Annotated in this window: 53 protein-coding genes and 1 pseudogene (2 of these 54 running past the window's edge); 27 read left to right on the forward strand and 27 right to left on the reverse strand. The window is 60.5% G+C overall.

Translation table 11 applies throughout. The features are described 5' to 3' along the window. On the forward strand, window positions 1-554 hold the end of the coding sequence (locus AABF56_RS37150; protein WP_242224954.1) for a CapA family protein. It extends 682 nt beyond the left edge of the window; the window shows 554 of its 1,236 coding nt (coding positions 683-1,236); its start codon lies beyond the left edge, outside the window; it ends in the stop codon at window positions 552-554. A gap of 35 nt (window positions 555-589) precedes the next feature. On the opposite strand, the gene AABF56_RS37155 is transcribed toward AABF56_RS37150, so the two are convergent. From AABF56_RS37155 to AABF56_RS37165, 3 genes are read right to left on the reverse strand one after another with little or no spacing between them, the layout of a single operon-like run. After that, window positions 590-3,850, reverse strand: a complete 3,261-nt coding sequence (locus AABF56_RS37155) for an error-prone DNA polymerase (RefSeq protein ID WP_242224952.1) — start codon at window positions 3,848-3,850, stop codon at window positions 590-592. Beyond that, window positions 3,847-5,361, reverse strand: coding sequence for a Y-family DNA polymerase (locus tag AABF56_RS37160; protein ID WP_242224950.1), 1,515 nt, complete (start codon window positions 5,359-5,361; stop codon window positions 3,847-3,849). Before AABF56_RS37160 ends, AABF56_RS37155 begins: the two co-directional genes overlap by 4 nt. Next, the gene (locus tag AABF56_RS37165) at window positions 5,279-6,037 is read right to left on the reverse strand and encodes an ImuA family protein (RefSeq protein ID WP_242224947.1); all 759 of its coding nucleotides are present in this window, start codon (window positions 6,035-6,037) and stop codon (window positions 5,279-5,281) included. The genes AABF56_RS37160 and AABF56_RS37165 overlap by 83 nt, the downstream gene beginning before the upstream one ends. 205 nt (window positions 6,038-6,242) lie before the next feature. Here AABF56_RS37165 and AABF56_RS37170 point away from each other — a divergent pair, with 205 nt between their 5' ends. Further along, window positions 6,243-8,312: an ATP-dependent helicase gene (locus AABF56_RS37170; RefSeq protein WP_242225016.1), complete on the forward strand. Its 2,070-nt coding sequence runs from the start codon at window positions 6,243-6,245 to the stop codon at window positions 8,310-8,312. Window positions 8,313-8,352: 40 nt separating this feature from the next. Continuing rightward, complete coding sequence (gene dinB / locus AABF56_RS37175; protein WP_242225015.1) at window positions 8,353-9,474, forward strand: DNA polymerase IV; 1,122 nt, start codon at window positions 8,353-8,355, stop codon at window positions 9,472-9,474. A gap of 128 nt (window positions 9,475-9,602) precedes the next feature. On the opposite strand, the gene AABF56_RS37180 is transcribed toward dinB, so the two are convergent. The 9 genes and pseudogenes from AABF56_RS37180 to AABF56_RS37220 all read right to left on the reverse strand — a co-directional run bounded on the left by AABF56_RS37180 (window position 9,603) and on the right by AABF56_RS37220 (window position 19,112). Continuing rightward, on the reverse strand, window positions 9,603-11,273 hold the full coding sequence (locus AABF56_RS37180; RefSeq protein WP_242225013.1) for a phosphoethanolamine transferase: 1,671 nt from the start codon (window positions 11,271-11,273) through the stop codon (window positions 9,603-9,605). A gap of 161 nt (window positions 11,274-11,434) precedes the next feature. Continuing rightward, window positions 11,435-12,007, reverse strand: coding sequence for a cation diffusion facilitator family transporter (locus AABF56_RS37185; RefSeq protein ID WP_338341969.1), 573 nt, complete (start codon window positions 12,005-12,007; stop codon window positions 11,435-11,437). 71 nt (window positions 12,008-12,078) lie between these two features. Next, on the reverse strand, window positions 12,079-12,486 hold the full coding sequence (cyoD, locus tag AABF56_RS37190; RefSeq protein ID WP_242225011.1) for a cytochrome o ubiquinol oxidase subunit IV: 408 nt from the start codon (window positions 12,484-12,486) through the stop codon (window positions 12,079-12,081). After that, entirely contained in the window at window positions 12,483-13,103 is a 621-nt protein-coding gene (gene cyoC / locus AABF56_RS37195; RefSeq protein WP_023515137.1) for a cytochrome o ubiquinol oxidase subunit III, read from the reverse strand. The genes cyoD and cyoC overlap by 4 nt, the downstream gene beginning before the upstream one ends. 4 nt (window positions 13,104-13,107) lie before the next feature. Next, window positions 13,108-15,114: a cytochrome o ubiquinol oxidase subunit I gene (gene cyoB, locus AABF56_RS37200; RefSeq protein ID WP_242225009.1), complete on the reverse strand. Its 2,007-nt coding sequence runs from the start codon at window positions 15,112-15,114 to the stop codon at window positions 13,108-13,110. 29 nt (window positions 15,115-15,143) lie between these two features. After that, a complete protein-coding gene (cyoA, locus tag AABF56_RS37205) occupies window positions 15,144-16,301 on the reverse strand; it encodes a ubiquinol oxidase subunit II (protein WP_242225025.1) in 1,158 nt (385 codons plus the stop codon). A gap of 262 nt (window positions 16,302-16,563) precedes the next feature. Further along, window positions 16,564-16,887 (reverse strand): hypothetical protein, encoded by a 324-nt coding sequence (locus AABF56_RS37210; protein ID WP_242225007.1) that lies wholly within the window; start codon window positions 16,885-16,887, stop codon window positions 16,564-16,566. Between the two features lie 267 nt (window positions 16,888-17,154). Continuing rightward, window positions 17,155-17,751, reverse strand: a complete 597-nt coding sequence (locus AABF56_RS37215) for a transglutaminase-like cysteine peptidase (RefSeq protein ID WP_242225005.1) — start codon at window positions 17,749-17,751, stop codon at window positions 17,155-17,157. Between the two features lie 390 nt (window positions 17,752-18,141). Further along, a pseudogene (locus AABF56_RS37220) lies at window positions 18,142-19,112 on the reverse strand (DUF1403 family protein). 115 nt (window positions 19,113-19,227) lie between these two features. Here AABF56_RS37220 and AABF56_RS37225 point away from each other — a divergent pair. Continuing rightward, entirely contained in the window at window positions 19,228-20,358 is a 1,131-nt protein-coding gene (locus AABF56_RS37225; protein ID WP_272809701.1) for a tyrosine-type recombinase/integrase, read from the forward strand. Window positions 20,359-20,467: 109 nt separating this feature from the next. On the opposite strand, the gene serA is transcribed toward AABF56_RS37225, so the two are convergent. From serA to repA, 4 genes are all read right to left on the reverse strand, one after another. Continuing rightward, window positions 20,468-21,706, reverse strand: a complete 1,239-nt coding sequence (gene serA / locus AABF56_RS37230) for a phosphoglycerate dehydrogenase (RefSeq protein ID WP_064334790.1) — start codon at window positions 21,704-21,706, stop codon at window positions 20,468-20,470. A gap of 647 nt (window positions 21,707-22,353) precedes the next feature. Beyond that, window positions 22,354-23,571: a plasmid replication protein RepC gene (repC, locus tag AABF56_RS37235; protein ID WP_064334789.1), complete on the reverse strand. Its 1,218-nt coding sequence runs from the start codon at window positions 23,569-23,571 to the stop codon at window positions 22,354-22,356. A gap of 171 nt (window positions 23,572-23,742) precedes the next feature. Continuing rightward, the gene (gene repB, locus AABF56_RS37240) at window positions 23,743-24,729 is read right to left on the reverse strand and encodes a plasmid partitioning protein RepB (RefSeq protein ID WP_064334788.1); all 987 of its coding nucleotides are present in this window, start codon (window positions 24,727-24,729) and stop codon (window positions 23,743-23,745) included. Between the two features lie 78 nt (window positions 24,730-24,807). Then, window positions 24,808-25,926: a plasmid partitioning protein RepA gene (repA, locus tag AABF56_RS37245; protein ID WP_242225022.1), complete on the reverse strand. Its 1,119-nt coding sequence runs from the start codon at window positions 25,924-25,926 to the stop codon at window positions 24,808-24,810. A 457-nt stretch (window positions 25,927-26,383) separates the two neighbouring features. Here repA and traI point away from each other — a divergent pair, with 457 nt between their 5' ends. The 13 genes from traI to AABF56_RS37310 all read left to right on the forward strand — a co-directional run bounded on the left by traI (window position 26,384) and on the right by AABF56_RS37310 (window position 37,439). Further along, window positions 26,384-27,010, forward strand: coding sequence for an acyl-homoserine-lactone synthase (gene traI / locus AABF56_RS37250; protein ID WP_064334786.1), 627 nt, complete (start codon window positions 26,384-26,386; stop codon window positions 27,008-27,010). 3 nt (window positions 27,011-27,013) lie between these two features. Next, on the forward strand, window positions 27,014-27,985 hold the full coding sequence (trbB, locus tag AABF56_RS37255) for a P-type conjugative transfer ATPase TrbB (protein WP_064334785.1): 972 nt from the start codon (window positions 27,014-27,016) through the stop codon (window positions 27,983-27,985). Next, a complete protein-coding gene (locus AABF56_RS37260) occupies window positions 27,975-28,361 on the forward strand; it encodes a TrbC/VirB2 family protein (RefSeq protein ID WP_064334784.1) in 387 nt (128 codons plus the stop codon). The genes trbB and AABF56_RS37260 overlap by 11 nt, the downstream gene beginning before the upstream one ends. Beyond that, complete coding sequence (locus AABF56_RS37265; protein WP_064334783.1) at window positions 28,354-28,653, forward strand: conjugal transfer protein TrbD; 300 nt, start codon at window positions 28,354-28,356, stop codon at window positions 28,651-28,653. The genes AABF56_RS37260 and AABF56_RS37265 overlap by 8 nt, the downstream gene beginning before the upstream one ends. Window positions 28,654-28,663: 10 nt before the next feature. Then, window positions 28,664-31,117, forward strand: coding sequence for a conjugal transfer protein TrbE (locus tag AABF56_RS37270; RefSeq protein ID WP_064334782.1), 2,454 nt, complete (start codon window positions 28,664-28,666; stop codon window positions 31,115-31,117). Continuing rightward, entirely contained in the window at window positions 31,089-31,892 is an 804-nt protein-coding gene (trbJ, locus tag AABF56_RS37275; protein WP_064334781.1) for a P-type conjugative transfer protein TrbJ, read from the forward strand. The genes AABF56_RS37270 and trbJ overlap by 29 nt, the downstream gene beginning before the upstream one ends. Next, window positions 31,889-32,095, forward strand: coding sequence for an entry exclusion protein TrbK (trbK, locus tag AABF56_RS37280; protein ID WP_064334780.1), 207 nt, complete (start codon window positions 31,889-31,891; stop codon window positions 32,093-32,095). Before trbJ ends, trbK begins: the two co-directional genes overlap by 4 nt. Beyond that, on the forward strand, window positions 32,089-33,270 hold the full coding sequence (gene trbL, locus AABF56_RS37285) for a P-type conjugative transfer protein TrbL (protein ID WP_064334779.1): 1,182 nt from the start codon (window positions 32,089-32,091) through the stop codon (window positions 33,268-33,270). Before trbK ends, trbL begins: the two co-directional genes overlap by 7 nt. A 17-nt stretch (window positions 33,271-33,287) precedes the next feature. Then, window positions 33,288-33,950 (forward strand): conjugal transfer protein TrbF, encoded by a 663-nt coding sequence (locus AABF56_RS37290; protein ID WP_064334778.1) that lies wholly within the window; start codon window positions 33,288-33,290, stop codon window positions 33,948-33,950. Window positions 33,951-33,966: 16 nt separating this feature from the next. Then, window positions 33,967-34,779 carry a P-type conjugative transfer protein TrbG gene (gene trbG, locus AABF56_RS37295; protein ID WP_064334777.1) on the forward strand — a complete coding sequence of 271 codons (813 nt, stop codon included), beginning with the start codon at window positions 33,967-33,969 and terminating at the stop codon, window positions 34,777-34,779. 2 nt (window positions 34,780-34,781) lie between these two features. After that, window positions 34,782-35,219, forward strand: coding sequence for a conjugal transfer protein TrbH (gene trbH / locus AABF56_RS37300; protein WP_064334776.1), 438 nt, complete (start codon window positions 34,782-34,784; stop codon window positions 35,217-35,219). Between the two features lie 10 nt (window positions 35,220-35,229). After that, window positions 35,230-36,534 (forward strand): IncP-type conjugal transfer protein TrbI, encoded by a 1,305-nt coding sequence (gene trbI / locus AABF56_RS37305; protein ID WP_064334775.1) that lies wholly within the window; start codon window positions 35,230-35,232, stop codon window positions 36,532-36,534. A gap of 203 nt (window positions 36,535-36,737) precedes the next feature. After that, the gene (locus AABF56_RS37310; protein WP_084438747.1) at window positions 36,738-37,439 is read left to right on the forward strand and encodes an autoinducer binding domain-containing protein; all 702 of its coding nucleotides are present in this window, start codon (window positions 36,738-36,740) and stop codon (window positions 37,437-37,439) included. A 3-nt stretch (window positions 37,440-37,442) separates the two neighbouring features. Here the strand turns inward: AABF56_RS37310 and AABF56_RS37315 are convergent, their stop codons facing one another. After that, window positions 37,443-37,757, reverse strand: a complete 315-nt coding sequence (locus AABF56_RS37315) for a transcriptional repressor TraM (protein ID WP_145926151.1) — start codon at window positions 37,755-37,757, stop codon at window positions 37,443-37,445. A 292-nt stretch (window positions 37,758-38,049) separates the two neighbouring features. Between AABF56_RS37315 and AABF56_RS37320 the strand changes: the two genes are divergently transcribed. After that, on the forward strand, window positions 38,050-38,406 hold the full coding sequence (locus tag AABF56_RS37320; protein WP_242224990.1) for a type II toxin-antitoxin system VapB family antitoxin: 357 nt from the start codon (window positions 38,050-38,052) through the stop codon (window positions 38,404-38,406). After that, window positions 38,403-38,801, forward strand: a complete 399-nt coding sequence (locus AABF56_RS37325) for a type II toxin-antitoxin system VapC family toxin (RefSeq protein ID WP_064334773.1) — start codon at window positions 38,403-38,405, stop codon at window positions 38,799-38,801. The genes AABF56_RS37320 and AABF56_RS37325 overlap by 4 nt, the downstream gene beginning before the upstream one ends. 191 nt (window positions 38,802-38,992) lie before the next feature. Here the strand turns inward: AABF56_RS37325 and AABF56_RS37330 are convergent, their stop codons facing one another. Further along, entirely contained in the window at window positions 38,993-39,427 is a 435-nt protein-coding gene (locus tag AABF56_RS37330; RefSeq protein WP_064334772.1) for a hypothetical protein, read from the reverse strand. A 396-nt stretch (window positions 39,428-39,823) separates the two neighbouring features. After that, window positions 39,824-40,600, reverse strand: a complete 777-nt coding sequence (locus AABF56_RS37335) for a hypothetical protein (protein WP_242224988.1) — start codon at window positions 40,598-40,600, stop codon at window positions 39,824-39,826. A 250-nt stretch (window positions 40,601-40,850) separates the two neighbouring features. Here AABF56_RS37335 and AABF56_RS37340 point away from each other — a divergent pair, with 250 nt between their 5' ends. Then, window positions 40,851-41,954 carry an SEC-C domain-containing protein gene (locus AABF56_RS37340; protein ID WP_245337566.1) on the forward strand — a complete coding sequence of 368 codons (1,104 nt, stop codon included), beginning with the start codon at window positions 40,851-40,853 and terminating at the stop codon, window positions 41,952-41,954. 88 nt (window positions 41,955-42,042) lie between these two features. Here the strand turns inward: AABF56_RS37340 and AABF56_RS37345 are convergent, their stop codons facing one another. Genes AABF56_RS37345 through traA form a run of 4 tightly spaced genes read right to left on the reverse strand, consistent with a single transcriptional unit; the run spans window position 42,043 to window position 47,993 of the window. Continuing rightward, complete coding sequence (locus AABF56_RS37345; RefSeq protein ID WP_064334771.1) at window positions 42,043-42,681, reverse strand: TraH family protein; 639 nt, start codon at window positions 42,679-42,681, stop codon at window positions 42,043-42,045. Between the two features lie 14 nt (window positions 42,682-42,695). Beyond that, window positions 42,696-43,859 carry a conjugal transfer protein TraB gene (locus AABF56_RS37350; protein WP_064334770.1) on the reverse strand — a complete coding sequence of 388 codons (1,164 nt, stop codon included), beginning with the start codon at window positions 43,857-43,859 and terminating at the stop codon, window positions 42,696-42,698. Beyond that, entirely contained in the window at window positions 43,849-44,367 is a 519-nt protein-coding gene (gene traF, locus AABF56_RS37355) for a conjugative transfer signal peptidase TraF (RefSeq protein ID WP_245337565.1), read from the reverse strand. Before traF ends, AABF56_RS37350 begins: the two co-directional genes overlap by 11 nt. Before the next feature lie 44 nt (window positions 44,368-44,411). After that, complete coding sequence (traA, locus tag AABF56_RS37360; protein WP_064334768.1) at window positions 44,412-47,993, reverse strand: Ti-type conjugative transfer relaxase TraA; 3,582 nt, start codon at window positions 47,991-47,993, stop codon at window positions 44,412-44,414. A gap of 255 nt (window positions 47,994-48,248) precedes the next feature. Here traA and traC point away from each other — a divergent pair, with 255 nt between their 5' ends. Genes traC through AABF56_RS37380 form a run of 4 tightly spaced genes read left to right on the forward strand, consistent with a single transcriptional unit; the run spans window position 48,249 to window position 51,174 of the window. Continuing rightward, window positions 48,249-48,545, forward strand: a complete 297-nt coding sequence (gene traC, locus AABF56_RS37365; protein WP_064334767.1) for a conjugal transfer protein TraC — start codon at window positions 48,249-48,251, stop codon at window positions 48,543-48,545. A gap of 4 nt (window positions 48,546-48,549) precedes the next feature. Next, window positions 48,550-48,765 carry a type IV conjugative transfer system coupling protein TraD gene (traD, locus tag AABF56_RS37370; RefSeq protein WP_064334766.1) on the forward strand — a complete coding sequence of 72 codons (216 nt, stop codon included), beginning with the start codon at window positions 48,550-48,552 and terminating at the stop codon, window positions 48,763-48,765. Beyond that, on the forward strand, window positions 48,752-50,674 hold the full coding sequence (traG, locus tag AABF56_RS37375) for a Ti-type conjugative transfer system protein TraG (RefSeq protein ID WP_272809702.1): 1,923 nt from the start codon (window positions 48,752-48,754) through the stop codon (window positions 50,672-50,674). Before traD ends, traG begins: the two co-directional genes overlap by 14 nt. Continuing rightward, window positions 50,671-51,174: a thermonuclease family protein gene (locus tag AABF56_RS37380; protein ID WP_242224983.1), complete on the forward strand. Its 504-nt coding sequence runs from the start codon at window positions 50,671-50,673 to the stop codon at window positions 51,172-51,174. Before traG ends, AABF56_RS37380 begins: the two co-directional genes overlap by 4 nt. Before the next feature lie 92 nt (window positions 51,175-51,266). Here AABF56_RS37380 and AABF56_RS37385 read toward each other — a convergent pair whose 3' ends face one another. After that, window positions 51,267-51,452: a hypothetical protein gene (locus AABF56_RS37385; protein ID WP_064334764.1), complete on the reverse strand. Its 186-nt coding sequence runs from the start codon at window positions 51,450-51,452 to the stop codon at window positions 51,267-51,269. A gap of 658 nt (window positions 51,453-52,110) precedes the next feature. Next, on the reverse strand, window positions 52,111-52,485 hold the full coding sequence (locus AABF56_RS37390) for a winged helix-turn-helix transcriptional regulator (protein WP_064334763.1): 375 nt from the start codon (window positions 52,483-52,485) through the stop codon (window positions 52,111-52,113). 140 nt (window positions 52,486-52,625) lie between these two features. On the opposite strand from AABF56_RS37390, the gene AABF56_RS37395 reads away from it, so the two are divergent. The 3 genes from AABF56_RS37395 to AABF56_RS37405 all read left to right on the forward strand — a co-directional run bounded on the left by AABF56_RS37395 (window position 52,626) and on the right by AABF56_RS37405 (window position 55,229). After that, on the forward strand, window positions 52,626-53,666 hold the full coding sequence (locus AABF56_RS37395; protein WP_245337564.1) for a zinc-dependent alcohol dehydrogenase family protein: 1,041 nt from the start codon (window positions 52,626-52,628) through the stop codon (window positions 53,664-53,666). A 66-nt stretch (window positions 53,667-53,732) separates the two neighbouring features. Then, window positions 53,733-54,713, forward strand: a complete 981-nt coding sequence (locus AABF56_RS37400) for an LLM class flavin-dependent oxidoreductase (protein ID WP_064334762.1) — start codon at window positions 53,733-53,735, stop codon at window positions 54,711-54,713. Window positions 54,714-54,725: 12 nt separating this feature from the next. After that, entirely contained in the window at window positions 54,726-55,229 is a 504-nt protein-coding gene (locus AABF56_RS37405) for a DUF1993 domain-containing protein (RefSeq protein ID WP_064334761.1), read from the forward strand. Window positions 55,230-55,597: 368 nt separating this feature from the next. On the opposite strand, the gene AABF56_RS37410 is transcribed toward AABF56_RS37405, so the two are convergent. Further along, the gene (locus AABF56_RS37410; RefSeq protein ID WP_084438746.1) at window positions 55,598-56,035 is read right to left on the reverse strand and encodes a type II toxin-antitoxin system VapC family toxin; all 438 of its coding nucleotides are present in this window, start codon (window positions 56,033-56,035) and stop codon (window positions 55,598-55,600) included. Further along, on the reverse strand, window positions 56,035-56,250 hold the 3' portion of the coding sequence (locus AABF56_RS37415) for a type II toxin-antitoxin system VapB family antitoxin (RefSeq protein WP_064334760.1). It continues 33 nt past the right edge of the window; 216 of the gene's 249 nt are visible here — the last part of the coding sequence; the start codon falls outside the window, past its right edge; its stop codon occupies window positions 56,035-56,037. Before AABF56_RS37415 ends, AABF56_RS37410 begins: the two co-directional genes overlap by 1 nt.

A 56,250-nucleotide genomic window follows, 5' to 3' on the forward strand; every position in this document is an offset into this window, starting at 1 on the left:
GAAACGTCAAAATCGACGAAGACTCCCTCTCCCGAAATCTCGCCACGATCGCGTCAGCGGCCGAAGAAGGGTGCCTTGTCATCGCCTACCTGCACCACCATCACTGGGCCGCGGACTGGTATCAGGTGGCTGAATGGGTGGGTGCCGTTGCGAAGAAATGCATCGACGCGGGGGCGGTGATGTTCGTGAGCCATGGCGCTCCCGTCCTTCAGCCGGTCGAAATCTACCGCGGGCGGCCGATCTTCTACAGTCTCGGCAACTTCATTTTCCATGTGAAATCCGTGAAATCGAAATGGCGGGCGCGTGAAGTATGGGAGAGTGTGATTGGCCTGTGCTCGTTCGACGACAATGGCCAGTTGGCCGGTTTGTCATTTCACCCGGTCGTCATCGGTGGCGCAGAAGCCTTGAAAAGCGAAGCTTTGGAAGAGCGCCTCGCACCAGAGCTTGCCCACGGTCACGACGCGGAAAGGATTCTCCAGCGATTTCGGGAGCACTGCGGAAAATTCGGCGTGGACATTGAGATTTTGGACGACACAGCGCGCATTCGCATCTAACCCTCTGCCAATCAACCATATCTGGGTGTGGGCGATCAATGGAAATTTCGGCTCTTGACCTTCAACCGATCGATCAGCAAGTCCGGCACGTATATCTCACGTGCCGACACTGCCGCCTTTGGCCGATCACGCGGATCCGGCGCGCCATTGCCATGGGCGAACTCATCCCCTCGTCTGTGGGGCAAGGGAAACTGCTCGTCTCGCTCGCCCAGGCGGCCGAGGTCTTCAGAGAGATCGAACAGACGTTGCGCAACCAGATGCACCACGTCGCCTTCGCGCTGGATCTTTCCATTGATCGCCAACATCGAGCTGGAGAGCACGAGCCGGCGCTGGCGCTCGAACACCTTCGGCCAGATAACCGCGTTGATGATGCCCGTCTCATCCTCGAGCGTCATGAACATGACACCTTTGGCCGAGCCCGGACGCTGGCGCACCAGCACGAGCCCACCGCTCATCAGCCATTGACCGTCTCGCGCAGCCATTGCTTCGGCGCAGGTCACCATCCGCTTCCGGCGAAGATCCTCGCGGAGGAAGGAAACCGGATGCTGACGGAGGGTCAATCCGATATGGGAATAGTCCTCGACAACTTCATGCCCCGCCTTCATCGACGGCAGATGCACGTCGGGCTCTTGTGCTTCAGCAACCTGGCGGGCTTCGCGCTCAGCGGCTGCGGTCCAAAGGGCAAGCGGCTCGTCACGCAGGGCCTTGATCGCCCAAAGCGCGTCCCGGCGCTGAAGCTGTAGCGATGGCAGAAACGCATCCGCCTCCACCATCTTCACCAACGCGGCCGTCGGAACGCCGGAGCGGCGCCAGACGTCATCGGCAGAAGAGAACGGCTCGTCGGTGCGCGCCGTCACGATCCGGGCAGCGTCGGCCGTCGAAAGACCCTTCACCATGCGCATACCCAAGCGGACAGCCTTCTTGTCACCGTCGCCGGTATCCTCGAGCGTGCAATCCCATCGGGACGCATTGATGCAGACCGGCCGGACCTCCACGCCGTGTGCCTGCGCATCGGAGACGATCTGAGCAGGGGCATAGAATCCCATTGGCTGCGAATTGAGGAGTGCGGCACAAAAGGCATCGGGGTGATGGCATTTCACCCAGCTCGACGCATAGGCGACCAAGGCAAAACTGGCGGCGTGAGATTCAGGAAAGCCGTAGCTTCCAAATCCCTCAAGCTGGCTGAAGGTCCGTTCCGCAAAGTCCGCCGAATAGCCGTTCTTGACCATGCCGGCGACCAGCTTGTCCTTGAACTTCGAGACGCCGCCGGAGAACTTGAACGTCGCCATCGACTTGCGGAGCTGGTCGGCCTCGCCGCCGGTGAAGCCGGCGCAGACCATGGCAACTTTCATGGCGCTCTCCTGAAACAGCGGTATGCCGAGCGTCTTCGACAGGACAGCCTCCAGCTCGGGCGTCGGGTATTCGACCGGCTCCTTGCCCTCTCGCCGGCGGAGATAGGGATGCACCATGTCGCCTTGGATCGGCCCCGGTCGGACAATGGCCACCTGGATGACGAGATCATAGAAGGTGCGGGGTTTCAGGCGCGGAAGCATGGACATCTGCGCCCGGCTCTCGATCTGAAAAGTGCCCAGCGTGTCGGCCTTTCGGATCATCGCATAGGTCCGCGGATCCTCGGCAGGGATGGAAGCGAGATCGCGGACATCGCCCTTGTGCTCGGCCATCAACGCGAAGGCCTTGGCCATGCAGGTCAGCATCCCGAGGGCAAGTACATCGACCTTCATGAACTTCAGCGCCTCGATGTCGTCCTTGTCCCATTCGATGACTTGGCGATCGTCCATGCGCGCCGGCTCGATCGGCACGAGATTGTCGAGCCGGTCATGGGTCAGGACGAACCCACCCGGATGCTGGCCGAGATGGCGCGGCGCGCCCATGAGCTGCTGCGCCAGTTCCAGCGTCAGCTTCAGCCGGTAATCGGCCGTGTTGAGATTGTTCTCCTTCAACTGGCTTTCGGAAAGGCCATCCGACCATCTCCATATCCCCGACGAGAGTTGCCCGATCATGTCTTCCGGGAGACCGAGCGCCTTGCCCACGTCACGCAACGCACCCTTGGCGCGGTATCGAGTGATTGTCGCGCATAGGGCCGCTCGGCTCCGGCCATAGGTCTCATAGATCCACTGGATGACCTCCTCCCGCCTCTCGTGTTCAAAATCGACATCGATATCGGGTGGCTCGTCCCGCTCTTGAGAGATGAAACGCTCGAACAGCAAATCATTCGTGTCGGGATCGATCGACGTCACGCCGAGGCAGTAGCAGACAGCCGAGTTCGCGGCCGATCCCCGTCCCTGGCAGAGGATGCCTTTCGACCTGGCATAGCGGACGATGGAGAACACCGTGAGGAAATAGGGCGCGTAGTTCATCGTCCGGATCAGCTCCAGCTCGTCGCGCAGGGATTTCCGCACCTTCTCCGGCACGCCCTCGGGGTAGCGCACATCTGCGCCTTCCCAAGTAAATTTCACCAGCGACTGCTGCGGATCGAGACCGGGCACGATGGCCTCTTCCGGGTATTGGTACTGAAGCTCCTTGAGATCGAATTTGCAGCGCTCGACGATTTCGCGGGTACGGGCCAGCGCTTCGGGATAGTCGGCGAATAGCCGGTGCATCTCCTCCGGCGTCTTCAGGAATCGGTCCGCATGGCGCTCGCGGTCGAACCCGACATCATCGATGGTGGTGCGCGTGCGAATGCAGGTCACGACGTCCTGGAGCTGGCGGCGGCCAGGCTCGTGGAACAACACATCGTTGGTGACGACGGTCCTGACCCTGTGGCGCGCCGCCATCGTGGCGATGCCGTGAAGACGCAGCTTGTCGTTCGGCCGGCGGCGCAGACATAGGCTCACATAGGCGCGATCACCGAAGAGATCGGCCATCTTGCGCAGTTGCACCGCGCAGGTCTCGTCGGCCTCATCCGGGACCAGCACGCCGATCATGCCGGCGGCGTGCTCGGAGAGGTCCGCGAAATCGATCAGGCAATTGCCCTTGCCGCCGCGCGCCTTGCCGAGCGACAGCAGCCGCGTCAGGCGTGAATAGGCCGGTCGATCCATGGGATAGACCAGGATCGACATGCCGTCGGTGAGATCGAGCCGGCATCCGACGACAAGGCGCACGCCGGTCGTCTTCGCCGCCTCCCAAGCCCGCACGATGCCGGCGAGGCTGTTGCGATCGACAACGCCAAGAGCGTCGATACCAAGCGCGGCCGCGGCCGCGAACAGCTCGTCGGCGCTGGACGCTCCACGCAGAAACGAGAAATGCGTCGTGATCTGAAGCTCGGCGTATTTCATCCGAACACCCCATGCAGGAACCACAGGTGGGAGCCGGTCTCCGGATCTATGCCGTCGCCGGCACGATAAACCCAGTAGCGCTCGCCAAGCTCGTCCTCGACCACGAAGTAGTCCCTGACGGCCTGGAATTCGCGCGGCCGCGTCCACCATTCTCCGAAGATCCGTTCCGGGCCGTCGGCGCGAACGACCTTTCGCCTTTTGCCGCGCCAGGTGAACACGACCGGCGGCTGGTCCGGCAGGAGCGCCATGACGTCGATCCGCTCGGGGTTTGCGAGCAGCCGCGACGGCCGAGGCCATTTGTTGGCCCAGATCTGACCGATATCGGGCGCTGTCGCGGGAATTCGCCGCACCGATCGTTCCGGCACATCAGAGGCCACCGGCGCGACCCGGAACAATCGATGACCGCGATTGCCGAGGATGTCGACGAGGGGCGTGATATCGGCAATCTCCTCCTCGATGAGCGAGGAGACCACCTGCCGTTCTTCCAGCGGCTCGGCGAAGACCGCCACCAGAACCAGCTTCTCGATGCCGAAGCCAGGATCGATCGTCTCAATCCGATCGCAGAGCAGTTTCGACAAGCGTTCTGGATCGCGCACCGGCTTGGCGAGACCGGCGCGAAGATGCTGGCGCGTATTGTCGACCCGGTGGATGGCAAGGTCACAGCGGCGCGCCCCAAGGCCATTCTCCGCCAGCTTGACCGAGAGCTGATCGACCAGCCGCCTGACATATTTTGCGATGGTCTCCGCCGCGCCGATGGGCTCCGCGAAATTTTTCGACACCTCGACCAGTTCCGGCGTGCGGATCGGTTCGATCGGCTCGGCGATCCGGCCGAACAACTGGTCGAGCCGGCGTGCTGGGTCTGCCCCAAAGCGCAGGGTGAGCGGCGCACGCGGCATGGCGGAAAGCTGGCCGACTGTATCGATGCCGAGAACCCGAAGGCCCTGGACCGTCTCGGCCGGAAGCCGCAAGGCGAGGATCGGCAGGTCGACCACGGCTTTCGCCACATTGCCGACCGGAACCACGGTCGCCTCCGCCGAGATCAGCCGGGCGATCGCGTGCGAGGCGCCCCAGGTATCCGAGACGGCCGCTCTTGCTGTCAGGCCATGGCCACGCAGCCGATTGACCAGGCCCGTGATGAGGAGATCCTCGCCGCCCTGGAGATGGTCGGCGCCCTCGGTGTCGATGACCAGGCCGTCAGCGCCATCGATGGCCACCACCGGGCTATATTGCCGAAGCGCCCAGAGCGCGAGCCGCTCGAGCGCGGCCGCATCTTCGGCCGGTGCGGCATCGACCATCGTGAGATCGGCGACCATGGCCTGCGCCTTGCTCGCCGGCATTCCGACGCGCAGCCCGAGCTTCATGGCAGCCGGATCGGCAGCCGAGATCCAGCGCTTCGATCCACGCCGCGCGATCACGACGAGCGGCTTGTCAGCCGGCAAGGCTTCGCCAGCGTGTCGTCTGATCCGCTCTGTCGCCAGATGTGGGAAGTAGACAGATACGACCCGTGTCATCAGGGGCTCCAATTTCGAATTCGGCGCATTCGCCTGCTTTGACGCGCATCAGTTCCGCCAGCCACCGCGCCCGCCCGACGCCGGCCACCGGCAACCGCTCGGACGGCAAGGTGCTGATGCGCCAGCGTGTGGTTGAGGCCGTCGGCTGCCCATAGTCCGACGCCTCGTTTTGCCGCCGCCAGCGCCGCAGCACGATCGCCATGCTGCCGGTCTTCTCCGCCGCGAGCTGCAGGCGGCGCGAGGCTGTCATCGACAGGCGGACGAGCTCGCCGACGACGCAGGAGAGACCGCCGAAAGACAGCCCCTCCTCCATGGAGGACAGCACCTCCACCTCCCGATCGCTTTCGCAGAAAACGACCCGGTCAGGATGAAGGCCGGCCTGCGAGATCGCCGGGAAGAAGAGGTCCGGGCGCGTCATGCACCACAAGACCTTACCCTTCGTCCGGGCGGCGACGCCCGCGGAAAACAGCGCGGCAGCCGCACCGTCGACCGTGCCGCCTCCCCCGCCGGCAACCTCATGCAGTGCGCCGATGGCCAGCCCTCCTCCCGGCAAGGCCCGGTCGATCTCCGGAACGGCAAAGGGCAGCACGGAGCGGGCGCGAGCGACCCCGCCTTCAAGCTGGCCAATGCGCTCGCGAAGCTCGGCAAGCACGGGATTGAGGGCATGGTTGGCCACGGCAGAATTGTTGCTCCTTCAGGGTTTTCAGCCGTCCTTTAAGCTGATACGTTCTTTATTTGTTCCGATTGGCGAAGTGAGTCAATCGAGCCTCCGACCGGGAAGTCTTCACGCAGCTAAGGCGTTGAAACGAATCCGATAGCTGCATCAAGGGGATATCCGGCGCTCGGAGGGACAGGAAAATTTTCTCAGGCGCTGGGGACACATGACGGCGACATATCTCGACAAACTCAACGACCGCCAGCGGGAGGCGGTCGAGCATGGCGTCGGTCTGGCGGATGGCGCGATCGGTGGGCCGCTGCTGATCATCGCGGGCGCCGGCTCCGGCAAAACAAGCACGCTAGCGCACCGCGTCGCGCATCTGATCGTCAATGGCGCCGATCCGCGCCGCATCCTGCTGATGACGTTTTCCCGCCGCGCGGCTACGGAAATGACGCGCCGCGTGCAGAGGATCTGCCGGCAGGTGCTTGGCGATAATGCCGCGATCATGACCGATGCACTCGCATGGGCAGGGACTTTCCATGGCATCGGTGCACGGCTCTTACGCATGTATGCGGAACAGATCGGGCTCGGTGTCGATTTCACGATCCATGACCGAGAAGACAGCGCGGACCTGATGAACATTGTCCGCCACCAGCTCGGATTCTCGAAGACAGAAAACCGCTTCCCCACCAAGGGCACCTGCATCGCGATCTATTCGCGGGTGGTCAACTCGGAGGCGTCGATCGGCGAGGTCCTGAAGGCTTCCTATCCATGGGCTGTCGAATGGGAGCGCGAGCTGAAGGAGCTTTTTGCCGGCTATGTCGAAGCCAAGCAGGCGCAGAACGTCATGGATTACGACGACCTCCTTCTCTACTGGGCGCAGATGCTCTCGGACCCGGACCTGGCGGACGACGTAGGCGGTCGCTTCGATTACGTGTTGGTGGACGAATACCAGGATACCAATCGCCTGCAGGCTGCCATCCTGATGTCGCTGAAGCCGGGCGGGCGGGGCCTCACGGTCGTCGGCGACGACGCGCAATCGATCTATTCGTTCCGTGCGGCGACCATCCGCAATATCCTCGATTTCCCGAACGAGTTTTCGCCGAAGCCGGCCGACGTCATCACGCTCGACCGCAACTACCGTTCGACGCAGCCGATCCTGGCGGCGGCCAATGGCGTTATCGGCCTGGCCCGGGAGCGCTATACGAAAAACCTCTGGACCGATCGCGCATCGGAGCAGCGGCCGCTGTTGGTCACGGTGAAGGACGAGACGGACCAGGCCGCCTATATCGTCGAGCAGGTGCTGGCCAACCGCGAGGTGGGTGTTCCCCTGAAGCAGCAGGCCGTGCTATTCCGCAGCTCCAACCATTCCAGCGCGCTTGAAATCGAGCTGACCCGCCGGAACGTGCCCTTCGTGAAGTACGGTGGCTTGAAATTCCTCGATGCCGCCCACGTCAAGGACCTGCTCGCCGTTCTGCGCTTTGCCCAGAACCCGCGCGATCGCGTTGCCGGCTTCCGGTTGCTCCAGCTTCTTCCGGGCGTCGGGCCGCAGACGGCCGGCAGGATCCTCGACACGATTACCGCCGATCCAGAGCCGCTTCAGTCGCTCGCCGAGATCCCGCCGCCGCCCAAGAGCGGTGACGACTGGCCCGCCTTCGTCACGCTCGTTTCCGCCTTGCGCAAGGCCGAGGCCGGCTGGCCGGCGGAGATCGGCGCGGTGAGGATGTGGTACGAGCCGCATCTCGACCGCATTCACGAGGATGCGGACACGCGCAAGGCCGATCTCCTTCAGCTCGAACAGATCGCCAGCGGCTATCCAAGCCGGGAACGCTTCCTGACGGAACTGACCCTTGATCCCCCGGACGCCACCAGCGACCAGGCCGGCGTGCCACTGCTCGACGAGGACTATCTGATCCTCTCAACCATCCACTCGGCCAAGGGACAGGAGTGGCGGTCGGTGTTCATGCTCAACGTCATCGACGGCTGCATTCCGTCCGACCTGGGCACGGGGACAACCGCCGAGCTGGAAGAGGAACGCCGGCTACTCTATGTCGGCATGACGCGGGCGCGCGACAGCCTCGCCCTCATCACGCCGCTGCGCTTCTATACCTATGGGCAGAATTCCCAGGGCGATCGTTACGTCTCGGTCTCAAAGAGCCGATTCATTCCTGCAACCTTGTTGCAATATTTCGAGGTGACAAGCTGGCCCAAGATCAGCGCAGCAGCCGGCGAACGGAGCACGCGGAACGTCCGCATCGATGTGGGTGCACGGATGCGCTCGATGTGGCAATGACGCAGTCCGAGAAGGATGCGAGAACACGCGAACTGGGGCTATGGACAGACGGGACGCGATCGAAACGACGGCAGTGAATTCGGAACGCGAAGAGAGGATCCGGCGCATCATCCATGTGGACATGGATGCGTTCTATGCCTCCGTCGAACAGCGCGACAATCCGGACCTGCGCGGCAAGCCGGTTGCCGTCGGCAGCTCCGCGGCGCGCGGCGTCGTCGCTGCTGCCAGTTACGAGGCACGCGCCTTTGGAGTACGCTCCGCCCTCCCGTCCGTGACCGCGAAACGGCGCTGCCCGGACCTCATATTCGTGCCGCCGCGTTTTGACGTCTACCGCGCCGTCTCCGGGCAAATCCGCGAGATTTTCTCCGAGCACACGGACCTGATCGAACCGCTCTCCTTGGATGAAGCCTATTTGGATGTGACGGAAAACAAGCAGGGCATCCCGATCGCCACTGAAATCGCAACCATCATCCGGGCACGCATCAAGGAGGTCACCGGCCTCAATGCATCGGCCGGCATTTCCTATTGCAAGTTCCTCGCCAAGATGGCGAGCGACCTCAACAAGCCGAACGGTCAGGCCGTCATCACGCCGAGACATGGACCCGGCTTTGTCGATGAGTTGGCGGTCGAGAAGTTTCATGGCGTCGGGCCGGCGACCGCGGCGCGGATGGAGAAGCTCGGCATCCTTACGGGCGCCGACTTGAAGGCGAAGCCCCTCGCCTTCCTTCAGGAGCATTTCGGAAAATCCGGGCGCTGGTATCACGACATTGCCCGCGGCATCGATAATCGCCCGGTCCAGCCGGACCGCCCGCGCAAATCCGTCGGGGCCGAAGACACCTTCATGACCGACATCTTCGATCTGCAGGCGGCGCGCGCAGAGATCACACCTCTGGTCGAAAAGGTCTGGCGGCATTGTGAGGCAAAGGACCTTCGCGGGAAAACGGTCACGCTGAAGGTGAAGTATGCCGACTTCCAGACCATCACCCGCAGCAGGACGGCAGCCGTCTCGGTCGCGGCGGCGGGTGAGATGGAAGCGATTGCACCGGCGCTGCTCGATGGCCTTTTCCCGACCGAAAAGGGTATCCGTCTTCTCGGCATCACCGTGTCGTCGTTCGCCGAAGAGTCCGCTGCCGATCCCGACCAGCTCGCGTTCACGATATAGCCGCGCGGAACAATGTCACCGTTCGCGCGGCTATATCGTAAACATTAGGCCAACGATTGTGTATGCTGAAAAGCCTCACGACGCCGGGCGCCCACGCCCCCGATATGCTCTTAGGTTTCTGAATGAGGTCAGGAGCCCGGGAGGGCCGCCAATGCCCCGCGACAGGCGGCGAACATGTCGAGATCACGCTCGTAGGCTTTGGTCGTGACGTTCATCATGCCAAGCAAGCTGGAGAAGAGATTATCGTGCGACAACGGCATCGTCGCAGATTTTTTCAGGCAATCGAGATTTAACCCCATGGATGAGGCGAATTGCCGATCGAACCATGCGATCAGCGGCACACGCGTCTGTTCGTCTGGCGCCATGAAGTAGGGCGTGCCATGCAGGTATAGATTATTCTCGCCGAGCGATTCGCCATGGTCCGAAACGTAGAGGAAGCCGGTGGATAGCGTCACTGTCCGCGCCTTCAGACGTTCTACGATCTTCGATAGGATGAAATCCGTATAGAGAATGGCGTTGTCATAAGCGTTGACGATCTCCGAGTCCTTGCATCGGGAAAGCTCCGTCGTCCGGCAGTCAGGAATGAATTTTCGAAACGCATCCGGATAACGCTCGTAGTAAGCTGGACCATGATTGCCGAGTTGATGCAACACCAGGACGCTGTCCTTCGTAATCCCGTTCAGCCATTCATCGATCTTCTCCAAGAATATCTCGTCCTTGCAGTCACCGTCCTTGCAGAACTGTGAATCGGACGATCCTGTAATGATCACGTTGCGAACTCGGTCGGCAACACCCTTGCTGCCGGTATTGTTTTCCATCCAGGTCACATCAACCCCCGCACGGACGAGAACATCGAGGACGTTCTCGTTCTCCAATCCGGTCTTATGGTCGTAACCCGATCGCTTCAGATTGGAGAACATGCAGGGTAAGGAAACGTCAGTGGCCGTGCCGCAGCTTGAAACATTCGAAAAGTAAATGACGTCTTGCCGTGCGAGCTCCGGATTGGTCTCACGCGCGTACGAGTCCAGGGAGAAGTTCGCGGCGCGTGCCGTCTCTCCCACGACGATGATAGCGACGCGAGGCTTGGTGGAACCATCTGCTCGCGCATCAATTTTTGCATCCCCACCCACCGGCTTCACCGATATGATGATCTCCTGGCTTGCGCCGAGGATATACTTTGTCGTGCTAACAAGCGGCGTGATTGGATTGAGCGTTTTTATCAGATCTCTTTTGGTACGAACAACTGCTGAGTACGGCTTGTAGAATGCCGCGCCCAAACTCACGAAAACTAGAAAGCAGACGAAGATCGTTATCGCGTTTTGACGAATCTTACGGCCGAACGGCTGATGGACGATGCGTATCCAGGTCAGAAATGCGGTCGGCAGGAAGAAATAGAGTGCAAAATGCTTAATGAGCCCTGGAGTGAGCAGATCTTGTGATTCCGCCTTGGTCGTTTCAAAAGCGTTGCGCACCATATCCGTGTCCACAAATACACCGTAGGTATCCGTAAACCACGCCGCCGCCGTCGCCACGGCAATGTAGAGTATGAGAACCGGTTTGATGATGTACTTTATTGAAACAGCTACTGTGCCAATTGCAAAAAGCGCGAAGATGGCGACCCAAAGCGCCGCATAGGCCGAAGGATCATTTTTCAGGTAGAGCCCCGCCTTGGACCAGAAGGTGGCATTAAGGAACAGCAGCAGGTAAACCGCTACCACAATGCTCGTAACAAGATCCCCCAGCTGCGGCCGGAATCGGTTCAATTGCGCCCTGAGCGTTGCAGCGGCCATGTGTTTCATGCCTCGATACCCATTTGTCCGCGAGCTTTTTGGCAACGTTTACTCTCTCTAGCGACTAGAGCTTCAAGAGACTTTTTTTTTCAGGTTTGCCCACACTCTTTCGACTGCGAGCACCTTCAACCAGGATCGCTTTGGATCAGACGGCTGATTGAAGGGCACGATCACGCGTGCCGGGCGAGAAGCGCGCCCCGCGGGTCCACCTGGACCGTGACATGATCGATGCCGTGCCCTTCCTTGAGAAAGGACGCGACGACCGACGGCAGGGTCAATGGGTCGATCCCCTCCTTAGGGCTGACGTGGACGGTCGCGACGATGCTTTCGTCCGTCAAGGTCCATGCATGGAAGTGGCCCCCCTCGGCGATGCCCGGCAGATTCAGCAGGCCCGCTTCGATTTCATGGGCAACAATGCCTTTCGGCGTGGCCTGCAGGAGCACGCGGATGGAATCGGAAACCAACCCCCAGGCCGAGCGGATGACGAGGCCGGCGACCAGCACCGAGAGAAATGGGTCAAGGATGCTCCATCCGGTGAGCATGATGCCGATGGCCGCAGCAATGGCGCCGACCGATCCGAGAAGGTCGCCGACGACGTGAAGGAGCGCGACGCGCAGGTTGCTGTCACCGCTGTCGCCGGACCATAGCGCATAGGCGCCGACAAGGTTCACGAGGAGACCGATGGTCGCGACAACGAGCATCGGACCGGCGAGGATCTCCGCGGGCTGGTTGATGCGCTGCACCGCTTCCCAGGCGATCCACTTTAAACCAAGACTGTCTGTTCGTTCTGTAAGCGGGGTTCTTGGCGAGCTGGCTACGGCATATTCTTCATCATTTCTGGTGTCATCGGCATCATATTCGCGTTAAGGTGGTACATGATCCACAATGAGCCGGAAACCGCGATAAAGATGATGACGACGGTGAAAATTAGCGCCATTAGCGTCCATCCGTCTTCCGCGCGGGAGTTCATATGCAAGAAGTAGATCATGTGGACCACGATCTGCACCACAGCGAAGAGTATGATCAAGACGCCCGTCGCGGTCTTGTTTTCAAGGACATTACCCATCACCAGCCAAAACGGAATCGCAGTCAGTATCGCAGCAAGTAGGAAGCCCGTTACGTAGCCACGAAAGGACCCATGCGTCCCGCCATGGCCGAGCCCACCGTGTTGATGGTCATGATCATGGTTGCCGTGCGCGTGGGCGTGTGGATTCGAACTCATATCAAAACTCCCATCAGGTAGACGACGGAAAACACGCCCACCCAGACTACGTCGAGGAAATGCCAGAACATGGAGAGGCAAGAGAGCCGCCGGCAGTTTTCCGAGCTCAGTCCATACCTGGCGATTTGCACCATCAGCGTCACAAGCCAGACAATGCCAATGGTGACGTGAAGGCCGTGTGTTCCAACGAGGACGAAGAAGGCCGACAGGAAGCCGCTGCGCTGCGGCGTGGCCCCCTCCCCGATCAGCTTGATAAACTCGTAGAGTTCCAGCCCGATAAAGGCGAGGCCGAAGAGACCAGTAACGGCCAGCCAGAAAAGCGTCTCCGATCTGGCGCCACGCTCCATCTGCAGCATGGCGAAACCGAAGGTGATCGACGACAGAAGCAGGAATGCCGTATTGATGGAGACGAGCGTCAGGTCGAACAGGTCGGCCGGCGACGGGCCTGCCGCATAATTGCGCCCGATCACGCCATAGGTGGCGAATAGGACGGCAAAGATCAGGCAGTCGCCCATCAGATAAATCCAGAAGCCCAGGCTGGTGGCATTTTCCGGATGACGTTCCTGTTTCTGGTAGAATTCCGGCTTTACCGACGAAGTGTCGTGAGTTTGGTTCATGGTCTCATGCCCTTCCTGCAAGCAGGTCGGTGCGGGCGGCCTCCGTCTCGACGACCGTCTCGACTGGGATGTGGTAGTCCCGCTTGTAATTGAAGGTATGGGCAATCGCGACGCTCATGAGCGCCACGAAGGACAGCGCCGCCAGCCACCAGATGTACCAGATCAGCGCGAAAGCCAGAACGACGCTAAGCCCGCTGAGAACAACGCCAGTACCTGTGTTTTTCGGCATATGGATGGCCTGGAAACCATCGACCGGGCGTTCATGACCTCGCTCTTTCATATCCGACCATGCATCGAGGTCATGAACGATTGGAGTGAAGGCGAAGTTATACTCAGGTGGAGGGGATGAGGTGGACCATTCGAGCGTGCGGCCATCCCATGGATCGCCTGTCTCGTCCTTCAGTTGATCACGTTTCACATAGCTGACGAAGAGTTGGACCAGGAACGCCACGATGCCGAGCATAATCAGGAAAGCGCCAAAAGCTGCAATGATGAACCAGATCTGTAGCGACGGATCGTCGAACTGGCTGACGCGGCGAGTGACGCCCATCAGGCCAAGCACGTAGAGCGGCATGAAGGCAAAGAAGAAACCGATCTGCCAGAACCAGAAGCTCAGCTTGCCCCAGAAGGGATCGAGCCTGTAGCCGAACGCCTTAGGCCACCAATAGACAATGCCCGCGAGCAGACCGAACAATACACCACCGATAATCACATTGTGGAAATGGGCAACCAGGAACAGCGAATTGTGGAGCACGAAATCCGCGGGAGGAACGGCAAGAAGCACACCTGTCATACCTCCAATCACGAATGTGACCATGAAGCCGATCGTCCAGTACATGGGCAGCTCGTAGCGGATGCGGCCTCGATACATCGTGAACAGCCAGTTGAACATCTTCGCACCGGTCGGGATCGAGATGATCATCGTGGCAATGCCGAAGAAGGCATTGACAGAGGCGCCTGAACCCATCGTGAAGAAGTGGTGTGCCCACACGAGATAGGACAGGATGGTGATGACGACGGTCGCGTAGACCATCGAGGTGTATCCGAACAGGCGCTTGCCGGAGAAAGTCGATACGACTTCCGAGAAAACGCCGAAGGCCGGCAGAACGAGGATGTAGACCTCCGGATGGCCCCAGATCCAGATGAGATTGATATACATCATCGAATTGCCGCCAAGATCATTCGTGAAGAAATTTGTTCCCACGTAACGGTCGAGCGAAAGAAGGGCGAGCGTCGCCGTAAGGATAGGGAACGTCGCGGCGATCAGGATGTTGGAGCAAAGCGAGGTCCATGTGAAAACCGGCATCTTCATGAAGGACATGCCCGGCGCGCGCATCTTCACGATGGTCGCGATGAGGTTGATGCCAGACAAGGTCGTCCCGACACCGGCCACCTGTAGCCCCCAAATATAATAATCGACGCCGACGCCGGGACTGTAGTCCGCGCCGGAGAGCGGCGGATAGGCGAGCCAGCCCGTACGGGCGAATTCCCCAACGAAGAGCGACATCATCACGATGATGGCTCCGCCCACAGTCATCCAGAAAGAGAAGTTGTTGAGGAAGGGGAAGGCGACATCGCGGGCGCCGATCTGCAGCGGCACGACATAATTCATCAGGCCAGTGATCAGCGGCATGGCCACGAAGAAGATCATGATGACGCCATGCGCCGTAAATATCTGGTCGTAGTGGCTCGGCGTCAGATAACCCTCGTTGCCGCTGAAGGCAATCGCCTGCTGGATGCGCATCATGATCGCATCGGCAAATCCCCGTAGCAGCATCACGAGCGCGAGGACCACGTACATGATCCCGATCTTCTTGTGATCCACGCTGGTGAACCACTCCCTCCAAAGGTAGCCCCAGAGCTTGAAGTAGGTGACGGTACCGAGGATCGCGGCGCCGCCGATGGCGACGACGATGAAGGTAACCATGAGGATGGGCTCGTGCAGGAAGGCAAGGGACTCCCATGACAACCTGCCGAAAATGAATTCCATTATGCTGATGTTCGTAGGCATTCGTGTTTCCAGTATCTGTCAACCGATGGTCATGGATTGGAGATGTCATTGGTTGGCGCGAATGAGACACCTTGCGTGCTGTTTTTTGCCGGGACACTACCGTCCATGACCGTGCCGTTTGGCATGACATGGCCAACTGCTGCCTGGCTCGCTTCCGACGCGGTCATGGCGCTTCGGTCGTCAGTGACCGCACTTGCTTCGGAGGCTGATCCTGTTACGGCATCGTCCTGAATTCCGTCGGCCTCGGGTGTCAAAGGCGGATAGAATACATCGAGACCTCTGAGCGGCGCGCGGCGCGTATCGTAGTCGAGCCTCTCCCTGTTCTTCTCGCTTTCGAGACCGCCACCGCCCATCTTGTCGATATGCATCATCTGGTTCATGCACATCGTGCCGGGGGTGGCGCAGAGATTCAGGATCGAATCGTAGAGTCCGCTGTCGACGCTGGCGTAGTAACGCACTGGCTCCTTGATGCTCGGCTTTTCCAGCTTCATATAGCTGTCGCGATTAAGCGTGGTGCCTACCCGCTTCACTTGCGTCACCCAGGTGTCGAAGTCAGCCTGGGTCAAGCCGCGGAACTTGAAGCGCATCTGCGAAAAGCCGCCGCCGCTGTAATTGGCCGAAAGCCCCTCGTAGTCACCAGGAACGTTCATGACCGCATGGAGACGTGTCTGCATGCCCGGCATGGCATAGATCATGCCCGAGAGCGCCGGAACATAAAAAGCGTTCATGACCGATGATGACGTAATCTTGAAGCTGATCGGAACGTCCACCGGCGCTGCGAGTTCGTTGACTGTAGCGATGCCATATTCCGGGTAGAAGAACAGCCACTTCCAGTCGAGCGCCACGACTTCCACGGTCATGGTCTTTGTATCTTCCGTGACCAGCCGTTGCGCATCGATCCGGTCGAGCGGACGATAGGGATCGAGTTTGTGAGTGCTGATCCAGGTGATCGCACCAAGCACGATGATGATGGCCAATGGCGCCGACCAGATCACTACCTCGAGAGCAGTCGAATGGTGCCATTTGGGGTCGTATTTCGCCCTTTTGTTAGACTGGCGATAGTGCCAAGCGAAAAAGAGGGTGAGAAACATCACCGGTACGATGATGAGCAGCATCAATAGCGTCGAGACAACGATAAGATCCGCTTGTTGCCTTGCGATATCGCCTGAAGGCGACATGACGACCATTTTGCAACCGCCCAGCAGGAGCAACAGCGGGACGACAACGGCAAGGCGAACGAACTTCTTGGAGAGAAGCACTTCTGACTCCCTGGAATTAACCTCGGGTCTTTGAATGAAAGAGGTTCCCGGTTGCCCCGGTGGCGTCTGTCCGCAATGGTACACCCGAGGCACGGAGCTGCCGGATGACAGATTCCGGAACAATGGGCGCAATGCGGCGAAGCCGGCTACAAGCGCAAGGCTTGACGGGCTGCCGGGTTATTCGCTTTTTTTACGACTTTGGAGGGTGTGGGATCAGATAGTACTGGTTCTCGAACCGCGGTTGCGCGGGGAGGATGAAGGCAAGCTTCTCGCATGCCTTATGCTCGTTCAAGTCGACATAAGCAGACGGCTGCCAGTTCCGAACATGTTGGTCGGCATCGGAAACGGCCAAAACCTTACTCTCGGGAAAGAGCCTGGTTTCGTTGGCGTTCAGCGCAACCACGATCTGAAGAGAGGAACCATCGATATGCGGCTTCGCAAAAGCATTGCCTGAGACGACCTGGAAAGAGATCATCAACAGAAAAATCACGATCTTCCGGCCGACCGACATCATGTTGCATGTCTGCTCATAGTGATAAAACAAGGCGAGGATTTATCAAAGAAGCCAACTCAAAAAAAGCAGGATATCTCGCGTGCGCCAATTTGTCCGAAACATGTTGCCGGGATCCGGAAACCATTGCTCTACCTTGGATCGCGATTGACCGTTCGATTCTCACGCGGCATGAACACGATCGAGAGCGGGTGTTGTCAGCGCCATAGACAATCGTAACAGTGGGTCCGGACACGTCCTCAAAGCGGTGAGTTCGGGAAGTCGGCGGCGCTACTTGACGCTACCGACGGCGTCGGCACGACCGTCCTGCAGTTTGATCCACTTGCCGGCATCGGCTGAGGACTGACGCTTCAGATATCGGTACTCGGTGTCCGACCAGAGCAGGATCTTGTTGCGCATATTGTCGAGCACGAAATCGCCGCGATCGGTACGAAGGGTCAGCACCGCGTGGCCCTGTCCGCTCGGCTGAACAACGACGGTGATCAGCAAGTTGGAAGGCGAGATCCCGGCCTCGATAAGCTTCTTACGCTTAATCAGAACGTAATCCTCGCAGTCGGCGGCACTTTGCGGGTAGGTCCAGAGTTCTTCAACGCCGTAGATTTCCATGTCCGTCAGTGGCAGATAATCCACGTTCGCGTTATAGTTCACGTTGACGATAGTCTTCCAGTTTTCCTGTGTTAGAGCCATCGGGCCCTTGTCCTCGCCGTTGGGCTGGCATTCTTCGGTATATTTCTTGCAGAATGTATAGTGGCCGATCGGCTGGCTAGTCTTGCCAGCGAGTTCCATCGCCGCGGGAAGGGCCATGGCCTGTGCGGCGACCATGGAGAAAAGAAATGCGAGTGCACTGACCTTGATTGTTTTTGTCATTGTTCTGTCCTCGTTCAATAATGGGACAATGACATTGATACTTTGATCTTGCGCAAAAATTAGAAGAATAATTTAGTTTAAATCAAGGTAGAACATGCACTAAATGAAAATAAAACATCAATCAAATTTAATCAGTATTTGAATTACTTTTGATTCAAATTTTAGGAAAATTCTCGATGTGCTAGACGAAGCCAGCTGACATTTATATAACTGAATTTAAAAAGCTTTTTCCAAATCGGACAACATCGCTATTTCCCAGAAGACAGAGCCCTTGCTCCAAAGGAAGGCAACCCGTCAGCGCATAGGTGGATACCTCACGCTCGGCAGATTTGATGGTCGCTGTGAACGTGAGGCTCCACAGCCAACGATGGACCCCGAATTTTCAATACCTCATCGGCCATGTGCCACATTGAAACGCGATACGTCCGTCGCAAGGTGGTCGCCTAGTTTGCGCCAGGACGTGGTCCGCGGCCCAGCCGGTCGAACAGCCGGGGTCGCCGCCCAGCGCGAGAGATTGCTGCCAGGCGCCGAGGCGGCGACGGCGTCCTGATCGAGAAGCGCTTGGATGACGGCGCCGGCGCCCCTCGTGCGAACCTTTGACGCCGCGGTGCGCAGCGTCCCGGCCCGCCGAGCAATCTCGCCGGCGGTGCGCAGGGCCGATCCTATCCCTTCAACGAGGGCAAGGCAGACGGCCCGGGCAAAGGCAGCTTCCCCCGGACGGACACGCCCCCTGCCCCCAAGCGTCTTGAAGGCCGGCCCATAGCGCTCGGCCATCAGCAGCGGCATGGCACAATCCCATTTCAGCTGCGCCGCGATCAGCAGATCGGCCAGCATCCAGCCGAGCGGTTCGGCATCCGGCCGCACGGCATGTAGGGCCGTGACCGAGTCCGCCGCGGCAAGAGGCGCCGGGCGGCCCGATTGCAGCGCATCGTCGGCATGGTCGACCACCGCGGTGAGCCGATCGTCCCAGGCAAGCCCCAATAGATCGGCAAGCTCGGCCACCGCTTTCGAGGAAAAGGCGGGTTTTCGGGTGGAAAGCCTTTTGGTGGCCAAAAACACCTTTCCGGCCGGGCCGGGATCGTCGCCGGCGGTCGTCAACAAACGGCGTCGCGCAAGGCGGACTCGTCCTCGCTGCGCCCCATCAGCCGGACCGCGACGGCAGCACATTTGAGGGCCTGGCGCGCGCGCCAGCAGCCGGCCCAGACGGGTTCGGAGCGAATGAGATCATCCAGCGATTTCAAGGCGATGCCGGCGGAGAAAGCGGCGGCAAGTTCGTCCGGCTCGCGGCCGCGCGGCAGGGTCCAGCTAGGCAAGGCAGCCGTGAACGTCGGGGCGGAAACGGGCGAATCCATGACCGGCATCCTAGGCCAATTGTGCGGATTATACCAGACTTTTGCGCATTAACCGCACGGCTTGTCTTGCGCACAAAATGATGGATAACGTTGCCTTATCGTTCATTTTGCTCATTATAGAGAAATGTCCCAAATCATCGACGAAAACAGCGAAATTCACTCTCCGGAAAGCTCTGCTCCGCCGCACAGCACGCCGGCGGCCGACGGCATTTCCACCGCCGTCGCCGCAACACCCACCTCCCCTCTTCCGGCGAGCGCCGGCCTGCCGGCCCAGCTGCAGGATCTCACCGACCGCGCCCGCGGCTACGTCGAGGCCGCCAGCTCCGCCAACACGCGCAAAGCCTATGCGTCCGACTGGAAGCATTTTACCGCCTGGTGCCGGCGGCAGAGCCTGTCGCCTCTCCCCCCGGAATCGCAGGTCGTCGGGCTCTACATCACGGCCTGTGCTTCCGGGACGGCTGAGCGTGGGATGAAAGCGAACACAGTCTCGACTATTGAGCGGCGCCTTGCCGCCATCGGCTGGAACTATGCCCAGCGCGGCGCGCAAAAACTCGATCGCAAGGATCGCGCTATCGCCACCGTCATGGCCGGCATTCGCAACAAACACGCCACCCCGCCGCGCCAGAAAGAAGCGATCCTGCCGGAAGACCTGATCGCCATGCTCGAGACACTCGAGAGGAGAACCCTGCGTGGCATGCGCGATCGGGCGATGCTGCTCCTCGGCTTTGCCGGCGGCCTGCGCCGTTCGGAAATCACCGGACTCGACCTTGGGCGCGACCAGACGGACGACGGGCGCGGTTGGGTCGAAATCTTCGACAAAGGCGCGCTGCTGACGTTGCGTGGCAAGACAGGCTGGCGCGAAGTCGAGATCGGCCGCGGCTCTTCCGACGCGACCTGCCCCGTCGCCGCTTTAGAGGCCTGGGTAAAATTCGCGAGGCTCGCGAAAGGCCCCCTCTTCCGCCGCGTAACCGGGAAAGGCAAGGATGTCGGGCCGGACCGTCTGAACGACCAGGAGGTGGCACGCCTCGTCAAGAAAACCGCGCTGGCTGCTGGCGTGCGCGGCGATCTCTCCGAGGCTGAGCGCGGCCAGATGTTTGCCGGCCATTCGCTGCGCGCCGGCCTCGCCTCCTCGGCGGAGGTCGACGAGCGCCACGTGCAAAAACAGCTCGGCCATGCCTCGGCAGAAATGACCCGCCGCTACCAGCGCCGGCGCGACCGGTTCCGCGTCAACCTCACCAAGGCCGCGGGGCTCTGACAAGCCCTTTCCCTCCTCGGCGTGAAACTGTTAGGTCAAGTTTTGTCGTCGTTTTTTCACTTAGCGGCTCAATTGAAATCGGGACGCAAAAACCACAATCGGTCAGCTGTCAGTAGACCAATCGCGCTCGTATCGTTCCGGGAATTTCGCGTAAGGCCTGTAGGATGTCGTCGGCCTTTGCACAAATTCCTTCCGCCTCGATCACCACGTAGCCCGTGTCGCCATGGGTCTGAAGGAACTCAGCGACGATGTTCAGCCCCCGTGACGAGAAGATTTCGTTGAGCTGGATGAGCATGCCGGGGCGGTTTTCATGCACGTGAATGAAACGCGTGCCGTTCGGGCGCTCGGGCAGTTGTACCTGCGGAAAGTTGACGGCGCCCATCGTTGAGCCGATGTCGGAGTATTCGACCAGCTTCCTCGAAACCTCCCCGCCAATACGCTCTTGGGCTTCCTCAGTGGAGCCGCCGATATGCGGCGTCAGAATGACATTGCTCAAGCCTTGCAACGGCGTCTCGAAACGCTCGTTGTTCGATGCCGGCTCCTTAGGGAACACGTCCACGGCGGCACCCGCGAGATGGCCGTCTTTCAGGACTTTCGTAAGCGCATCGAGGTCAACCACCGTGCCGCGAGAATTGTTGATGAAGATGGCGCCCTTCTTCATACGGCGCAGTTCCGTTTCAGTGATCATATTATGCGTCGAGGGCGTTTCGGGAACGTGCATCGTCACATAGTCAGAGATTTCGAGAAGGTCGCCCAGCGAAGCCATCGACTCCGAGTTGCCGCGACGAAGCCGATCGGATAGATCGAAGTAGCGCACGACCATGCCCATGCTTTCGGCAAGCGCGCTGAGCTGCGATCCGATATTGCCGTAACCGACAATGCCGAGCGTTTTGCCGCGGACCTCCCGGCTGCCGACAGCGGACTTCTCCCACCCTCCTTGATGCGCGGAAGCCGAGCGCGGAAAAATCTGCCGGGTCAGCATAATAATCTCGCCGATCACAAGCTCGGCCACCGATCGCGTGTTCGAATACGGTGCATTGAACACCGGGATGCCGCGCCGCCGCGCTGCATCCAGATCGACCTGGTTCGTACCGACGGAAAAACAGCCAATCGCGATCAACTTCTTCGCGGATTCGAGGATCTCGTCCGTCAGCTGAGTGCGGGAGCGAATGCCGATGATGTGGGCGTCGGCGATGTGGCTCTTAAGATCCTTGTCGTCGAGCGCCTTCGGCAAGTGAATGAGATTGGTGTAGCCGGAGGAAGAAAAGTAGTCCACGGCGGTCTGGCTAATGCCTTCCAGCAGAAGCACGGAAATTCGGTCGCGTGGAAGTGAAAGTTCGCGGGTCATAAATGTTGCTCCGATTTCCGAAAGACCGATGTGGCATCGACGCTTATGAATTGTTTAAGCGCCCTGGCAGCCTAATATCAACACTTGGATACCGCGAACAGATCTCCGTCATCGCCCACATACTGAAAGCGATTGAACGGCAGAGCGCCTCCGCAGCGGACGCCGCTCGGCGAGACAAAATAGTCGCTCTCCTCCGTCAGGAACCTGCTCGGTAGCGCGGAAAAATGGTCTGTTCGAAACGCTACAGGGCCGTGACCGCAGGGTGAAACGCACACCAGCCAGTATGCTGAGAACAGAAAAGCCTGCCGCGGGAGGAGGTGCGGCAGGCTTTCCAAACTGTGATCGGCAACTGGGAGGAGGAGCGCCGCCGATCCGGTGCGAGCGATCAAGGGAGGAGAAGATCACTCGCTATATGAAGTTCGTGGGAGGAGGTACGAACGTCATGCAGACAATATGGTCCCGTCCGGCTTCGCCGAGAAGCCCGGATGGCTGCATGACAGCGTTGCAGGCCGCGTACGTCAATCGAAGTGCCCCACTGTCGGCCGGAACATAGTCGCTTGAATGCGTCCATCGCTCTCTTCGATCGCACATTCCTCAGAAGAGAAAGGCCGGGATACACTGGGCCACAGACCGTACCTTCCCACCCGCTATGCAGACCGTCGCTCGTCGCCGGCGCCGCTTCGCATTAGGGCCATGATCATCGGCCCGAGCGAGAATTCGCCCCGTTCGGCTCGTCTGGTGAGATCCCGTAGATAGCCACCGGGTGAATTGATGTGTCCTTCCCTTTCAAGGATGCAGGCAACCGCTGTCGCGGCGTTTTCCGCCCCCATCGTGTCGCACGCATCCTGATAGGCCGATGGGCTGATGCCGAGCATCGTTCTCACGACAACGGCGGCGCTCATTAGATCCCGCCAGCCGGAAATCGCTCCTCCTTGCGGCACATAGGCGGTGATTTCCGGGCAAGCACGCAGGATCATAGTCAACGGGAGCGATCCCATCGGCTTGACAATCCGTTTCGGTTCTTTCTCCAACGGCGCCCCCTGCTCTTTTCGAGAGCGAGGTTCAAGTTCACTAAGGGATTCGGGATTTGAATTCTGTATGTGGCATCCGATTTGGACAGCATTGCTATCCATTTTTTCTGCTTTTTGTTGCATATTCAGGATGTTGAGCACTTCATCGCGCAGAAGGCCCATTTCTACGAGGATCGCATCGACTTCAGTACGGCTTGGAGAGCGCGGAATCCGTCCGACAAGTGCGACAAACATAGCCTCAATCGTTTCCCAATCCCCATCCGCGCCCTCCTCGACCGCGGCCGTAATCAGCTTGCGAACATCCCTGCGGCAAATCGTAAGGGCTTCCTTCGCCCGCTTGAGCAACCGGCGTTCCTCTACGACCTGCTGGGCAAGAATCGCGAATTCCTCGACACGAGCCAGGAGTGGCGCGAGGCTGAAGCCATACGCTTGCTCGATCTCTCCGCCCTTCGCGCGGTGAGCGTACCGCTTACCGTTCGGACTATCGCGCCGGAAGATGATCCCTGCGTCGACAAGAACTGCCAGATGACGGCGCAACGTGGTGCCGGCAATGCCGTGGGCTCGATGGGAGAGCTGCTCGTTAGAGGGGAAGACCACCAGGCCGTGCTCCTCCGAAAGGTCGCTTTTGGGGTAGAAGCTCAAAAGCGCGTCCAGAACGGTGATCGCGCGATCCTGAAGGCCGAGTAGTCCGCGTGCCTCGCTCACGTCGCGGAACACCTTCCACTTGTCGATGGACTTGCCTGCCTTGATATCAGCCGCTTGAACCTGCCGATTCACGAGCGCAATCGACATCCGCCGCGGCCCAAAGGGCGCGGTTACATTTCCGACTTGCATTTTCCTTCACCTTTCAAAAGGCAAAAGACGTCCGCTCACCAAAACGGTGCCAAAATGTCCTCACCAGACTCTTGACGGGGATTCTCGGAAATGCGATTCTCTGGGTGCTAACTCGAGAAGGGCTTCCGGAATGTTTCGGGGGCCTTTTTCTTTTGCGGTTTCGAATCTCTCCTACGTTTCGCTACGCTCCTGGAACTCCCTGTAAAGACGCTCCAGATTGTCCGAAAGGTATGCTCCAAATCCGGAAGCATCCTTTGATTTCACGGCGATCGTAAACGACCGACCAGCATCTTTCGTAGCGACCTTCACCGCGTTTTCCGCCAATGCCCAGGTCCGCTCTGTCGGCCGGCTGGATGCCGGCTTCTTCTGCTTTTTTTTCGACAGTGCGTCCACGACTGCGGAGAATCGCTCTTCGATCGGCACATCGTCGAGCAGCCCTTCTCCAATCAAGGAAACAGCTTCGGCCGCCTTGGTAGGATGAAGAACGATCTTCTTGAGGTGTTCCCAGCGATCTCGGCCAATACCTCGTGCGGCGCCGATTGCCTCAAGAACTTCCCCAGGAATTTGTTCTGCTACAGCGAGCATGCGCGACAGAAGGGTGTCGTCGACCGTCAGGGCTGTTTTGATGTCTTCTTTTGAAATGCCTGCGGTCTGAAGCGTCTTCGCGAAAAGAGACTTCTCGATGAACGTCAGCCCGGCGCGTGCCGTGTTCTCTTGCCCTTGGGAGATAACGTAGTTGATCTCCTCCAACGGCTTAATTATCGCCCTTACGGTCGTCCCAAGTTCCTTCGCAACCTTCGTTCGACGGTGTCCAAAGACGATGATGTGTCGACCTTCGACTTCGGGGTTTGGCCTAACGAGAATTGGGGACGACTGGCCAGCCCTTTTGATCGCGTTCCGGAGCGCCTGATACTGCTCATCATCTTCGCCAATACGATCGCGAAACGGTGACGGATCAAGCGAGTCCGGATCGAGCTGGACGATGGATTCTCCCTCGAGGAAGCGGATCGAGTTCTCAGCCATCTCGTCGAGTGACTGCATCATAGACCGCGATGCACCGCGCCGCGCATATTCTGCTCGCGCTTCAGATGGTGCAGCGACCGATGCCTCTTCAGGGCGCATGCCGCCAATATTGGAGAGGAGATGCTTTCTAGCCATCGCTTTTCCTCAAATCTCTCATCATCTTGCTGTTTTTTATGTCTTTTTTTGCATTCTGCACGGCTGTCAAATCCAAGCCTACTTCCGCCCCCACGCCTGATGTACCAAAGAAGTGATCTCGCTATTCACCGCGTTCAACGACTCTATGGCGCGGTCATAGGTCGAACGAATGAACTGGTTCCGGTCCACCTCGTAGAGCGTCTGTTTCGTGATCCCGGCATCGGAAACCGCCGTAGACTTGAGCATTTGATTGCTGAGCATTCGTCGATTGAACATCGCTTGCATGAAGCCAACCATCTGGGCTTGAGGCCCATCAGTCGGCTCATACCGTGTGACGAGATATCTGAACCATTTAAGGCGCACCTTTGCCCCAGCGCTCTTGATGGACTGGAGTATCCCCCCAAGCATCAGCAAGAACTGGCTCATCGACATGATGTCCAACATCTGCGGATGCACTGTGATCAGAACCGACGTCGACGCAGTAAGCGCCGTCAGCGTGAGATAGCCGAGTTGCGGAGGGCAATCGATCACCACGACGTCGTACTTGTCGTCTACTTCTTTCAGCGCCTGACTAATGCGCGTGAAGAACATCCTGCCTTCAGGAGAATTCTTGTTCGATGCGGCTAACGGTGTTTCGTACTCGTATTCCTGCAGCTCAAGATTGGCCGGGACAATGTCCAGACCCGGAAAATTCGTGCTTTGGATAATCTCTGTGATCGAGCGGCGCTGCTTGTCGTAGCGGAGCGCCTCGAACAAGGACGGGTTCTTGTCCAACTCGGGCTGAATACCATGCAGAGCCGTGAGGGAAGCCTGGGGGTCGAGATCAATTGCAAGGACACGATGCCCCGTCAAAGCAAGGTATTGGGCCAGATGGGCAGTCGTCGTTGTCTTCCCACTACCCCCCTTGAAATTCACAACAGAGATGACCTGGAGACCCTCACCCTTGCGTCGATGGGGAACGTACTTCTTGAAGTCGCTGCGACCATACTTATCCAGAAACTGCCGAAGCTCGAGCATCTGCTCAGCTGTGTATGAACGCCGGCCCGATGAAGAGACTTGAGGCTGCGGCCCCTTTCCGTCAAGGTGCAACTTCTTGATATGGTTCTGGGTCACACCAAGGAACTCGGCGACCTCGGACAAAGAGAAAAGGCGGAGCCCCTTCTCGGCATTCGGTGGATACTGTTCGAGGCGCAGCATGTTGAGCTTGTCTGAGATGAGTTCCCCTTGTTCGAGAATCTCCTCATCAAAATCCAAGTCCAAGTCCGCTGCCAAGGTACGCTCAGTTTCCACTCGTGCCACCACTTTTTGAGAATAACGCTTTTCTCACCACGAATGCCGAGAAAGCGTGATTAGTATGGGCGATTCTCCAGTGGCCGCAAGGCGTTTTTGGTTAACGAAAGGTTAACGCCAAATGCCAGAAATTGTCGGCTAAATAAATTTCACAAGCGAATATAGTCACTTAAGGGACAACCACGCGACGGCACGCCGACGCGCTACTAACACTTTTGTTAGTAAAAATAGCTGAAAAAGGTGACCCAGCACCTGCCGATGCCCATCTCGGCACCAGAATCACCACTAACACTTCTGCGAGTAGATCTCCGCGCCGATTGGCAGCAAACCACCCTGCGTCTCAAACGCCAGGGAGATTTGTTCGATGCGAGTCACTGCTATTGCGAAGGCCCGAACCGCCTCAGAAATGAAGATCCTCGACGACATGCACCGTCTCAGGGCGCGCATTTTCCAGGGTCGCCTGTCCTGGAATGTCCGCTGCACCGACGGCCGCGAGTATGACGAGTTCGATGATCTGGCGCCGACCTACATCATCGCGCTCTCCAACCGCGATGCGGTCATAGGCTGCGCGCGTCTCCTGCCCGCGGTCGGAACGACGATGCTTGGTGCCGTCTTTCCGCAGCTTCTCAGGCGCGGCCAGCTCCCCGCTCATCCCCGGATGATCGAAAGTTCCCGGTTCTGCGTCGACACCGCATGCGAGGAGGGGAGGGCCGACGGTTCTCTGCATGGCGCGACGCTCACCATGTTCGCCGGCATCGTCGAGTGGTGCCTGACGAATGGCTACAACGAGATCGCGACCGCGACGGACGTGCGCTTCGAGCGCATCCTGAAACGTGCTGGCTGGCCGATGCAGCGTCTCGGCGATCCGAGCATGATCAACGAGACGCGCAGCGTCGCCGGGATCCTCCCCGCCGATGCCGCGAGCTTCAAGCGTTTGCGCCCTGCCGGTTATCACTCGGCGATCCCCACCCTCGGTAAGAAGGCGGCTTGAGCGATGACGTCCCATCACCACCACTCGCTTCCCCGCCTGATCTCCAAGCTGGAAAACGCGCTCGGCGACCATCTCTGCATCGCTCTCGATGATCCGAGTGTCGTCGAAATCATGCTCAACCCGGATGGAAAGCTCTTCATCGAGCGCCTCGGCCACGGCATCGCCGCCGCCGGCGAGATGACGCGCGCTGCCGCCGAGACGGTCATCGGGAGTGTTGCGCATGTCCTGAAATCGGAAGTGGACGAGGACAACCCTATTGTCTCGGGCGAGCTTCCCATCGGTGGGCACCGTTTCGAGGGGCTATTGCCGCCGGTGGTGGTGGGACCATCCTTCACCATCCGCCGGCGCGCATCGCAGCTCATCCCACTGGATGACTACATCCGGTCGAAGACCATGACGCCGATGCAGGCGTCGGTGATCCGGAATGCCGTCGAGTCGAAGCTCAACATCGTGGTGGCGGGCGGAACCGGCTCGGGCAAGACGACGCTGACGAACGCGATCCTTGCGGAGATCGTCGAGCATGCGCCCGAAGATCGGCTCGTCATTCTCGAAGACACGGCCGAGATTCAATGCGCGGCGGTGAACGCCGTGTGCCTGCACACCAGCGATACCGTCGATATGTCGCGTTTGCTGAAGAGCACAATGCGCCTCCGACCGGATCGCATCATCGTCGGCGAGGTGCGTGACGGCGCGGCGCTGACATTGCTGAAGGCGTGGAACACCGGACATCCGGGCGGCATCGCCACGATACACGCTAATTCGGCGCGTTCGGCGCTGCAACGCCTGGAGCAGCTCACGGCCGAAGCCAGCCAGCAGCCGATGCAAGCCGTCATCGGCGATGCGGTCGACCTCATCATCTTCATCGAGCGCGTCCCGAAAGGCAGGCGCGTGACGGAAATCCTTCATGTCAGCCGCTTCGCCGGCGGCCAATACCACACCGAACCATATGCAGAGGAAGAGCGCGATGCAGCGTAACCGGAACCCCTTTACCCTTGGCTGCTTCATCGCAATCGGCGCGATGGTGCTCGCTACGCCGGCACTTGCCGGCTCCGGCGGCGGTGGCCTGCCCTGGGAGGGACCGCTCGAACAGATTCAGGAATCGATCACTGGACCTGTCGCCGGCTATATCGCTCTCGCCGCGGTCGCCATCGCCGGAGGTATGCTGATCTTCGGCGGCGAGTTGAACGATTTCGCGCGGCGGCTGGTGTACGTCGTCCTCGTTGCCGGCCTTCTTCTCGGGGCGACACAGATCGTCGGCCTGTTCGGAGCGACCGGCGCCTCGATCGGACCAATCGAGGCTTGTTTGGACGTGAGCCCGGTTTCCGGAGGAGGGGAGGGGGCTCATGGCTGAGTCCTTTTCCGGCCTGCAGCGCAATCGCATTCATCGCGCCCTGTCCCGGCCGAACCTTCTGATGGGTGCGGACCGGGAGCTGGTGCTGATCACCGGGCTCGCGGCCGTCATCCTGATTTTCGTCGTCCTGACGGTCTATTCGGCGCTGTTCGGCATCGCCGTCTGGGTCGTCATCGTCGGAATCCTGCGCATGATGGCCAAGGCTGACCCGATGATGCGGAAGGTCTATATCCGCCATGTCTCCTACAGGCACACCTACAAGGCGACGACCTCGCCCTGGCGCCGGTACTAGGGAGGAGATGATGGTTGCTCTCCGCCGCTTCCGCGCCACCGGCCCATCCTTCGCGGATCTCGTTCCCTACGCCGGCCTAGTCGACAATGGGGTGCTCCTCCTGAAGGATGGCAGCCTCATGGCCGGCTGGTACTTTGCAGGTCCGGACGCCGAAAGCGCGACGGATCTCGAACGCAACGAGCTGTCGCGCCAGATCAACGCCATCCTGTCGCGGCTCGGCACGGGTTGGATGATCCAGGTCGAGGCCGTTCGCATCCCGACCGTCGACTACCCGTCACAGACCCGCTGCTTCTTCCCGGACCCAGTCACCCGCGCCATCGATGCAGAACGCCGCGCGCATTTCGAGCGGGAGCAAGGGCATTTCGAGAGCCGCCATGCACTCGTGCTGACTTATCGTCCGCTCGAATCGAAGAAGAGCGCGCTTAGCAAATACGTCTATTCGGATGAAGAGAGCCGCAAGAAATCCTATGCGGACACGGTCCTCTTCATCTTCAAGAACGCGATTCGGGAGATCGAGCAATATCTCGGCAACACTCTTTCGATCCGGCGCATGGAGACGCGCGAGACCGTCGAGCGGGGAGGGGAGCGCGTCGCGCGATATGACGAGTTGCTCCAGTTCGTGCGCTTCTGCATCACCGGCGAGAACCATCCGATCCGTCTACCGGATGTGCCGATGTATCTCGACTGGATCGCAACGGCCGAACTTCAACACGGCCTGACCCCGAAAGTCGAAAACACATTCCTCGGCGTCGTCGCGATCGACGGCCTGCCGGCCGAGAGCTGGCCGGGCATCCTCAACAGCCTTGACCTGATGCCGCTGACCTATCGCTGGTCGTCGCGTTTCATTTTCCTCGATGCAGAGGAGGCGCGCCAAAAGCTCGAGCGGACCAGGAAGAAGTGGCAGCAGAAGGTCCGTCCGTTCTTCGACCAGCTATTTCAGACGCAAAGCCGGTCAGTCGACCAGGATGCGCTGACCATGGTGGCCGAGACCGAGGACGCGATCGCACAGGCATCGTCCCAGCTGGTCGCCTATGGCTACTATACGCCGGTCGTGATCCTCTTCGATCATGACCGCGAAGCGCTTCAGGAGAAGGCCGAAGCGATCCGCCGTCTCGTGCAGGCCGAGGGCTTCGGCGCCCGCATCGAGGGCCTTAACGCCACCGACGCCTATCTCGGCAGCCTGCCGGGCAACTGGTTCTGCAATGTCCGCGAGCCGCTGATCAATACCAGCAATCTCGCGGACCTCGTCCCGCTCAACTCGGTCTGGTCCGGAAGCCCGGTGGCGCCTTGCCCGTTCTATCAGGAAGGCTCGCCGCCGTTGATGCAGGTTGCCAGCGGTTCCACACCGTTCCGCCTCAATCTCCATGTCGACGACGTCGGGCACACGCTGATCTTCGGCCCGACCGGCTCCGGCAAGTCAACCTTGCTCGCGCTGATCGCGGCGCAGTTCCGCCGCTACGAGCGCGCGCAAATCTTCGCGTTCGACAAGGGCAATTCACTCTATCCGCTGACGCTTGCCGCCGGGGGCGATCATTACGAGATCGGGGGCGACGCTGAGGAGGGGAGGGCGCTCGCGTTCTGCCCGCTCTCGGACCTCGCGACGGACGGAGACCGGGCCTGGGCAAGCGAGTGGATCGAAACGCTCGTCGCCCTGCAAGGCGTGACGATCACACCGGACCACCGCAATGCGATTTCGCGACAGATCGGGCTGATGGCCAATGCTCCCGGCCGCTCACTCTCCGACTTCGTGTCGGGCGTTCAGATGCGGGAGATCAAGGATGCTCTGCACCACTACACGGTGGACGGACCGATGGGGCAACTCCTCGATGCCGAGCGGGACGGGCTTACGCTCGGTGGGTTCCAGTGCTTCGAGATCGAGCAGCTCATGAATATGGGCGAACGCAGCCTGGTCCCGGTGCTGACTTATCTCTTCCGCCGCATCGAGAAGCGTCTCGATGGTGCGCCGAGCCTTATTGTTCTGGACGAAGCATGGCTGATGCTCGGCCATCCGGTCTTCCGGTCAAAGATCCGCGAATGGCTCAAGGTGCTGCGCAAGGCCAACTGCGCCGTGGTCCTGGCCACGCAGTCGATCTCGGACGCGGAGCGTTCCGGCATCATCGATGTGCTGAAGGAATCCTGCCCAACCAAGATCTGCTTGCCGAACGGCGCGGCGCGCGAGCCGGGCACGCGGGAATTCTACGAGCGGATCGGCTTCAACGAGCGGCAGATCGAAATCGTCTCCACCGCCATCCCGAAGCGCGAATACTACGTCGCCACCCCGGACGGCCGCAGGCTGTTCGATATGTCGCTCGGACCTGTCGCGCTGAGTTTCGTCGGCGCCTCCGGCAAGGATGACCTGAAGCGTATCCGCGCCCTGAAATCCGAGCATGGCCAGGAATGGCCGGCCCATTGGCTTCAATCGAGAGGAGTTTCCGATGCCATCGACGTCCCCAGCAAAACGTAAGCTCGCCCGCGCGCTCGTCGCCGCCGCAATCACCTTCGGCACAGCCACACCGGCGCTTTCCGGCGCGGCCACCGGCGAGGCGACGGAGTTGACCCAGCTCGCCAACAACGCGGAACTGATCAAGCTGCTGGAAAGCTCGGGCGTGCAGGTCGAGAACCAGCTGACGCAGATCAGCCAGCTCGCCGAGCAGATCCAGAACCAGTTGAAGATGTACGACAACATGCTGCAGAACACCGCGCAGCTTCCGGACCACATCTGGGGACAGGTGGAGCAGGATCTAGGACAGCTCCGCGATGTCGTCAGGCAGGGGGAGGGCATCGCCTTCTCGATGGGCAATGCCGACGACGTCCTCCAGCAGCGTTTCAAGAGCTATGCCGACCTGAAGGACAATCTCCCGAACAAGGAAAGCTTCGCCACGGCCTACCAGAACTGGTCCGACACGAACCGCGGCACCATCGCCGGCACGCTCAGTGCTGCCAGCCTGACCGCCGACCAGTTCGACAGCGAGGAAAGCACGATGAAGGAGCTGCGCGGCATGTCCGAGAGCGCCGACGGCCAGATGAAGGCCCTGCAGGTCGGCCATCAGATCGCGGCGCAGCAGGTCGATCAGATGCAGAAGCTGCGTGGCCTCGTTTCCCAGCAGATGACGATGATGGGCACCTGGCTTCAGACCGAGCAGTCCGACAAGGATCTCGCGCAGGTACGACGTGACCGGTTCTTCAACGCCGAGGTCAAGTCCATTCCAGAAGGTCAGAAGATGGAGCCGCGCTGGTGAACCGGTCCCTCGTCATATTCATCGGCTCTGTGGCGGCGGCCGCAGCTCTATCGGTCGCAGCTACGGTTCTCATCCTCAAGACCGGCGACACGAGCAAGCCAGCGATGTCGGAGGAGCAGCGGGCCGCACGCGAAAAATTCTTCGGTTCCGGCAAGGAATTGCCGCCGATCGAAAAAGGGCAGGAGATGCGTCCGCGATGGTGAAAGCCGATCTTGAGCGCACCGCCGTCATCACGGCCCTGTTGTGCTTCGCGCTTGCCGCGCCGGCCTTTGCACAACAGGGCCAGGTGCTGACCGAGCTGGAAAACCAGGTCTCATCGGCTGCAAAGGGGTGGGAGACCACGATCATGGATGCGGCGCGATCCCTGTTCTGGATCTTGGCCGGAATCGAGATTGGCATCGCCGCGGTGTGGCTCGCGATCCAGGCGGCGTCGCTCGACAGCTGGTTTGCCGAACTGGTCCGCCGCATCATGTTCATTGGCTTCTTCGCGTTCGTTCTCGATCAGGGACCGACGTTCGCGCGCGCTGTTGTGGACAGCCTTTTCCAGATTGGCTCCGGCGGTGGCTCGGCCTCGCCGGCGGAAGTGTTCGACGCCGGCATCCGGGTTGCATCGCAGATGTCGCAGCAGGCCCAATTCGGTGTCTTCGAAGACAATGCGCTCGCGATCGCCGCTGTGCTTGCCATGGGCATCGTCGTCATCTGCTTCTCGCTGGTGGCGGCGATCTTCGTCAGCGTCATGGTGGAAATGTATGTCGGCCTGCTCGCCGGCATGATCATGCTGGGTCTTGGCGGGTCATCGTTCACGAAGGACTTCGCCATTCGCTATCTCGTCTACGCCTTCGGGGTCGGGATGAAGCTGATGGCGCTCGTGATGATCTCGCGGATCGGCTCGGAGGTTCTCATCGGATTGGCGCAGGCGCCAACCGCCGAGAGCGATCAGTTCATCACGACGCTCGCGATCGCGGGCATTTCGGTCGTGGTGTTCATCATCGCAATGTACGTGCCGAACATCATGCAGGGCGTCGTGCAGGGCGCCTCGGTGACGGGAGGAATGGAAACCATCCGCCACGGAGGGCAGGCCGCGTCCTTCGCCGCCGGTGCAGGATTCCTCGCAGCCGGTGCGGCTGGCGCAGGCTTTGCGGCGGCCCAGGCCGCCCGCGCCGCAGGCTCGTCCATCGCCGGCGCAGCAGCTCGTGGCGTCGGCGCTGGTATCGGTTCGGGCGCGAAAGCTGCCGGCTCGGCCGCCAAGGAAAAGGCGATTGGTTCGCCTGGCGCCTATGCCGGCTCGATCCTCGGCCTTGCGAACGCCAAGCTCGACGAGAAACGTGGCGGCAGCAGCGGCACAAAACCGTTCCCCGAACGCAACGACAAACCATAAGAAGAAGAGATTGATCGATGGCAGCAGATCGCGCCCCTGAAAACCCTTATCTCGCCGCGCGTCAGGAATGGTCCGAGCGATACGGCTCCTACGTCCAGTCGGCGCGGGCCTGGCGCATCGTCGGCATTCTCGGCCTGACCATGGCCGTGATCGGCTTCAGCTATGCCATGTATCTGAGCACTCAGGTCAAGTTGGTGCCCTATATCGTCGAGGTCGACAAACTCGGCACCTCCGTCACGGTCGGCTTTCCCGAGCAGATCGAATACGCCGATGCCCGCGTCGTGCGCGCGACGCTCGGCAACTTCGTGACCAGCTTCCGATCCATCACGCCGGATGCCGTCGTGCAGAAGCAATATATCGACCGGACCTATGCGCTGCTTCGGACATCCGACCCCTCGACCCAGAAGATCAATTCCTGGTTTCGGGGAAACTCGCCGTTCGAGAAAGCGAAGACCTCGACGGTCGCGATCGAGGTCAACAACATCGTGGCGCTCTCCAACCAGACCTATCAGGTCGACTGGACGGAATATGAGCGCGACCGGAAGGGCAAGGAAACCGGAACACGGCGTTTCCGCGGCATTGCCACGGTCTCGCTAACGGCGCCCCAGGACGAGTCGACCATCCGGCTCAACCCCATCGGTCTCTACGTCCAAGACTTCGACTGGACAGCACAGCTTTAAGGGCAGGGAACATCAAATGCACAGATCAGGATCGATCGCGGCCGCCGGCTGCATGGCCGCACTCGTGTTCGCCTCCGGCGCACTCGCGCAAAACATGACGACGAACGAGGTGAGGGGAACCAACATTTCGGGCAAATGGCGTGGAACGCCCGGTCTCGTCGCCAAGGGCGCGGATGGCAAGGTCATCTTCCTCTACGGGGAAACCCAGCCGTCGGTCGTCTGCTCCCCGCTTCAGGTCTGCGACATCGAATTGCAAGGTGGCGAGATCGTGCGCGACGTCCTTGTGGGCGACACTGTGCGGTGGAAGGTCGAGCCAGCCACCTCGGGCGCAGCTGGGGGACAGGCGATCCACCTGATCGTGAAACCTTCGGAAGCCGGGCTTGTCACGTCGATGGTCATCACGACGTCGCGGCGGACCTATCACATGCAGCTCAAGTCCCATCCGAGCCAGTACATGGCCCGTGTCGGTTTTGAGTATCCGGAGGACGTCTCCACGAAGCTTGCGGACATCAATGCCCGGCTGGAGACGGGCGGCATCCCTGGCACCGCGCCCGACAAGCTGAACTTCTCCTACTCTGTCAGCGGCAGCGCGGCATGGAAGCCGAAGCGGGTCTATTCGGACGGCACGAAGACCTACATCCAGTTCCCCCGTTCGATCGGTGGGCAAGACGCGCCGGTGCTGTTCGTCGTCAGCGGCGGCCAGAACCGGATCGTCAACTACAGAATGAAGAATGACATGATGATCGTCGACTATGCGGTCGACAAGGCGATCCTCGTTTCCGGGGTCGGCTGGCGACAGCAGAAGATCACCATCCGGCGGGGAGGATAACGATGAAGCGATTGCTTCCCCTCATTCTCGCCGCCGGCCTGCTCTCCGCCTGCCAGACGGCCGACGACGGCCTCTCAACCAACTCGGCGCCGGCCGTCATCTCAGGTCCTGCCGCCAGCGCCATCGCCGGCGATATGGCGAGCCGCCTTGCCGAGCAGATCGGGCCGGCCGGAAGCACGACGCTCAAGATGGACAAGGGCACGTCCGAATTCGCCGTCGCGCTCGAGGCGGCGTTGAAAGGCTGGGGTTTCACCGTCGTCACCGACAGCCAGGTCGAGAAGGGCACAAGACCCATCAAACTCGAATACGGGATCGACAGCATGGACGGACAGGTGCTCGCCCGCCTGTCCACGCCGACAGTCGCGCTCGGCCGCGCCTATGCGGCGACTCCGGGCGGCGCCACGCCGGCGAGCCCGCTTTCGATCATGCAGCGGAACTGAGGAGAAGATCATGGTTCAGTCGCTTCAGCTCGGAACGGCCACTCAGGACGACGACCAAAAGGGCATGCGTCGTCTCAATCGGTTGCCGATCGTCGCGGCGATCATCTTCATCGTGCTGTTCATTGGCGTGGTGGTGATCGGCCTCTCCTGGCGCGGCCTGCCTTTCGGGCGCAACAACGATCTCGACAGCGCCTCGAACACATCGGCCTCGACCTATGGCGACAAGCTCAAGCAAGGCGTATCCGACGGGATTATCGGCGAGCCGGAACAGCGCGAGGTTTTCCAGCCGACGCCTGCGGCCGAACGGCAGGCGGAGGAGAAAAGCGTTCCTGCGGAGTTGCCTCGTCGGACCGAACGGGAAGAGCGTCGGCCGAAGCTGGAATCGCGGGAGGAGTGGCTGGCGCGCCTGGAGCGCGAGCAGGAAGAGCAATATATCCGTGAGAAGTATCGCCAGAGTATGGCACGCTTGCAGGCCCGCGCCGGTGCGCTGGACTCGCCGGTGAAGGTCGACATCTCCGATCTCGGACGCACCAGCACCGATACGGCCACAACAAATGGGCAGCGGCTGGCCACTGCGCCGAGCGGCACATCCGACCTCTACGCGGCGGCGATGAAGTCCGGGCTGCTTGGGCAGAACGTCGACCAGAACGGCCAGACTTCGAAGGAAGAATTCTTCAATCAGGACATCAAGGATCTTGGCTATTTGCCCAACCGCGTCGTTCCACAATTCTCGCCCTACGAGCTGAAACGCGGCTCGGTCATACCCGCGACGCTTATCACCGGCCTGAACTCGGACCTACCCGGACGCATCACCGCGCAGGTCAGCCAGAATGTCTATGACAGCGCCACGGGCTACCGGCTTCTCGTTCCGCAGGGCGCCAAGCTGTTCGGGCGCTACGACTCGAAGGTGTCCTTTGGCCAAAGCCGCGTTCTCGTCGTGTGGACCGACCTGATCTTCCCGAACGGCTCAACGCTGCAAATCGGCGGTATGGCCGGCACGGACGCGGAAGGCTATGGCGGGTTCAAGGACAAGGTGGATCGCCACCTCTGGCGGACATTCGGCTCGGCCGCGCTCGTCGCGATCATCGGGACCGGGATCGATATGTCCTTGCCCGAGAGTTCGACGCTCGCGACGCAGGACACCGCGTCAGATGCAGCAAGGCGCAACTTCGCGGAATCCTTCGGCCGCGTGGCGGAGCAGACGATTTCGAAGAACCTCAACGTGCAGCCGACCATCCGCATCCGTCCCGGCTATAAGTTCAACGTCCTCGTCGATCAGGACATTATCTTTCCCGCCGCTTACGCATCGCGATAGTACGGAAACTGCACACATTCCATACAGTTCGTGAGGTTTGCGTAACCTTCAACCCTGCCGCAACGAAAGCGTCATGGAAATGTCTTCTTTTTTCGCCTATCGATTTCTAACGCCCGCAAGTTGTTGTAGCATCCGCTAATCGCGACACGCGCGTACTAGCCGCACCAGCTTTGTTGCGGCGTTTCGAGCGATGGAGGTATCGATTGAATCAGTGGTTCGTGCGGCTCACCGAGCAGATGTCGCTTGCGCATGATGATGCCGCGGTGGCGGATGTCCTCCAGAAGATGACCAGCGATGCGGGTTTCAGCTACTTCGCCTATCTCAACCTGCAGGCGGAGACCCAGACCGCGATCTCGACCTATCCCAAAGAATGGCAGGTACGGTACTTCGAGAAGAAGTTTGCACACATTGATCCGGTGGTGCTCAACGCGAAATCCCGCCCTGAAGCATTTGCCTGGTCGAATACGGTGACGCCGGGAATGACCAAGGAGCGCCGCGCGTTCTACGGCGAGGCGTCGGAGTTCGGTATCCGCTCCGGTATCTCCGTTCCGATCAACACGGGCTTCGGTCGCATGGCGATGCTGACTTTGGCATCGGATGAACCGAATGCAGGGGAGGGGCTCGACTTCAGCCCGGTCATGGCCGCCGCTTCATTTGGCCAGGTGCATTCGCGAATGGAAGTCATGCGCGTGCGCCCGACGCGTGTCACCCGCATTCGGATGAAAGCGAACGAGTTGACCTGCCTTCGCTGGTGCTCGGAGGGTAAGACGGCGAGGGACATCGCCGACATTGAGAACACGACCTATGGCAACGTCCGCTTCTTCATTCGCAATGCGAAAAACGCGCTCGGCGTAACGTCGTTGGCCCAAGCGACGGCTTTAGCCAAGGAACTCGGCCTGATCTAACCTTCAGTGAGGCTTTTTCGTCAGCGTCTCGGGTATGTATCCAAGAATGTCAAGAAGCGTCGAAACGACCGTCTGTTGCGCATGGACGGCGATCATCGCCGAGATAAAGGCACGGTTGGTGTCGACGCCCGCGCCCGACGGTTGCGATTCCAGGATCGTCTCGAGTCGTATCGCCTCGTCGCGCAGACGGCGGTGCTTTTCCAGTTCCTCAATGACGAACTGCTCGATCTCCTGTGGCTCCAAGCCATTCATGAGGCCGATCAGCGGCCGCAGCACTAACTTGTTTCCCGACACGGTATCATCGTCAGACACATCCACCACATTCACCCACAAAATGGCGTCCGCGGTGCGTCCCCGCCAACTATCCCTTGACCCCAGACCGGGGGTTAGAAAACCGAACACAGTCGGCCCCTGAGACCTTTAGCGACGAGCGCCTGGACATGCGTCACAGGCCCCCGGCCAAATAGCCAGAGGATCCGATATCGTTTCGGCCGATATCCGCCGCTGTGTTCGAGGTTTCTAAGCCTCGAGGCGGTACGGTGCCGCCTTGGAGTTTGTATAGAAAATCTGCTCGCCCAGCGCCAGTCCCGTTTCGGGACTGTCTGGTAACATGGTTTCCAACCGATCGGCCGGGACCTCGCTCGTCGATGGGTTGCCGCATCTGTATTTTCGTCGAAAAATGAACTATATGTGGCTGATCCATTTGAGAGAGACGATGCTGCACCTCACACACGACACCGAACAGCTTGCCCGCAAGGTTGCGGCTCGCGCTGGCCGCAGGCCTGAAGACCTCATTCGCGCTGCGCTCGAGCGCGAAGCGAGAGAACTCGGCGTGTACACTGACCAACCAGCACGGCGCCGGATGACCGTTGAACAGATGATGGCTGTGGGAAAAAAGGTATCTTCGCTGCCACTGCTTGATCCGCGCTCTCCGAAAGAAATTCTGGATGATCTGAACGAGCAATGATCGTCGTCGATTCTTCTGCAGTGATCGCCATTCTCGAAAACGAGGATGATGCAATCGTTTTTGCCCGAGCGATCCAACAGGCCGACAATCTTACGATGTCAGCGGTCAATGCGCACGAATGCGCCGTGGTTCTCCGCGGCCGGCGCGGTCCCGAAGGGGAGCAGATCGCATGGACGTTCTTGGCTGACAACGACGTTAGTATCTCGTCATTCGATGAGATCCAGGCCCGTGGAGCATCCGAGGCGTTCGGAAGATACGGAAAGGGTATTGATCCGAGGGCCAGGCTGAATCTAGCTGACTGCGCCGCCTATACGCTTGCAAAAAGCCTGTCAGCGCCTCTGCTGTTCAAAGGGGAAGACTTCATCCATACGGATGTAACCGTCGCCGTTCGATAAAAAGCAAACTGCTGAATCAAGTGGTTCGAGCGGGATTTGCTTGGCGTATAGATACTCTGAATTTCGGTTGGGATGCGGACTGACATGTTTCGGGCGTCTATGCCACGGAGGCTGTCTTTTACCGGGCCAACGAGCTTCGGCGGTGAAACCAATGCCGCGTGTCAACTTTAGGACAGCCAATCGCATGGCAATTAGTGTCTATCCCCATTGCCGAATCCAGCCTTCTGCTGAAGGCGTTCGTAAATAGTGATAAACGTCAGGAGTGCCCCGAGCCAAGCTACCGGGTAGCCCAGTGCTCGGCTGAGTCCTCGCCAAACAAAACTTCGATTATAGTCCTCAACATCAATGTTTCGGGCGTTCCGCTCGACATTGCGCGATTGTCGTGCCTGCAGTTCCGCGATTGTTCCGGCCGGCATACCGCCGGAATTGCTCATGAAATCATCGAAATTGTCGTACTGCTGAACGGTAAAATTCGGTTCATAGTCTTCATACTGCTTTGGAGAAAACAAGACGATCTCGAAAATCAGTACATAGAGAATCCAGACAACAGAGCCGGCGATCGAAAGCATCCAAAACTGCCTCTCCACCTTGCTCCAAGACTGCGAACCATACAGCATCTTCTCCATGCCATTATCCTCAGAAAGCCTTTCGCTCTAGGGTGCAATACCATCAGGATTACGATGCCGCTTCAAGGGGGGGGCGGCACGCACAAATCAATACCTGCTTTTAAAGAGGTAGACTGGAGCAGGATCGGGCGACGCAAATCTGAAGTCAGCTTTTCCCGCATTGACACCCGAAGCCTGCCTGTCCAGTTCCAACCCAACCCGACGTGAGGTTTCGAGTGGTGACATGCGCACATCGAACGGCGACAATGAAGGTCGCACGCTGCCCGGCCACTTCGAGGCGGGTAACCGACCGTCTGCTTTCGGGCGGCTTTTTGCGAAAGCGGACTATTGATCTGGCATGATGGGTCAGGAGTGGGCGGCTAACTGTAGGCTGCGAGCTATCGAAATCCGGTCAGGTCAATCATTCGCCTCCTTTTCGGCGTTTTCGGGCGTCTCCAATTTCATCAGCCCGCTGTCGATCAGGATCTTCTTCGCGATCACTAACAGCTTCAACTCGTCCTCATGAAACTCCTCGCCTGTGAGGCCACGGTGAACCTCGTCGGCCAGTTGGGCGATCATGGTGATGTAGCTTACGTGCAGCGCGTAGAGATTCTGCGAAAGGTCCTTGTGGTAGATGGGCAGTAGAGATGGTCCTCGTTTTTCGCCCATCTCCATAATCACGATGTCCTTTAGGAGCTGCGCCTGTGATACGTGGGCCGCGCCGCTCAGGTCGCCGTAGACCTGCCCCATGTTCTTGAGGACGCCGATCGTCGCGAATGGTGTTTTAGCGTCCTTGCGGCGCCCAGCAGAATACTCCTCCACGGCGGCAACGATTTCATGCTCCTGACGCAGCAACGTCGCTGCCTGCGGATAGAGACCCTCGACGATGGCGGTCTCAACGAATTGGATGCCCTGCACGAAATGGGCGATCAATGTCATTTGGCCGTGGATGTCTACCCTGTCCTCAGGGATGGACTTACCAGCAATGCGGGACAGGAAGTTCACCAACGCACTGATCGCCGAAGCGTGCGCCTGACTTATATCGGGGAAGAGCTTCTCGGCCTTGAACTTCTTGCGGTTTTTCTCGCACTGCTCCATGACCATGCCGCCATAGATGGTCACGGGACCCAGCGTCTTCTCGCCAATGTTTCCCATCTTCGCCATCCAGTCGCTGCCGAATTTCCAGTCGCTCATAGCTGCTCCTTTTCGATAGAGCCTAGCCCACTGCGCCGACGTTCGGCACGCATGCCATTCGCAACCGACTCACGTGTCCGGCCTCGGCCCAAACCACAGATACTCATTCATCGACTTCCTCAAGTTACGCTCTATAACAAGGCGGCCTCTCGACGCTATCGATACCGACAGCTATATCTGGGGAATGGTTCCGCATCCGTCACTCAGCGCACCGAAGATAAGGCCCGATCTCATTCGGCCCGTCGAGACGATGGGCCCTTACGATTTATGCTGGTGCCGCTCGGGAAAGAAATACAAGTGGTGCCATTTTCGGCGCGAACAGCAGAAGCCGATCAACATCTTTGAAATCGAAGCAGGAATGATCGCCGAGTTCCGCGACGGCTACTGCTCTCATCCAGATCCCGTGGCTGATCCTTGCAGCGCGACGATGACCAAGGCCCATACCGTGCAGAAGAAAGGCGGCCTCGCCGCGATCGCCGAAGTAGGCCACGTCCTCACCGTGAAGCCTACGATGAAGGAGATGATCGAAACCGAAGGCAACCCACAGCCGCGCAAAATCGGCGTCAACAACGCATCGGTCTTTCCCGGCTTCTGCAGCCGGCACGACACGACGCTCTTTAAGCCGATCGAGGGCAAGTCGCTGGCCCTAACTAAGGACACCGCCTTCCTCTTTTCTTACCGCGCCATAGCCTATGAGCGCTTTGCGAAGGAAGCGCAGCTCCGAAGCACTGACATCCAGCGCGAGGCTGACCGCGGCCATCCATTCTGGAAACAGGCCGCGATTCAAATGCACCTGGCGACTGTCATCGCCGGGATCAGGATTGGCATGCGTGATATGGACCTTTGGAAAGATCAGTTCGACGCACGCCTGCTGTCCGGCGCGCGCGATGACTTCCACTTCGTTGCCGTTCGTTTCGACCAGGTTCTACCTGTCGTCGCGTGTGGCGCCCTTCATCCGGAATTTGACTTCCAGGGCAAACCACTCCAACAGCTCGGCCGGGACGGCGTAGACTTCGACCATATCACGCTGACGGTGACCACGTTCGAGGCGCAGACGATCCTAGTGTTCGGCTGGATCGGTTCCGAGGACGGTCCGGCCAAGGCACTTGCCGAGTCGTTTGTTGCGCTCGACGATACTCGGAAGGCCGATGCATTGGTTCGGCTCTTGTTCATCCACACGGACAATCTTTTTCTTCGGCCGAGTTGGTGGGAGGCGCTGCCTGAGACCGATAGGCGGACGTTAAACGAAATGACGCGGAGCGGCACGACCATGCGGATGCGTACCGGCGACGAGATGGCCAATGACGCGACTTCGTTGCTCTCCGCATTGGTTATTGAGGTCGTCAGCGGCTGACCCGCTTTTACAGAAAGCCATAGCCGTTGGCAGCGGCAGCTTTTGGAGCCGCGGCGACGGCTGGTAAATGTCCCCACAGGTGTCGAAATCAGCCGCCGTTGATCCGCGACAGATCTACCCGAATTCCAGCGTTCCCGGTATCCGCCTCGTCCGCTGGCGCGCTCGGCGTTGCGCCCTCAAGCGAGTCATCCTCATCGCCGTCCTGTTGAGGTCCACTTGTCTGATGTTCCTCGTCCTGCTTACTCTCGGCCGGCATATTCCAGCTCGTCCCTGGCTCCTCCGCCTGAAACACGCTCACTCCCTCGAATTCCCCGGTCTTCCAAGAGAAGACGGCATCCTCGAATATCTGGGGGAGCACGTCCTTGCTGGTCGGGTTTCCATACCATTTCGCAACAATCCGCAGGATCTTGGCGAACATCTTCGTGCCCATGCGCAGGTTTTCGCAGGCGTCAACGACATCTGGCTTCAGCTCGGCGGCATCCTTCACGCCGACACCTGCAGGGAACTGCGTCAGCCCCACACGAACGACAGCCCGGCCGACATGCTCGCGGACGATCGCCATGGCTTCGTCCGGCGTCGTCGGCTTCGGCACGAGAATGAGCCTCCCGCCCGACTTCACGGTGATGGCGAGCGGATCGGGCGCTCCGGCGGTCTCGACGAATTGCCGGACGATCGCAGGTGTCAGGGAAGGATCGGCGCATTTTTCGATCAGGGCAGCATCCAGCATGGAGGGCTCCAGGGTCAGATATTGAAGGAGAGCACGAGAGGCGTGGCGAAGAGAGCCGCCCAGGCCGTAGCGCTGGCGCGCTGGATCCCGACGATGGAACTGCCCTCGGTCCACCAGCCGTTGCCGACGGCGACGGCGACATCGGGCGCGTGGGCCATCGACTGCAGAATGGGCCAGACGATGAGCTGCTCGTAGCAGATGAGCGGCGCGACCCTCGTCGGTCCGACCACGACGACGGGATTGGCGAAGAGATGGGCGCGCGCGCCACCATTCATGCCGAACCAGGGCCGCCATGGCTGCCACATCGAACCGGGGACAGGCATACGCTCGCGATAGAGGACACGGCCGCCGTCGCCGTCGATTGCAACGAGAACGTTATCGTAGCCGCCGGCGTCGACCACGGCCGCGCCGGCGACGATCGTGGCGTCACCGGCTCTCACGGCGCGTTCCCAAAGTCGGGCGACCGTCGGCGTCCAGAAACCGAGCGCGCTCTCCGGCAACACGATCACCCGCGCGCCGGCCTTGGCCACTGCCCGCGTCGTGGCAATCAGGTCACGCTGACGGGAAAGTCCGGTATCCCGCCCCAATGATGCACCCATGGCGAGATCGACGCCGCGCCACGATTCAGGTACTTTCGGATCGGTCCAGAAAACGGCGGACCAAAGCCAAGAGGCTGACAAGACGACAGCGACAGCCGGCCCCCTTCGGGAAGCGAGGCCCAGGAGACCGGCTGAAGCTGCGACGAGCCCAAGCCATCCCCATCCCGGAAAGAGGACACCCGCGGCGGTGATCGGATGCGCCCAGCCGGTGATGCCGAAAGGCGGGATCGCCATCAGGATCGCAGCGAGGACATAGCGGATCGGGCGCCAGGTTCCGGACCGCGACCATAGCGCGGCATGGACGGCCGCGAAGCCGGCCGCCGGCACGAACCAGAGCGCGACGCCCGGCCAGATATCCGACGCATAGAATGTGGCGACCCCAAGCGGCAGACCTCTGGACGCCGCCAGGAAATATCCAAGGGAGACCAGCACCGCCGTCGTGCGGTTTGGCGCCATCGACCAGAGCATTGGAAAGGCAAGCGCCACCGGCAACAGGAGCACATGCCCGCTCCATGCGATCCAGCCGGTGGCCACACCAGCGAGAATGAGGATTCCGGCGCGAGCAGCATCAGGGCGCATAGGTCAGCACCTCCTCAGCGAGGCCGAGAATGCCGGCGGCGGGGATCGAACCGAAGTAGCGCGAATCCCATGAAGCCTTGAACGGGGAATAAAGAAACACCTGGCCCGCCGGTACGATTCCCCCGGCATCGCCATGGAGCGGACGCCCTCTCCCGTCCGCCGGCACGATGGTTGTTTGCGGAATGTGCAACCCGTCGATCCGAACATCGGCTCCGATCTCGATGCGCTGCCCTTCGCTGGCGATGACCATCTTGATCAGCGGCGCGTCGCCCGTCGGACAGACACCGCTGCGCAGATAGCCGCGCACCCGCGCCTCGGAAAACGCCACGGTCTCCGGCGGGCAGATGAAGATAAGATCACCGACCGCTGGAGGACGCTTGAGCGGACGAATGCGCCAGATCCCAAGCGGCTCGCTCGCCGTCATGTTGAGCCGATAGCCGGCCGCCGCACCGGCGACGAGCACGGTAATGGCAACGACCAGGCCGGTGGCGATGACGATCACCACCATCCATTGCTGGCGCGCTCGGTACGCGGTGCGAGATCGGGCATCGGTCATTTGAGCGACAGGCCTTTCGCCTGGGTCTGGCGCAACGCCTCTGCCTGCTTGATGCCGACGACCACGCGTTCATGCGCAGCGAGCTGCTGCACCGCCCGCATTGAATTCCACGCCGTTTGCACCTCCGCCTTCTGCGGATCGGTCATGCCGCGCGTGACCGTTTTGAACGCCTCGCCGCCGGCCTCCTTCGCCGACACGCCGAGAAAGGTTCGCTCGCCGAACCGCTCTGTCACCGCCTTGGCGAAACCTTCCAATTCCGCCTTCACCATCTTGTCGGCAAGCGCATATTCGAGACCGGCCGGAAGATCGTTCCGGTCGATGGCGTCGCGTATCCGCTCGAGCGTCTGCTTCGCATTGGGCGACAGCGCCGGGATATCGACCGAGACCTTGATGCGCGCAGCGCGCTCCTCGGTCTCATGCTTGCGCTCGGCCTCGGCCCGACCGCGCAGATATCGTTCCAGATTGCGGGCGAGCGCAGGCGCGTTGACGAGGGCGGTATCGCGCTCCTGCTTGTCGGCGCGGCTGGCGAACATGCCCGTCTTGCCCTTGAGCGTGCCGAAGGTCTCCGGCTCGGCCGAGATCTTCGCTATCGTCGCGGTGGCGCGCGCCTGATCCTTTATCATCGCATCAACATTGATCGCCGCGAATGCCGCCTCCGGCTGCGCATAGACCATTTGGAAACGCGTGGAGACATCTTTCCACTGCTGCTTCAGCGCCGGATCGTTGGAGAGTTTGTCCTCGACGCTCTGCTCGAGCGATTTGGCGAATGTGGTAATGCCGGCAACCATGGGTCTTGCCTCCTTGACGATGGTCGGAACGGATTGTTTGTCGCTGCCGCGGGCAAGGCCGAGTGCCGCGCCGACAGCTTTCAGCCTTGCGGCGAGATCGACGAGCTTCTGCTTTTGCCGAACGGTCCAGGCGAGCCGGTCGCGGGAAATGGTCCGAGCGACATTCATGAGGTGCATGCCGCGCGCTTCGGCGAAACGGAGGGCGGCGCGATAGGAGGATGCACCCTCATAGTCGAGTGTCGTTTCCTTGGACGCATCGCGGGAAAGGCGTTCCTTCAGCCGCTCCATCGCCAGTTCCTTGACCGGCACGATCTTCCACGTGTTGCGCTTGGCCATCGTGCCATCGGGCAGTCTCACCGACTCCGAGCCCTCGTGGCGAAGACCGATCCGGTCGCCGACATGTGCATCCGCTTCATCAATCGCGCGGGCGAGATCGACGCCCCAGATCGTGCGCTCCTGTCCGTCACCATAGGTGAGCGTGACGAAGTAGCTGTCGCGGTTTCCGGGCTTGTGTTCGTAGGGCGCCTCACCGTGATCGACGAGAACACCACCACGCCGGTTGGTGAACTCTTCCATGCCGACGTAGAGTTCGGCCGCCTCGCGGTGGCGCGTCATCGCGACATAGGTCAGATGACGATCAAGCGTGTTGGAGGCGAGAACTTTGACGCGATCGACAGTGGCGCCCTGGGACTTGTGGATCGTGGTGGCATAGCCGTGATCGACGTTACTGTAGAAGCGCTGTTCGACGGTGACCTGCCTGCGGCTGTCTCCCTCGCCAATCTCTGCGACGATACGGCCTGGCGCAGCTTCAACGACCTTGGCCAGCATCCCGTTCTTGACGCCAAGGCTGCCCTCGTTCTTCAGGAAGACGATCTGGTCGCCGGCGGCGAAACGACGAGCACCGTCCTCGGTCCGGAACACAGAGCCCTCGCCGACAATACCGCGCTCGACAAGCTTGGCGCGGGCCAGCTCGTTCAGTTCGCGGACATCGCGGCGGCGGTGGGCGAGGATGAGCGTGGTCTTCGTCGGATCGAAATCGTAGTTCCAGTTGTCGATCAGTCCCTCGATCGCGTCCTGCCGCGTCCAGCCGGTTTGCACCAGGTCAGCCGCGTCATAGGCGCTCAGCGCGGCCGCCACGTTGCCGCGCGCAAGATCCAGCGACGCATCGCGCATCCATTGCTCACGCTGGCGGTAGATGGTCTCCAGTTCGGCGTATCCGATGCGATCGGCAATAGCGCGAAACGCGGCACCCGCCTCGATCGGCTGGAGCTGATCCGGATCGCCGACAAGCACGAGTTTCGCGCCCGCCTTCGTGACGGCCTCGACGAAGAGTGCAAGCTGGCGAGAAGACACCATGCCTGCCTCGTCCAAGACGAAGACCGTCTTGTCGTCAAGCTGGCTCCGCCCGTCGTTCCAGCGAAGCTCCCACGACGAAAGCGTGCGCGAGACGATCCCGGCTTCGGTCTCCAAGCCCTCGGCCGCCTTGCCCGCCAACGCACCGCCGACGACACGATAGCCGGCCGCCTCCCAGGCTTCGCGCGCCGCCTTCATCATCGTGGTCTTGCCGGCGCCGGCGCGACCGACGACCGCAGCGATCCGATGGCTGCCGGCGACATGGGCGATCGCCGTCTTCTGCTCCTTCGACAGGCGGGAATACCGCGCGAACGTCTCCTGCAGGATTGCGTTTTCGACGCGGTGTGAGGAACGGCCGGCAAGGAAGACCGCCCTGCTGGCCATCTCCGCCTCGGTGCGGATCAGGTCGCGGGTAGTCAGTTTCGCCGGCACCCGCGCGCCACTGGCGAAGTCCACATGCTCACGCTCCAGCCGAACAACGTCAGGGCTTTGCAAAACACGCGCCATCAACGACTGGAAGAGACCAGCGTCATCGACATAGCGATGCAAGATCTTCGCGACGTCGCGCTCGTCGAAGACGCTCTTCTCCCGCGCGATCATATCGATGACGACGGCGGGGCGGTCCTCGATGCGGCGCGCGTTCTCGGCTCGCCGTTCCTCCTGCAGCTCGATGCGTTCCAGCGTGATCGGCTCGGACGCCTCGGCCGACTTCTGCTTGATGGCGTTCGCGCCGACGCCGAGATGGATGGTCGGCTCAAGGGCGATGCCCTGCTTCTCATAGGAGCGGCCATCGACGCGGATGTCGAGACCGGCGAGTGCCAGATGCCGGTTCTGACAGACGAACCAGCCGTCGCGGAAGGCGTTGAAATCCCCGACGCCTCCCGCCCATAGCTCATAGACGATCTTGCCGGAATCGTTGCGCAGCGACTTGCCGTCTGCACCGAGCACCGCGACCTTCTTCGCGCCGAAACCGTCGTCGGTCAGCGGACGCAAGGTAGTCATGAGATGCACATGCGGGTTGCCCGGCGCATCGTGATAGACCCAGTCTGCGACCATTCCCTTGGCGGTGATATGGCTCGCCACGAACTCGCGAACGAGAGCAATGTTCTGATCCGCCGACAGCTCGATCGGCAGGGCCATGGTGACATCCTTGGCGAGCTGCGCATCCGAGCGCTTCTCGAAACCCTCGACAGCGTTCCAGAAAGCCTCCGACGCGGCCGCGACCGAGCGATCGGCGATCATCGACCGCAGCCAGTCCGGAGCGTCCTCCGGAATAACGAATTCCTCATGAAGGAGGCCCTGCTTACGGGTGTAGTCGATGGTCCGCGCCTCGCGCTCGAACTCCATTTTCACGCAGTGCCGGTAGGCCGCCGACAGCACGGCGCTGCGGCCGGAGCCGCGGGCGACGACGCTGACGGAGAAATGAGGGACGGCCACGGCGGAATGCTCTCCCGATTGCAAACGAAATCAACGGGTTCGTCGGGAACGGCAGGCCCGCAAGGGCAGAAAAGCAAGGCGTCGCGTCAGCGACGTATAATTGCGCCCTTGGAAGCCGCTCCTTCGGAACGGCCGGGATGATGCTCAAAGGCGTTGGCTACGCCAACTCGCATTTCTGCGAGTAGATCGGCACGCCGATCTCGGAAATGGTCATGCCGTCAAAGACCTTGAACGGCATGAAAGGACCAGTCGGAGATGAAAAAGCCTTCCTCCAAAATCCGCGAAGAGATCGCCAAGCTCCAGGAGCAGTTGAAGCACGCCGAGACACGCGAGGCCGAACGTATCGGCCGCATTGCGCTCAAGGCCGGTCTTGGCGAGATCGAGATCGACGAGATGGAGCTTCAGGCGGCATTCGAAGAACTGACGAAGCGGTTTCGCGGAGGTAAGGCTGCTGCAAGCGGAGGGAAGAAAGTCGGTGAGGGAGGCAGCGGTGCGGCAACGACCGCGCCGGACACACCTGGCGCGGCTGCGGGCTGCGCTGGCGAGGCTTGAGCGGATGAACCGGACGACGACATCCGACGCGCGCAAGAAGGATACGCGCGAGAAGATCGAGCTGGGCGGCCTGATCGTCAAGGCCGGCTTGCGGTATGAAAAGCGGGCTCTGCTGCTCGGCGCACTGATCGAGCTGCGCCAGCGGCTCGAGCGTGACGCCGGCGAGCGGCCGCGGCTCACCGCCCTTGGCGCGGAGGGCTTCGGCAATGAAGGCGAATAGGGTGGCGCTCGTCGTCGCGCCGATCGCGCTGATGATCCTCGTCACCATCTCCATGGTTGGGATCGAGCAATGGTTATCCGCCTTCGGGAAAACAGATGCCGCGCGCCTCACGCTGGGGCGCGCCGGCATCACCTTCCCCTACGTCGCGGCTGCGGCCATAGGCATCCTCTTTCTGTTTGCCGCCGCAGGATCGGCCGACATCAAGTTTGCCGGCGGCGGCGTCACCGCCGGGAACGTGGTGACGATCATGATCGCGTTTGTGCGCGAGGCGATCCGCCTTGCGGCGATCTCGGCCGACGTAACGCAAGGCAAATCGGTGCTTTCCTATCTCGATCCCGCCACCATGCTCGGCGCGGGCGCGGCGACGATCGCGGCGGGGTTCGGATTGCGCGTCATGCTGAAGGGCAATGCCGCGTTTGCCCGAGCCATGCCGCGCCGCATTCGCGGGAAACGCGCCCTTCATGGCGAAGCCGAATGGATGAAGATGCCGGACGCACAAAAGCTCTTTCCCGATGTCGGTGGCATCGTCATCGGCGAACGCTATCGTGTCGATACGGACACCGTCGCCGCGCAAGCGTTCCGCGCGGATCGGCAGGAAACCTGGGGCTCGGGCGGCAAGTCACCGCTGCTCTGCTTCGACGGTTCTTTCGGCTCCAGCCACGGCATCGTCTTCGCCGGTTCGGGCGGCTACAAGACGACGTCCGTCACGATCCCGACCGCGCTCAAGTGGGGGAGCACGCTCATCGTGCTCGACCCGTCGAACGAGGTCGCGCCGATGGTCCTCGACCATCGCGCCAGGTCCGGGCGCGATGTCCACATTCTCGATCCGAAACGCCCGGAGATCGGCGTCAATGTCCTCGACTGGATCGGCCGGCACGGCGGGACGAAGGAGGAGGACATAGCCTCTGTCGCGTCATGGATCATGAGCGATAGCGGCCGGGCAAGCGGCGTGCGCGACGACTTCTTCCGGGCGTCGGGCCTGCAACTGCTGACCGCGCTGATTGCCGACGTCTGCCTGTCCGGTCATACCGAAGAGAAGGACCAGACCTTGCGCCAGGTTCGCAAGAACCTCGCCGAGCCGGAGCCACGGCTTCGCGAACGCCTCCAGACGATCCACGAAAACTCGAAATCCGACTTCGTGAAGGAGAACGTCGCCGCGTTCGTCAACATGACGCCGGAGACCTTTTCGGGCGTCTATGCGAATGCGGTGAAGGAAACGCACTGGCTTTCCTATCCGAACTATGCGGCGTTGGTGTCCGGCTCCAGCTTCACGACGGACGATCTGGCCGCCGGCACGGTCGACGTCTTCATCAACATCGACCTGAAGACGCTGGAGACGCATTCCGGTCTGGCACGGGTGATTATCGGCTCCTTCCTCAACGCGATCTACAATCGCGATGGGAATGTCGGCGGGAGGGCGCTGTTCCTCCTCGATGAGGTAGCACGTCTCGGCTATATGCGGATCCTCGAAACCGCGCGGGACGCAGGTCGCAAGTATGGCGTCACGCTCACGATGATCTACCAGTCGATCGGCCAGATGCGCGAGACCTATGGCGGCCGCGACGCGGCGAGCAAATGGTTCGAGAGCGCGAGCTGGATTTCCTTTGCGGCGATCAACGACCCCGAGACGGCCGACTACATCTCGAAGCGATGCGGCACGACGACGGTGGAAATCGACCAGATGAGCCGCAGCTCGGCGGCGAAGGGAACGTCGCGCACGCGCTCGAAGCAGCTGGCCGCCCGCGCCTTGATCCAGCCGCATGAAGTGCTGCGGATGCGCGGCGACGAGCAGATCGTCTTCACCGCCGGCAATCCGCCGCTGCGATGCGGCAGGGCGATCTGGTTCCGACGCGCCGACATGAAGACCTGCGTCGGCCAGAACCGATTCCATGGAGCTGCGAAACCATGAGAAACATTGGAACGCCGCTTGCAGTCGCCGCCGCGCTCGCCGCGGGCGTTGGCTGGGTCATGACCGGCGAAGGGCTCGGTCGATCGGATCGTCCGGCATCGTCCGTTCAGTCGTCTTCCGTCGTCGCCAGCGAACAGGATGACCTTTATGCGCAGTTCACGCTTTGCGGACATTCCGCCCGCGTGAACTGCGTGGTGGATGGCGATACGTTCTGGTTCCGCGGCGAGAAGATCCGTATTGCCGATATCGACGCGCCGGAAACTTCCGAACCGCGTTGCAACGCCGAGCGACAGGTCGGCCAAGTTGCCCGCGATCGACTGCTCGACATGCTCAATGACGGTGCATTCTCATTCTCCACGGTCGGCCGTGACAAAGATCGGTACGGTCGCATGCTGCGAACCGTGTGGCGATCGAACATCTCCTTCGGCGAGCAACTCGTCGTGGACGGACTTGCCGCGCGCTGGAACGCGCCGCGGCGCAATTGGTGCGCGCACGATTGATTGCGCGGATGCGTCGCAAGGACGCCTGCATCGGCGCCAACGCGAAGACGTCCAGCTCGGCGGCCCCGAGCTGGACGTCTTGCTCGATCGGCTCAGTGGGCCGAACGCCGATCATGGGGATTGTATTCGTGGATGATATAGAGATCGTCACCATCGTCGATCTCGTCGCTCGGAACGACGCCGTACTCGCCGCCGGCGCGGAAGAGGGTGACGGGAACCATCAAGGTCCGGGAGAGGTCGAAGGCGTGGTTCTGGGCGAGGGAAAGATCGTGCGACATTTTTGAGGCTCCATCCGGAGCGGGCCAATTCCCGCTGATGGCTCCTCGAAGGTCCGACCACGGTCGCGATCACCGTGAAGGCTTGCCGGAGCGGCCGCACGCTGGCGTAGCGGACCCTTTATGGGTTGATCGTAGAAGATCCGGGGATGGATCAGGACGCCATCACCAGAAAGCGGGATTGGGTCGCCTCTGGATCGAGCAAGGTTTCGCGCGATCGTTCTTCCTCATCGACGAGCCCCTCGCTCCTCGACCCCAGAGTTCCCGTCACCCTCTTCCGCGGCGGCATCGAGTGCGCCAAACCCATCGGCTCGATGCTGACCCGCCGCCTGACGTCAGCGGCCTACGCCCCGAATACTCGGCCTGATACAAGGACGACGATCGCATGTCAGCCCCACCTCTCCCCGTCCTTGAGCTCAGCGCGTGATGCGCATGGGAGAGGGATAGGGGTTAGCGCGCGCGGATGCCAGGAATGTTATCAGATCGGCGACCTCATCGGGTTTTGCCGGTCAATGCAAGCCTACGCGATGGCCGATCGCCTGCGGAATCCCGTCGCGTCGCCCCTCAAGCAGCGCCGCGAGTACAACCGACCAAATGAAGTCCATTCAATGGAGCCCGATATCAAACAAGCCGTCGTCCGACGACCACGTGAGATCCGGCATCAACGTTCCTGTGGCACCCCACCGCGCATCTCGCACTTGAGAAATGCCCAATCGATCAATGTCTCGATGGATGGACCGAGTGCTAGGCCGAGCTCGGTCAGCGCATATTCCACTTTGGGAGGCACCTGCGGATAGACCGTCCGGGTAACGATCCCGTCTTTCTCCAGCTCCTTGAGCTGCTGGATCAGCATTTTCTGGTTCACGCCCACGACGCGCTTTTCGAGTTCCGAGAAGCGAACCGGTGCCTTGGCTGCGAAGAGCTGGACGATGATGACGATCTTCCACTTTCCTTCCAGCACCCGCAGGGTTTCGCTCGTCGCGGCAGCCCATAGAAGCTGCTTTTCGTGATCGTCAGACTGCCAGTCTCGTTTCATAACTTACCTTTTGGTGAGTACCACACCAAAAGGTGTGTTCTTGTTATCCCGATAGGCTACCGCTATTTTCGGGTCCAGTAAATAGCCAGTGAAATCCGTGCTCGGCCAACACATCCGTTGGTCTCGGGTTTGGAATAGCTGTGCCGATCGAAAGGACGATTGAGACGATGAAGGCCATACGATGGACGGCTGGTGACAAGCCAGGCCTGTTGCTACACGACGAAGCCATGCCAGACCCCGGCCCGCACGAGGTTGTCGTAAAGGTTCATGCGGCGTCCTTGAACTTCCGCGACCAGGCAATCCTCGACGGTGCGTATGGCGGTCCGACGAAGCCGAATGGCGTGCCTTTGTCAGACGGGGCCGGTGAGGTGATCGCGGTCGGCCGCGAGGTCAAGCGCACAAAGGTCGGCGATCGCGTGTCGGCATCCTGCTGCCAGCACTGGATCGGTGGACCTGCGCGTCCGGAGTATCAGGCCGACAGCCTGGGCATGACGACGGACGGATGGCTGGCGGAGACCATTCTGCTGCACGAGAACGCCATCGTGCACCTGCCGGACTACATGTCCTATGCGGAGGCGGCGTCGCTTCCGTGCGCCGCCGTCACAGCCTGGACGGGGCTTAACCTGTCGTCGCCCCTTCAGGCGGGCGAGACGGTGCTGGTTCAGGGCACCGGCGGCGTGGCGCTGTTCGCGCTGCAGGTCGCGAAGATGTTCGGCGCGAAGGTTCTCGCGATTACCTCGTCGGACGAGAAGGCGGAACGGCTTAAGACGCTGGGTGCCGCCGCCGTCGTCAACTACCGGTCCCATCCGGAATGGGACAAGGAGATCCTGGCCCTGACGGACGGGCGAGGCGTCGACAAGACCATCGACATCGCAGGCGAGAAGACGATCGTGCAGTCGGCGGCCGCGACCCGAAACGGGGGCGACATCTCGCTCGTCGGGTTCACCAGCGGCTTCGGTGGCGGTTTGCCGCCGATCGACATCCTCGCCAAGTCGCTTCACGTCGCCGGCACATCGATCGGGTCGCGGGCGAGCTTCGAGGCACTCTTGCGAGCCATGGCCTTGCACGAGGTGCACCCCGTCCTGGATCAGGTCTTTGCGTTCGCGGACTACCAGTCCGCCTATCAGCGCCTGAAAAGCGGCAACCACATCGGCAAGGTTGTGATCGATGTCACGCGTTGAAGCGATCGTATGCCTCGGCGGGGCGGCTGCACTCGCCGGCCGCGCTTCCGAGAGGAACCCTACACGATGATCCGACTGTCCATCCTCGAACTCGGACGCGTCCGGCAAGGGTCCGATCGTCGCACGGCGCTTGATAACGCGCGCACGCTTGCCCAGCATGCCGAGCGCTTGGGTTTCCAGCGTTTCTGGGTAGCCGAGCATCACAACTCACCGGCGGTCACCACGGCAGCGACGTCGGTTGTCGTGTCTCATATCGCGGCAGGTACGACGACGATCCGCGTTGGTGCCGGCGGCGTCATGCTGCCCAACCACGCGCCTTATGTCATCGCGGAACAATTCGGAACTCTGGAAACTCTCCATCCGGGCCGTATCGACCTGGGGCTCGGTCGCGCCCCCGGCACCGACCAGACGACCTTGCGTGCGCTGCGGCGGGACCCCGGCAACGCGGAAAACTTTCCCCAGGACGTACTTGAGCTGCAGGCGTTTCTCGCCCCCAAGGGCGAAGCGCAGCGGATAGAGGCGGTTCCGGGCTCCGGAACCAACGTGCCGTTGTGGATATTGGGTTCAAGCCTTTACGGGGCGCAACTCGCCGCCGTGCTCGGTCTTCCTTATGCCTTCGGGTCGCAGTTTTCCCCTCATTCACTTCATCAGGCGCTTGAACTCTACCGGGGTAATTTCCAGCCCTCGGAGCAACTGCAGAAGCCCTATGCGATGATCGGGGTCAATGTGATCGCGGCGGAAACGGATGACGAGGCCCGCATTCTCGCAACGTCCCAGCAAATGACATTCGCCGATATGTTCCGGGGCATGCCAAGCCTGCTCAAGCCACCCGTGGACGATATCGAAGCCTACTGGACGCCGCGGGAGAAGGCGCAAACCGAACAGATGCTGAGCTGCAGCGTGGTGGGCAGCGCCGAAACCGTCCGCGCGGGGCTCAAGCAGCTTGTCGCCGACACCGGCGCCGATGAGTTGATGATCGTCTCCGACATCTTTGACTTCGGCAAGCGCGTGCGCTCGCTCGACATAACAGCCCAGGCTGCAACCTAACGAAGGACCTTCATGATGTACGCGCAAATCACGCAATTCACCAAAATGCTCCACACCCTTTCCCGTCTTCTTGATAAGGCGGACAAGCACGCCGAGGCACATAATTTTGCGCCGGAAGTTCTTCTGAACGCGCGTCTTTTACCAGATATGCTGCCACTCACAAGCCAGGTTCAGATGGCATGTGATACGGCGAGGCTCGCCACCTCAGTCTTGGCCGGCAAACAGATTCCGATTTTCGACGACAGTGAGAAAACGATCCCGGAACTCAAGGCTCTGATCGAGAAGACGATCGCGTATGTCTCTTCAATGAAAGAAAGCGATTTTTCCGGTTGGGAAGAAAGAAGAGTTGCTCCTCCGGGCTGGGCCGGAGCTTTCCTCGGAAAGGATTATTTCTACCAGCATGGCGTTCCAAATTTTTATTTTCACATGGTTACGGCATACGCGATCCTTCGGCACAAAGGCGTTCGGATCGGAAAGATGGACTACATCGGTCAGCTACCTTTCCTGAGGCAATAGCTGCACCTTCACGGTCCCATGATCCTTCAAGATTCCGGAGGCGCTACCTCCGGAGCTCCGTCACCTCGTCCCTGAGTAAGAGTCGATCACGGCAGTGCGTTCTCGTCATCGCCGTCGTACTGCAGAGAAGTCCCTCGTCATCCGATTACAGGTCAACGCTTCTTCACGTGCTGGTAGCGCCATCGATAGGAGACCTCAGCGTTTGGTTCTTTTCGAACAATTCCACGGCAGAATCTCCTTGATCCGGCCGGATTCCTCTTGCGAGATATGGGCGTCACCCGGATGGGAGGAGACCGCTTGCGGGCTCCGGGAGCGCAGCGAATAGCACACGGTCGCCGAAGGCGGCTCGCCCTTGTCAATCATCGGCGTCAGGCGATTTCGATGTCGGTTCTGGAGAAGTCGTCGCCCTTGAACAGGAGAGGCAAGCGGTATTCCCTGGCGCAGGCATAGACGAAGCAGTCTCCCATGTTCAAACGCGCCGGATGGGCAACGAATTTGCCGAAGGTGCGCGCCGCTTCCACGGCCTTGCGATGCGTTGTGCCGCTGATGGTCAACTCTCTGACCCGCAGCGCCTCCAGCAGGGCATCGACATGGCGCTGGGCCTCGTCAATGATCGCGGGCGGAATGGGTGCCTGATTGCCGTGCTGCTCGTTGGCGATCCGCCGCGCGAGGCTTATGACCGCCTCGAACACCGTCATCGACGAGCAATAGATCGGCTTGGTCGCGCGTTCGAGCTTGGCGACAAGATAGCCGGCTTCGTCTTCCTTAGTGAGGATCGAGATGATTGCCGAGGCGTCGAGATACATCAGGCGTCCCACATGTCGTCGCTGAAAGCCTTCATGTCGAAGGGCTTCGGATTAGGGCCGAGCTGCGCCGCGACCTCGTCCTGAATCTTGCGAATGCGCTCTACCAGGGGTATGGTTTCCTTCGCACGCGCAAGCTCGTTTTCGAGAGCGCGGCGGACGGCCTCGGTCTTGTTGGGGGCATTGGTCAGCTTCTGGACCTTCTTCGCCAGCTCGTC

It is taken from the genome of Shinella sp. WSC3-e, assembly GCF_945994535.1.
In the GTDB taxonomy this organism is placed as follows: Bacteria; Pseudomonadota; Alphaproteobacteria; order Rhizobiales; family Rhizobiaceae; genus Shinella; species Shinella yambaruensis.

What these genes read in the sequence shown, in the direction of transcription:
- cyoC (WP_023515137.1), bottom strand. Translation starts at nt 13,103, where the DNA reads ATGAACCAAACTCACGACACTTCGTCGGTAAAGCCGGAATTCTACCAG.
- AABF56_RS37350 (WP_064334770.1), bottom strand. Translation starts at nt 43,859, where the DNA reads ATGCGCCCTGATGCTGCTCGCGCCGGAATCCTCATTCTCGCTGGTGTG.
- AABF56_RS37405 (WP_064334761.1), top strand. Translation starts at nt 54,726, where the DNA reads ATGATGTACGCGCAAATCACGCAATTCACCAAAATGCTCCACACCCTT.
- AABF56_RS37380 (WP_242224983.1), top strand. Translation starts at nt 50,671, where the DNA reads ATGAGAAACATTGGAACGCCGCTTGCAGTCGCCGCCGCGCTCGCCGCG.
- AABF56_RS37265 (WP_064334783.1), top strand. Translation starts at nt 28,354, where the DNA reads ATGGCTGAGTCCTTTTCCGGCCTGCAGCGCAATCGCATTCATCGCGCC.
- AABF56_RS37270 (WP_064334782.1), top strand. Translation starts at nt 28,664, where the DNA reads ATGGTTGCTCTCCGCCGCTTCCGCGCCACCGGCCCATCCTTCGCGGAT.
- AABF56_RS37330 (WP_064334772.1), bottom strand. Translation starts at nt 39,427, where the DNA reads ATGGAGAAGATGCTGTATGGTTCGCAGTCTTGGAGCAAGGTGGAGAGG.
- AABF56_RS37320 (WP_242224990.1), top strand. Translation starts at nt 38,050, where the DNA reads ATGGTTTCCAACCGATCGGCCGGGACCTCGCTCGTCGATGGGTTGCCG.
- AABF56_RS37180 (WP_242225013.1), bottom strand. Translation starts at nt 11,273, where the DNA reads ATGAAACACATGGCCGCTGCAACGCTCAGGGCGCAATTGAACCGATTC.
- AABF56_RS37290 (WP_064334778.1), top strand. Translation starts at nt 33,288, where the DNA reads ATGGCAGCAGATCGCGCCCCTGAAAACCCTTATCTCGCCGCGCGTCAG.
- trbB (WP_064334785.1), top strand. Translation starts at nt 27,014, where the DNA reads ATGACGTCCCATCACCACCACTCGCTTCCCCGCCTGATCTCCAAGCTG.
- serA (WP_064334790.1), bottom strand. Translation starts at nt 21,706, where the DNA reads ATGACCCGCGAACTTTCACTTCCACGCGACCGAATTTCCGTGCTTCTG.
- AABF56_RS37170 (WP_242225016.1), top strand. Translation starts at nt 6,243, where the DNA reads ATGACGGCGACATATCTCGACAAACTCAACGACCGCCAGCGGGAGGCG.
- trbG (WP_064334777.1), top strand. Translation starts at nt 33,967, where the DNA reads ATGCACAGATCAGGATCGATCGCGGCCGCCGGCTGCATGGCCGCACTC.
- AABF56_RS37390 (WP_064334763.1), bottom strand. Translation starts at nt 52,485, where the DNA reads ATGAAACGAGACTGGCAGTCTGACGATCACGAAAAGCAGCTTCTATGG.
- AABF56_RS37410 (WP_084438746.1), bottom strand. Translation starts at nt 56,035, where the DNA reads ATGTATCTCGACGCCTCGGCAATCATCTCGATCCTCACTAAGGAAGAC.
- AABF56_RS37345 (WP_064334771.1), bottom strand. Translation starts at nt 42,681, where the DNA reads ATGCTGGATGCTGCCCTGATCGAAAAATGCGCCGATCCTTCCCTGACA.
- AABF56_RS37260 (WP_064334784.1), top strand. Translation starts at nt 27,975, where the DNA reads ATGCAGCGTAACCGGAACCCCTTTACCCTTGGCTGCTTCATCGCAATC.
- AABF56_RS37210 (WP_242225007.1), bottom strand. Translation starts at nt 16,887, where the DNA reads ATGATGTCGGTCGGCCGGAAGATCGTGATTTTTCTGTTGATGATCTCT.
- traG (WP_272809702.1), top strand. Translation starts at nt 48,752, where the DNA reads ATGAAGGCGAATAGGGTGGCGCTCGTCGTCGCGCCGATCGCGCTGATG.
- cyoB (WP_242225009.1), bottom strand. Translation starts at nt 15,114, where the DNA reads ATGCCTACGAACATCAGCATAATGGAATTCATTTTCGGCAGGTTGTCA.
- trbJ (WP_064334781.1), top strand. Translation starts at nt 31,089, where the DNA reads ATGCCATCGACGTCCCCAGCAAAACGTAAGCTCGCCCGCGCGCTCGTC.
- AABF56_RS37325 (WP_064334773.1), top strand. Translation starts at nt 38,403, where the DNA reads ATGATCGTCGTCGATTCTTCTGCAGTGATCGCCATTCTCGAAAACGAG.
- AABF56_RS37160 (WP_242224950.1), bottom strand. Translation starts at nt 5,361, where the DNA reads ATGACACGGGTCGTATCTGTCTACTTCCCACATCTGGCGACAGAGCGG.
- AABF56_RS37340 (WP_245337566.1), top strand. Translation starts at nt 40,851, where the DNA reads ATGGGCCCTTACGATTTATGCTGGTGCCGCTCGGGAAAGAAATACAAG.
- traI (WP_064334786.1), top strand. Translation starts at nt 26,384, where the DNA reads ATGCGAGTCACTGCTATTGCGAAGGCCCGAACCGCCTCAGAAATGAAG.
- cyoD (WP_242225011.1), bottom strand. Translation starts at nt 12,486, where the DNA reads ATGAGTTCGAATCCACACGCCCACGCGCACGGCAACCATGATCATGAC.
- trbL (WP_064334779.1), top strand. Translation starts at nt 32,089, where the DNA reads ATGGTGAAAGCCGATCTTGAGCGCACCGCCGTCATCACGGCCCTGTTG.
- traD (WP_064334766.1), top strand. Translation starts at nt 48,550, where the DNA reads ATGAACCGGACGACGACATCCGACGCGCGCAAGAAGGATACGCGCGAG.
- repA (WP_242225022.1), bottom strand. Translation starts at nt 25,926, where the DNA reads ATGCTGCGCCTCGAACAGTATCCACCGAATGCCGAGAAGGGGCTCCGC.
- AABF56_RS37215 (WP_242225005.1), bottom strand. Translation starts at nt 17,751, where the DNA reads ATGACAAAAACAATCAAGGTCAGTGCACTCGCATTTCTTTTCTCCATG.
- trbH (WP_064334776.1), top strand. Translation starts at nt 34,782, where the DNA reads ATGAAGCGATTGCTTCCCCTCATTCTCGCCGCCGGCCTGCTCTCCGCC.
- AABF56_RS37385 (WP_064334764.1), bottom strand. Translation starts at nt 51,452, where the DNA reads ATGTCGCACGATCTTTCCCTCGCCCAGAACCACGCCTTCGACCTCTCC.
- repB (WP_064334788.1), bottom strand. Translation starts at nt 24,729, where the DNA reads ATGGCTAGAAAGCATCTCCTCTCCAATATTGGCGGCATGCGCCCTGAA.
- dinB (WP_242225015.1), top strand. Translation starts at nt 8,353, where the DNA reads ATGGACAGACGGGACGCGATCGAAACGACGGCAGTGAATTCGGAACGC.
- AABF56_RS37155 (WP_242224952.1), bottom strand. Translation starts at nt 3,850, where the DNA reads ATGAAATACGCCGAGCTTCAGATCACGACGCATTTCTCGTTTCTGCGT.
- traC (WP_064334767.1), top strand. Translation starts at nt 48,249, where the DNA reads ATGAAAAAGCCTTCCTCCAAAATCCGCGAAGAGATCGCCAAGCTCCAG.
- AABF56_RS37335 (WP_242224988.1), bottom strand. Translation starts at nt 40,600, where the DNA reads ATGAGCGACTGGAAATTCGGCAGCGACTGGATGGCGAAGATGGGAAAC.
- traF (WP_245337565.1), bottom strand. Translation starts at nt 44,367, where the DNA reads ATGGTGGTGATCGTCATCGCCACCGGCCTGGTCGTTGCCATTACCGTG.
- cyoA (WP_242225025.1), bottom strand. Translation starts at nt 16,301, where the DNA reads ATGGTCGTCATGTCGCCTTCAGGCGATATCGCAAGGCAACAAGCGGAT.
- trbI (WP_064334775.1), top strand. Translation starts at nt 35,230, where the DNA reads ATGGTTCAGTCGCTTCAGCTCGGAACGGCCACTCAGGACGACGACCAA.
- repC (WP_064334789.1), bottom strand. Translation starts at nt 23,571, where the DNA reads ATGCAAGTCGGAAATGTAACCGCGCCCTTTGGGCCGCGGCGGATGTCG.
- AABF56_RS37400 (WP_064334762.1), top strand. Translation starts at nt 53,733, where the DNA reads ATGATCCGACTGTCCATCCTCGAACTCGGACGCGTCCGGCAAGGGTCC.
- AABF56_RS37225 (WP_272809701.1), top strand. Translation starts at nt 19,228, where the DNA reads ATGTCCCAAATCATCGACGAAAACAGCGAAATTCACTCTCCGGAAAGC.